The sequence below is a fragment of the Psychrobacter sp. FME6 genome, assembly GCF_014861365.1.
In the GTDB taxonomy this organism is placed as follows: domain Bacteria; phylum Pseudomonadota; class Gammaproteobacteria; order Pseudomonadales; family Moraxellaceae; genus Psychrobacter.
On the sequence record NZ_RRYW01000005.1, the window covers coordinates 1 to 57,671 of the forward strand.

The following is a 57,671-nucleotide window of genomic DNA, read 5'->3' on the forward strand; positions in this document are numbered from 1 at the left end:
GGGTTGTGACTTTAGACAAGTCTCTGATAATGAGATACAGGACATTGAGAATAAACTAAACAACAGACCAAGAAAACGCTTAGGGTTTAAAACGCCCAATCAGGTGTTCTATAATATAATTTAGCGTTGCACTTGGTGTGTTAATCTAAGAAGTAAAATAAATAACATTACTCTTATTGATGATTACTGGCAGTATTATCATGACGATATTGTACAAAATTACTAGATTTTAATGGCAATGGCTGTTCGGTATCGAGCTGGTAGCACGTCATATAACCACTGTCTACCGCTGCCGAATAATCGGTACAAGCGACTTGTGGACTCAAGGGTTCAGGCGCGCCAGTCAGCCAATAATGACCGACAAATACCGGTTTATCGGTTTTTAGCGCAAAATCAATATTTTCAGCCAGCAGCTCATTTGGAATCTGAGCCAATGCAGAAGTAGGGGCGCGAGCAACTTCATGAAGTGTGCGTTTATTTAGCTCATCCAGCCACCAACGCACTCTGACTCGTGTGCGCTTCGTACCTTCTTTATCGACCATTACAATACCATCAGGTAGCGATGTTTCGACCCCTTTTAACACACGCTCTAGCGCATCGAATGGTGCGGTGCCTTCTTTAGAAGTCGCGACTAAACCATGCGGCGTTAGGCAGTTATTATCAGTCAACAGGGGTTTAAGTATCGCCATACTATCGACATCCCAGCAAGCATGTACAAAGCAAGCGTAGTCTGTTTCGAGCCATAAAGGAATCTCATATAGGCGTTGTAGCCAATACTGATGTCGCTCTGAGCCAAATGGTACTTCGGCTAAAAACGCCTCATGCTGACGATTATGTATCTCATTATGGGAGCGTAAATACTGGCTAGTATTATCGGGATCAAGAGTAGAAAATGCCAACGCATTATATTCGTGATTGCCCATCACTGCATCGGCCACGTCAGCATCAAGCATGGAAAAGACAATCTCTAGCGTCTCCACCTGCTGCGATCCACGGTCAATCAAATCACCGATAAATAACGCTCGATGACCTGCTGGCGGCACAAAATGTTGACCATTATGTACGTAACCCAATTGTTTTAGCAGACCGACTAGCTTGTCTGCATAACCATGAATATCACCGATAATATCTATAATCATAATAAATCATCAAATTTTTAAAGTTAACATTGTACAGGATATCAAGCGCCATCAACCGATAGCCAACTATTCAGACAGCGATGAAAAATAGAAACGAGCCAGGTCTAAAAACCAGGCGACAGCAAGGCATTTAAGAAATGTGGCAATACTTGTGGCTGTAAAATAATCGTGGCTATTACCCCAAATGCGCCGCCCCATAGATGCGCCATATGATTGATATTTGAGCCACCACGTTTATCGGCATAGATGCTATAAGCAACATAAGCGACCGCGAATAGTATCGCAGGAATGGGGATTATCGCAAATAGATAGATTTTTTCCCATGGGGCCAGCAAAATAAAAGCAAACAACACCGCCGATACACCGCCTGACGCGCCAAGGCTTAAATAACTGGCGCTTTTTTTATTCTTAAGGTAGCTTGGAATCATCGCAATAATAATGGCCAATACGTAAAAAACCACGAAACCATAACCGAATAAGAATGGCTTATACAATCCTTCGATGGCACGACCAAAAAAGTATAAGGTAAACATATTAAACAGCAGATGCATGCCATCGGCATGGATAAAGCCATGCGTTACAAAGCGATCCCATTGCCCATTGTTTATCGCTGGTGGATAAAAAATAAGCCGATTAAAAAACGTCTTGTTTTGCCACGCTATTAGGCTGACAATAACCGTAATAATGATAATAAGTGTCGTATGATTGAACAAAGGAAAGTCCTTAGGCCGCGCCTGGTGTGTGCCAATATTATCAATGGCAATGTTATAAATGATGGCAATGTTCAGAGCCTAGTTCAATGCCTAAGTATTAGCATTAGGGCTTAGTCAAAACTAAATATGACCAATAATGAAACAATACTAACAGTAGTTATGAGGAGGCGAAAACTTATTGTGTGACAAAATAGTGCATTTCTATGCTTTTATAGTGAGTAATGTAGTCCTGCGTCAGGCAGAATGAGTAAAGCTTCATATACTGACGATCACGATGTCATGAATGCCAGCAGTTTTCTAGGGTAGGTAATGTATTACTACATAAAACAAAAACGAACCATTCATTCTTTTATAAAGTTAAAGTGCAGGTCGAAAAAGGCAGTCATCTATGAGTATTATTGAGCAGTTGGAACAAACCGTAACCCCCGCTCTATTAGGCGACCATGATAACCAAGGCAGCAGTGATAACCAAGGTAGCGTGGCCTATATTAGCTTACTTGAGCAGTTTTATGCCATTTTGGCAGCACGTCTGGCATTGCCACAGATTTACTCACAGTTAATTCGCGCTGAGCAAGTGATGGCAGCTGATATGGTCACAGAACGTCCATTGTTTGAACAACTATGGCACGACCCTAGGATGCAGCAGGTTATTGTTCAAGAGCTGTCCGCCACCCATCATATAGATGAGGTTAAGACCGCGCAGTTACTCATTAATGCCGCTCCATTGGCTTATCGTGAGCTCAAAATATTGGCCGATGGACAGTTTCTACCCGCATTTTTGCAAGCAGAACAATCTGCGCTGCGTAGCTATTTACCTATATGGTCGGCTCCCGTTATCACAGCGACTCAAAGCCTTGGTGAAGACACCAACTCAAATAATGTAGTGAATGCTGGTACTGCCACAAGGAATGATCGTGCGCTAGATAAAGCTCAAGATTCTGATGGAAGTACAAGCGCGATAGTGGCGGCGCCCACTACCTCATCGACGGTAGCTGATATAAACAACACTGATGAAAGTACAGGTATAGAGAGTACGGGTATAGAAAGTACTGATGCCATCCATGCCAATCCAGCTGCGCATCATTTGGCAGAAAACGACAACATGAAGCGAGTCGAAGTGCGCACTCGTAATCAACGTAACGACCTACTAATACGAGTGTTTTTGTTAATAGGAGCGGTGGCAGCGATTGGGTTGGCTGTTTGGGCTTTATTGATAAAGCCTAGTAATACTGTGCCAGTGGAACCTGTTGTGACAGCGCCTGTGGTCGTACCACCTGCGCCAGCAGAGCAGACTATGACCCCAGTCGAGCTCATCATTGGCATGGACGATAGCGGTAATCTCTATACCTGTAGTGCCACTGTGGGTGATGAAGCATTACAAAGCACCTTACAAAATGCATTAAATACTAGCTTTGGTGAGCAGGCGAGCATTTGCACATTGGCGGTACAAACAGACACTGCAACCAGTATTGCTAACATTTCTGTAGAGAAGTTACCCAACATCTTGACCATGCTTAGGTCAACGCCGTTTGCACGCTTACAGTTGCAAAACGACCGCCTTACGTTAGAGGCACCAGATAGTATGTTGTTGCAGCGATTGGTTACGGATATAGGTGCTTTGGCACCAGCAATGACAATCGATAGTACGGCACCACTACCATTGCCCGAAAACAATGATGTCAATGCGATGAATGAGGAAGATAATCAGTTTGAAAATGAGGGTGCGGGCACAAATAACCAGTATGGTAATGATGACAATGGGGCTGGAGAGTATCAGGCATCAGATGATGATACAGGTGATAACGTGATACCTGCTCCTGCTCCAAATAACAATGATGTTAATAATACTAACAATGCTGCTGATAGTATTCCTCGTAACGTACCGAGCAATATACAAAGAAATCCACCGAGCAATAACCGACCGACCAGACCACCAGGTCCTTTTTCGCCAGAGGAAGTCGATGAGATGGCCAGTACAGTCATCGTCGCTGAGCCTGCACAGGTAAGGCAATAAATGATTCGATCATAAAGAATATTTGGCGTATCGGTTTTAAAGTGAATCAACTATGTTGCTGTATTACAAGGCAAAGGACTTGATAAAGTCTCGGTCATAATCACGTATTGGCATGTTGATAATTTATATTTTATTGTATACATGGTTACGTGTGACAACTGAAACATTACCTAACGTAGCATTTGCACAACAACGTGTTGATTGTTAATACTCGCTTAATACTTTTATAATGATAAAAATTGAATATAGCTCGGACGATGGTTTTTTCAACCATGGTCGTGGCTTTCAGCTCATATACTTTAATACCACATACTTTCATACCACCTAAAGGTTTCATTGAGTCAATTTTTAAGCATTCTAATTATACAAATAAGCCAAGTAAGCATTGATAGGAGAATTATATTATGGATATTATCAGTCATTTGACGCGCACAGTCAGCCCAGCAGTACTAGAAGATGACCGTAGCCCAGCTAAGAAAAATCTACTTGAACAGTTTTATGCTATTTTTGCCGCCCGTCTGGCAGACAATGATACTTACGACCGCTTTGCCAATGAGAATATCGCCCGTGACGACCAAGGGTTCTATGATCGCGTGTGGACAGATGGCTCGCACCGTGACCAAATCGCGCGTGAGTTGGCTGGCAAGCATAATGTTGATGTAACAGCCGCTCGTGGTTTGATTGCTATGGCAGCACCGCTGGCTTTTCACGAAATTAAAAGTTTGGCTGGTACCACACCTGTCCCACAGTTTTTGAGTGATAATCTTGCAAATTATCAACATCATATTCCTGCATGGGCAAGTGCCGTTTTGCCCGCCGGGATTTTGGCTACCACGCCTGCTGCTGGAGCGCGTATTTCTGATACGGTAAGTACGGCACCATTGCAACATGAAGAAGAGCCGCAAGGCAGCTTTATGAAGGCGCTGTTACCCATCATTGGCTTGATTATTTTAGGGGCCTTGGCTTGGGCGTTACTGCGTGGTTGCCAAGAAACTCCTGAGCCTGTCGCCACACCAGCTGCTACGACGCAACAAGCGGCAGATGACGATGGACAAACAGCGGTTGCTGCTGATGTTGAGCCTGCGTCATTGCGTATTGCCACTGGTGAAAACAGTGAACTGTACGCTTGCCGCATGAATGTTGGTGATGAGACCTTACAGACCAATGTGATGGATGCGTTAACTGGCGTCTTTGGTGATGAAACCAGTAAATGCCGCGCCGATGTTGATGACCATTTTGCAATAGATATGCCAGCGGCTGCCCAGCTTGCCACTATACTGCCTATCGTCAAAAATGTACCAAACGCCAGCATGGTTATCAAAGGTGATAATATTATTGTTAACGCACCCGATGCTGCAACATTAGATAAGTTGGTCGATGACTTACAAGCCGCTGCCCCAGCGATGACGGTAAAAGCCGAAGGTCCGTTGGATGAGCAAAGCGAGATCGATAATAGCTTAACAGCATCGCAAGCAGCTATGGATGATCTTGGTGACAATCCAGATCCTCGTGATGTTGCGCGCGCTTTAAGTTTACAAGTCGTTAACTTTGAAGTAGACAAAGCAGTGATTCCAGATGCTAACAAGCCATTGTTAGACAATGCTGTGGCGCTTATGGAACAAGTGCCTAACATGAAATTGATGATTATTGGTCACACTGACAAAACGGCTGACGCGGATTATAATATGAAGCTATCGCAAGAGCGTGCCGAATCTATGAAGGAGTATTTGGTCGCCCAAGGCGCCGACCCAAGCAAACTTATGACTAAAGGCATGGGCGAGACAGATCCTATCGCTGATAACTCAACCGAACAGGGACGCTTTCGTAACCGCCGCATTGAGTTCATGGTAAATGATGAAACAGTCGATGCCAATGCTAGTGCTGATGCTGATGTTAATGACGGTATGGCTATTACTAACGATGCGCTTGATCCTGATTTAAACCCTTTAGACAGTAACAACGATGATTTATTGCCAGATGGTGATGACGCAACTCAAGGTACCGCCATTGACCCAACAAATTAATCCAAGGGTTATGAGGTTAAAAAGCTTCTAATAACGTAGCAATAAAAAACCGCATCTTATAAAAGGTGCGGTTTTTTTATTTTGCTAAGGCTATTATTTATAAGTGACTATTTATAGTCAGTGAGAAGTAATATCGCTACATCACGTACTGCAGGTACCGTTTTTTCTTGCTTGCTGTGCCTACGCAGACAGAGGCTGCAAAAAAACTATACCCACAGTATCGTAGCGTTTTTTAAAGTATTTTAACTATATATAAGCGGTAGGGTCTTTGAAGTCAGAAGTTTGCACCTCAGATTCAAGATTAAAAAAGGTTTGAGTCACGTTTTGTTTTGCTTGTTGCCAGTAGTCAAACTGCTGACAAGTAGCATCAAGCTCGCCTTGCCATAAGGGTATATTGCCACACATGGTTTTGATACGGTTTTGGTTGGGATAAGGCAGCTCTTGCGCCGTCTCTGCTGCTTCGTGCGCGGCAACGCGGTCATTACAGACCAGCGCAATATCACAACCTGCTTCGATGGCAGCTTTTACACGAGCGCTGACATCACCAGCGGCTTGAGCCCCTGCCATGCATAGATCATCAGAGAATAAGACACCATCAAACTCAAGCTGATTGCGTAGGATGTCTTTGAGCCAAATCTTAGAGAATCCTGCTGGTTTGTCATCCACTTGTGAGAAAATAACGTGCGCGGGCATTAAGGCATCGAGCCAGGGTAACGATTGCGCAAAAGGCTGCATATCACTGTGCATAATTTCATCAAAGCTACGTGTATCGACGGCCTCAGCCACATGTGAGTCAGGGGCGATAGCACCATGACCGGGGAAGTGCTTACCCGTGGTTGCCATGCCGGCTGCTTTCATGCCGCGCATAAACTGGGTCGCCAGAGCCGTAATGGCTTGCGGGTCATGATGAAAGCTACGATCGCCAATGACCTGACTGATACCATCTCTATCGAGTACGGGTGCAAAGCTTAAATCAATGCCTACGGCCAATACTTCTGTCGCCATTAAATAACCACAATCATAGGCACGAGCAAGCGCTTGGCTGGGGTCTTTATTAAATAACTCACCAAGACGACCCATGGCAGGTAGAGGGGTAAATCCATTACGTAATCTGGCAACGCGCCCACCTTCTTGGTCGACACCAATTAAAATATCAGGATTGTGATAGCGTATGTCATCACATAATGCTCGCACTTGCGCGGCATCTGTGACATTTCGGGCAAATAATATCACCCCACCAACCTGTGCTTGTTTGATTAAGCTAATATCCTCAGCCGTTAATACGGTACTATCGATATCGATCATTAAAACGCCGTACATTGCGTAATCCTTATAGGTTAACTATTGTTATATTATGAGTGTAATTGAATGGGTTTAACTGACGATAGATAATGAGTAATCACAATATTAGGCTATCATCCAGACAGTTGTATTATGACAGTTATTATTAATCGAGCATAATGTCACAATGTCACAATGTCACAATGTCATACAATCAAATCAATCTGTGAATACCTATAGCTGTCCATGTTGATGGATAAACAGACATAATAAATATGTTAGAAAGTTTGGTATGTGCTGGCGTAGCGTGTAATATTGCTTATACAGTTTGAGACAGTCCAGTATTTATGCTCATGTTAGTATTGTTTGATTTTTAAACATATATCGGCAGACGATAATAAAATTTAGAAGTGGTAGCTCAAAAGCTATTGTTAAAAAGTATTATCAGCAAGGCAATGCTAAATGACAAGTGACCGCCAGCAGAAAAGTGAAGGCAGAAAAATAACAAACGTCGTGGGCAGTGACTCACCAATCCTGCTTTAATTTTGATAAAACAAATAATATTATTAACGTAAAATAACTAGGTATACATGATGAAAAAACAACCAGCACAGTGGTTACTCAGTGCCGCGTCAGTGGGCGTCGCCGGTATCATTCTCGCCCAGAGCTATGGCACTGCGGTAGCAGAAACCAATACTGGGAGCTTTGTACAGACGCCTGAACAAAAAGTCACCACCCGCCAAGTAGCTGCCTTGCTGGATCGTAGCCATTATCTCAATCAGCCGCTCGATAGCGAGACAGGTAGCGAGATTTTATCTATGTATATTGATAGCCTTGATCCAAACCATACGTTGTTTTTGCAGTCGGATGTCGATGAATTTAAGAAAAAATATGCTGATGAATTTGGTGCGCGCCTCAAACGCGGAGACTTGTCTGCAGGGGTAGAAGTGTTTGAACGTTATCGTAAACGCTCGAACGAGTATTTTGTGATGGCAAGCAAAATGCTAAAAACAGACTTAGATTTGACCAGTAAAGACACCATCGTCCTCGACCGTGAAAAGCTCAAGCATTTTAAAACCAAAAAAGAGCAGCGTGATTATTGGTCGCGTCAGCTGAAATTTCAGTTGATGAGTATTACTTTGGGTCAAGAAGATGAGAAAGCCAAAGAAAAAGTATTTTTAAGCAATCCAGATATTACTCGTGGACAGGATTTGGTGCGTAACGATAAGCGTACGCCAAGTGAGATTTTACAAAACCGTTTGTCGCGGCAGCAAGAGCAGTCTAAACGTCTCAAAGATGATGAAATCATGGAGACCATCTTAAACACAGCGATGCTGACTTATGATCCGCACAGCAACTACTATGCCCCGGTTCAAGCCAATGAATTACAAATCCAATCCAGCCTACAATTAGAGGGGATCGGGGTTTCTATTCGCCCTGACCGTAAAAACCCAGATTATACTCGTATCGTGACGTTAGTGGACGGTGGCCCAGCGGCGAAATCTGGTCAGATTAAGCCCAATGACTTAATTGTGGGTATCGCAAAAGATGGGGAGACCATGACTGATGTGGTCGGCTGGTCGACACGTGAGATTGTCAGTTTGATTCGAGGTAAGCGTGGTACCTCAGTCACGCTCAAGCTGCGTCAGCCTAATACGCCGGACGCCAGCGCCCGTAACGTGACCGTGGTTCGTGACATCATTCAGCAAGAAGAATCAGGCGTTACTCAGCGTATCGTCGAAGTCCAGCGTCCTAATATTGACAAAACACCCAAGCGTATCGGCGTACTTGAAATCCCGAGTTTTTATTTAAATTATCGTGCCCGCCGTAATGGCGAAAACTATCGTAGTGTCAGTATCGATACCGAAAAAGCACTGAAAGAGCTGAATAAAGAAAATATTGATGGTTTGGTGGTTGATCTGCGTAATAACCCAGGCGGCTCGTTAGATGAAGTGGCCAAAATGCTGGGCTTCTTTATTAAGAGTGGACCGATGGTACAAATCCGTGACAACCGCGGCAATATTCAGGTCTATCGTGACGATGATGGTGGCGAACAGCTTTATGACGGCAAGGTAGTGGTGTTGACCAACCTAGCATCGGCATCTGCCAGTGAAATCTTCGCTGCTGCTATTCAAGACTATGGTCGTGGCTTGGTGGTCGGCAGTACCACAACAGGTAAAGGCTCTGCACAAATTCAACTCGATAGCTTGGCATTGGGTTCAGCGACTTTAACGCAGCGTAAGTTTTACCGTATTACTGGTGGTAGTACGCAGAATAAAGGCGTTGTGCCTGACGTTGAGTTGGTCAATATCTATGATGACGCAACCTTTGGCGAGCGCGCGCAGAAAAAAGCGTTGCCTTGGGATACCATTAAAACCGCTCCTTACAAACCTGAAGGCAAGTTTTCTGACGACACTTTAGCCACCCTAAATCAGCAGTCCAAAATTCGTCAACAGAAAAACCCGCAGTTTACTTACTTATCAACGCTCAACGATATTCGTGATATGGATGATGAAAAGAAGGCGGTTAATCTCGATATCAATAGCCGCCGCGCCAAGATGCAGCTGATTGAAAAACGCTCATTGGAAGCGGAAAACAAACGCCTCATCGCCTCTGGTGAGCGCCCGTATTCCAATTGGAATACCTATCAAGCAGCAATGGATGCAAAATTTGAAGAGCGCAGTCAAATGAAAGCCAATGAACGCCCAGAGTTGCCCGAAGACGAGGTATTCATTAATGAAGCGGCCTATATCATGCTCAGCGCTGAACCCAAAGAACTGCTTAGCCCAGAAGAGAAGCTATAGAATAAATAGGATGTATTGAGCTATAAAAACAGCTATATAAATCGATGTAAGCATATGCTTACATCGATTGACGTTTATACCTCTTACTAACCATCGGCCAATCTGCGATTATAACTGTACGGCACGATTGAACGAAACGGTTCATTGATACTAGGGATTGGTATCTGAAAGATCGCATCAGGGATAGGTGGTTTGCTGGTTAAGGATGATAAGGCTGGATGCCTGACAGTTATAGGATGCCCCGGGATTAAGCCTCATATAACGTTAACATGGATGGTTGGTGATAAAAGCCGCATAATGCTAGTCGTTATGCGGCTTTGTTACGTCTGGAAAATAGTAATTAATAAAAAACAGACGATTGAAGCAATAGTCTTGTATCGCTTTTAAAGTGACTCCACGATATCGATAGAAACTTAATCGATAGAAACTTAATCGATAGAAAATTAAACCCTTCTTATTTTTATAAACCACTCTTTATAAATGACAAACACAAAAAAAGGTCAGTAGACATAGCTACCGACCTTTTTAAACCAGATAATAAGCGAATTAACTGCTTATTATTTAGTCATTCTCACTAAATTCTCAAAAAGAGATTAGTGCTCAACGCCACCAGCGCCATGTACATGGCCATGGTTTAGCTCGTCTTCAGTAGCAGCACGCACTTCTTGGATTTCAACATCAAAGGTCAGACGCTTACCAGCCAATGGATGGTTTGCATCAACAGTGACTTCTTGATCGTTTACAGCAGTAACGGTAACTAGCATTACTTGACCACCAGCTTCTGACTGAAACTGCATACCAGGCTGGATGTCGTCAACGCCTTGGAAGTTATCACGTGGTACATGTTGTACTGCTTGCTCTTGATACTCACCGTAGCCATCAGCAGGCTCAACAACTGCGTTTACTTTTTCGCCAGCAGATTTGCCTTCTAATTGTTTTTCTAGGCCTGGGATGATATTGCTGTGACCATGTAAATAAGCAAGTGGTTGACCTTCTGGAGATTGGTCAAGGATGTTGCCTTCGTCATCTTTTAGCGTGTAATTGAATTGAACGGCAGTGTCTTTTGCGATAGTAGTCATAAAATATCCTAAATATATCGGTGTAAAAAATTAAATACGATTGCAATAAACCTAAAAAAGCCAATCAGCCAGCTAAATAGCCACGTCATTAGACAATTATCATCAGTTTATTAAAGTAACTGTAGCAGTTAGCATCTTTAATTGAGATGCCTTACATGACTTTCAAGGCGAAAATAATAAAAAATGTCATTTAATTCTAATAAATGTCATATTTGATAGAAACAATCGCTGTTTTCTATTATTTAAAGGTGGCCAGCAGGGTATTCACGGTTTGTCAGTTGCGTTTTTGGGCGAGGGCTTCTACCATAATGTTAAAAATAAGGATGAAAAAGATTATGACCTCATTTGCCAATACTGCTAATCGTCAGTCAACGGATACCAATACCATTAACAATCATGCCAATAATATAAACGCTGATATCAGTTATCGGTTCGATTTCGAGCGTTTTTTAGAACATTTGGTTGATGTGTCGCTCACTTTTACGGCAACAGCCGACTCGCCTCAGCTTTGGTTGCCTGCTTGGATTCCGGGTAGTTACTTGATGCGTGAGTTTGCCCGCAACATTACCGCGGTGCATTATCGTGTGCTAGGCAGCAAGGCTGATTTTGAAACGCATCGCGCGCCGAAAATAGATAAGAATACTTGGCAACTACCACAAGTTAAGGCAGGGCAAGCCATAGAAATCCATTATGAAGTGTACTGTTACGATTTATCAGTGCGGACCGCCTATGTCGATCAGCAGCGTCTATACGGCAACTTTACCTCGCTAGCATTGGCAGTTGAAGGGCAAACACATAAACCTGTACAGGCCAGCTTAATTATTCCAGCTGCATTTTTAGCAGACAAAGAAGACAGCCGCGTGCTATTGGCATGTGGTTTGGTATCTACTCATTTAAGTCTTGATGGGCAGCACAGTTATGGGCTACAGGCAGACAGCTATCACGAGTTGATTGATTACCCATTTGAAATCGCAGAGCAGGACGCCTTTGATTTTATTGTTCAAGATAATATGCATCAAACGCTTCATCACCGTTTTTACCTCTCGGGTAAGCACGATGCCAATATGGGCAGGTTGCAGCAAGATGTTACTCAGATTTGTCAGAGCTACCTAGATTGGTTGGGCGATGCGCCTTTTAATGACTATACTTTTATGACTTATGCCAGTGGTCAGGATTATGGTGGACTTGAGCATATCAATTCAACCAGCCTGATTACGCCGCGTCGCGACCTACCAAGTATCGATGAGCCAAACATACCAAGCACAGATTATCAGCGTTTTTTGGGTTTATGCAGCCATGAATACTTTCATGCATGGTGGGTTAAGACAGTACGCCCAGATGTGATGTTAGATGTCGATCTACGCCGCGAAGCTTTTACGCCATTGCTATGGGTATTTGAGGGCTTTACTTCTTATATCGATGATTTTATGTTGCAAGCGTCTGGCGTGATTGATAAGCCCAGCTATCTTAAGCTGCTGGCCGAACAAATCAATCGTTACTATCAAACGGCTGGGCGTGCGCACCAAAGTGTCGCAGAGTCGAGCTTTGATGCGTGGATTAAACTGTATCGTAACGACGAGAATACAGGCAATGCGGGTATTAGTTACTACAATAAAGGCGCATTGGTGGCATTGTGTTTGGATCTAACGTTGCTTGAAAAAACGAATGGTCGCTATCGCTTGTTTGATGTGGTCAAAGCTTTTTATACTCAAGCTAAGAAAAACGACAATAAACGCATCGGTATCAGTAGTGCCGATATGGGCACGGTGATTGGGCAGTTTATGCCTGCAGCTGACTGGGACAACTTTGAGCAGCGTTATGTCAATGGCGTTGAAGAATTACCGATCGAAGCGCTACTAACAGCAAACGGCATTAACCTGCATACCAATACTAAAGAGACTGCTGATAAACAGGTGCCTTGGGGTATTCGTTGTACTGAAACGCCAGCTGGACTCAAGGTCAACCGCGTGGCACGCGCTAGTGTCGCTGCTAGAGCTGGCATTTCAGCGCATGATGTCATTATTGCGATTGATGGTATCAAAGCTGATAGTAAACAGTTGGCAGCGCTTAATAAGGCTGCGCATAATGTCGAATGTTATCTCTTTCGCCGTGATGAGCTAATGTGTGTTAATGTCCAGCCTTTAGCCGCTAGTGAGGCTGTTGATGCTGTTGATGCTGAAAAAGCATTTCCCCATAAAGTAAGCCTGCATTTAGCAAAAGAGGGAAGCGAGTCTTTGTCAAAAGACAGCAGTGAGCACGCAGCGGTAAAAACTGACTGGCAAGCATGGCTTAATGCGATGGAGCGTTATCAAGGCTAGGTGCATTGGTTTGAAAGCTTGGTTTGGAAGTATTGATCTTAGTTGTTTTTATAACCGTTGATTAAAGATAAAAACCTCTGCTAAACAATATTTAGCAGAGGTTTTGTGTAATAGCTATCAGTGTTCTTAATGTTTTTCAAAAAAACTAAGTATTAAGTCAATATCTAAGAAGCCAGCTCAGGCGATTGATTGTCTGCTTCATCCTCATCACTTTCATCCTCGATACTCCCATCTTCAATACCTTTATCAGCAATCTTATTAGCCTTAAAATGTTCAATCCAATCTTCCATGCGCTCAATTTCAGCCTGCTGGGTATCGATAATATCTTGTGCCAATTGCCGCATTTCTTCATCAGTGCCGTATTTTAGCTGAATATTTGCCATCTTTACCGCGCTAATATGGTGCGGCAGCATGCCACGTGCAAATGCCATGTCAGGGATAGGGTCGGCGATGCCTAATACCATGTTGGCATTCAAGACATCCATACTCCTCTCGTACGCCTGCTGCATCGCTTCAGTATTGGGTTTTGGCTTGGGCGCATCAGGGTGGCTGGCAAGCCATTTGTTCAAAATATTGATTTCTAATTGCTGGGCGGTGATAATATCTTGGGCAAGGTGACGCATCGCCTCATCTGAGCCGTATTTTAGTTGGATTTTTGCGAGTTCTAACGCGCCGCGATGATGCCCAAGCATGCTTTTGGCAAAGGCGGTATCAGGATCGTTGTAGCCCATACCAATCATCATCTCGTCATGCATTCTAGTCATCGACTTTGTATAGTCTTTGAGCATATCAGTCATTTGGCTTTCATCAGCGAGATCTTCGCTTTCCAAGAGCTCATCATTCGCCTCAACGTCATTCTGACTATCAGCTGTATCAGTAACTGTTGGGCTGGCTGCTTCGCTAGATTTTGCGTCGTTGTCTTCTGTTTTCGGCTGACAGGCACTCAATATAAGTGCAGCAGAAATACTGCTGGCCAACAAGACAAAACGACGAGAAACAATCATGACATATCCCTATTATAAAAAATCGAATGATAAATGAATGAGACCTATGATATATAATCAGCTAAGTGCTGGAGCTTAGCAGATAAACCTTACTCATTCGAGACGCTACGTTTAATAAGTCGTAATATAATGACTTTATATTCAAAAGACTCGTTCAATATGCTCGAACCTATTATGCTCGAACTTATAAAATCCTAACCGATAACTCCTAACTGCTGGCAGCGTTCGCTGTTTAAATGAATGCGTACAAACTCACCAACGGCTAAATCGCCCAACTCAAAACCCGCAACTGACCAGCGTATCAAGCGCAGGCAAGGCAGTCCGACATGGGCAGTCATACGTCTGACTTGACGATTCTTACCTTCATAAATAGTCAGCATCAACCATGACGTAGGTACGTTTTTACGCTCACGGATAGGTGGCTCACGCTGCCATAACTCGATGGGCAAGTCGGTTTCTGCTACCATCATCGCAGTCGCAGGCAATGTTTTGCCGTCCTTTAGTTTGACGCCAGAAGTCAGCTCATTTAGCTGTGCTGTCGTTGCAGTGCCTTCAACTTGTACCAAGTAAGTTTTACCTTGTTTATGGGTGTTTTTTGCAAAGCTCTTTGCGGATGGTGGTTGGGTAATGGCTTTATTGACCCGTCCATCGCTGGTCAAAATGAGCAGACCCTCTGAGGTCGCATCGAGCCTGCCAGCAACCCGTAAAGATTTATCGGTAAAATACTGCGAGAGGGTAGTGTGGTTATTATTGCTGTCATCACGAAACTGACTTTGTACCCCATAAGGTTTATTAAATAAAATGAGACTAGAGGTCGGCATAATATGGTATTTCCTGAGTTTGCAGCATTCTATTGTGCTTATATGAGACTTACAAGACATTATTTTTTAAATCAACACGATAAGCTATAACTTTATTGATTTTATATAAAGTCTTTTTGTTACTTTGCTTATTATTATAACAGTCTTGTGGTTGCGCTATGGTTAAATGGATTTTTTATGATGGTTTTATAACTAGGGCGTGCTTGTCTGCGCTGACAGAAGCTGCGAAAAATGAATCCCAGCAGCACTATATCCTTTTAAAATTGGATCAATCATATCTTTATCATGATTAATGATGCTATGTATAATCGCTTAGAATAGATATCAATGTGATTGCTCTTTCATATAATGAACACAAAAAAATGCCCCTCACATCTGAGGGGCATTTTTATTTTGAACTAATAAAGGCTTAAAGATGCTTAAGTAAAAAGCAGTTTGAGCCGATGAACCGAAGCTAATAAAACTAAGCCAAGTTATATCAGCAGATTACAACGATGCTAATGCTTCATTGAATAAGCTACTTGGACGCATGGTTTGCTCAGCTACTGCTTCATCTGCCAAGTAATAACCTTTAAGATCCATAGGTTTGCCTTGCGCTTCGTTGAACTGTTTGACGATAGCGTCTTCACTGCTCTCAAGCTTTTGCGCCAGTGGAGCAAATTGTGCTTTTAGCTCGCTATCTTGCTCTTGTGCAGCAAGCTCTTGAGCCCAGTACATGGCCAGATAGAAATGGCTACCACGGTTATCAAGCTCACCGGTTTTACGTGATGGTGACTTGTCATTTAACAACAGTTTTTCTGTCGCTTTATCCAGCGTATCAGCCAATATTTTAGCTTTGGGATTGTTGTCATTCGTTGATAAATGCTCCAAAGACTCCGTCAAGGCTAAAAACTCACCCAATGAATCCCAACGCAAGTGGTTTTCTTCTACCAGCTGCTGAACGTGTTTCGGTGCAGAACCACCAGCGCCTGTTTCAAACAAACCGCCGCCTTTCATTAGAGGTACGACAGACAGCATTTTGGCACTGGTACCTAACTCTAGAATTGGGAACAAATCTGTTAGGTAATCACGTAAAATATTACCGGTGGCAGAGATGGTATCAAGACCGCGAGCAACGCGCTCTAAGGTATAACGCATGGCACGAACCTGTGACATGATTTCGATGTGCAGGCCGTCGGTATCGTAATCTTTTAGGTACGTTTGAACCTTTTTGATTAGCTCGTTTTCGTGTGGACGGTAAGGGTCCAACCAGAAGATGACCGGCGTATCTGATTCGCGTGCGCGGCGTACAGCAAGTTTTACCCAGTCTTGGATAGGCTCGTCTTTGACCTGACACATGCGCCAGATGTCACCTTCTTCGACAGGCTGCTCAAGCAATACTTCACCCGTGTCAACGTCTACAATACGAGCGACGCCCGTGTCGCTAGATTCAAAGGTTTTATCGTGTGAGCCGTACTCTTCTGCTTTTTGAGCCATCAAACCAACGTTAGGAACTGTACCCATTGTGGTTGGGTCAAAGTTGCCATGCCACTTGCAGAAGTTAATCATTTCTTGGTAAATACGGGCAAAGGTAGACTCAGGCATCACCGCTTTACAGTCATACATTTTGCCATCAGCGCCCCACATTTTACCACCTGAGCGAATCATCGCTGGCATTGACGCATCGACGATCACGTCACTTGGCGAATGGAAGTTGGTAATTCCTTTATTAGAATCCACCATGGCGAGGCGAGGACGATGCACTTGGCAGGCATGCAGGTCACGTTCAATCTCTTCTTGTAGAGAGGTTGGCAGCTCTTTAATTTTGTCGTATAACGAGGCCATACCGTTATTGACGTTGATGCCCAGCTCATCAAACAACGCGCCGTGTTTTTGGAAAGCATCTTTATAATAAGTTTTAACCGCATGACCGAAGACGATAGGGTGCGATACTTTCATCATCGTGGCTTTTACGTGCAATGAAAATAGGATACCTGCTTCGCGGCAATCTTCCATTTCACGCTCATAAAAATCAAGCAATGCTTTTTTGCTCATAAACATCAGATCGATGACTTCTTTATCGAGCAGCGCAATTTCTGGTTTTAAGACTTTAGTCTCACCACTATCAGTCAACAGCTCCATACGTACTGTACGCGCTTTGTCTAGTGTGAGAGATTGCTCGCCATCATAAAAATCGCCGCTGTGCATGTGCGATACGTGCGTGCTTGACCATTGCTTCCATTCACCCATAGAGTGCGGATGTTTGCGCGCGTAGTTTTTAACCGCTTTTGGTGCACGGCGGTCTGAGTTACCCTCACGCAATACTGGGTTGACCGAGCTGCCTAGGCTTTTGCCATAGCGTTTACGAATTTCTTTTTCTTCTTCGGTTTTAGGATCATCTGGAAAATCAGGTATGGCGAAGCCTTTGCTTTGTAGCTCTTTGATAGCAGCTTTTAGCTGGCCGACAGAGGCACTGATGTTAGGCAGTTTAATGATGTTGGTGTCTGGATCTTGGGTCAGACGACCTAGCTCAGCCAAATTATCAGGAACGCGCTGTTCCTCAGTTAAGTATTCAGGGAATTCAGCCAATACTCGCGCAGCAACAGAAATATCGCTGGTTTCGACAGAAACGCCTGCGGTTTGGGTAAATGCTTTGACAATAGGCAAGAATGACAAGGTCGCTAGCGCTGGTGCTTCGTCAGTTTTTGTATAAATAATTTTTGACATTAGTAGGACATTCCTTTTGGTTGTAATTAATAATAAGGGTCAAATATAATTCAATAGTCCTATGCCGCCCTTATGTAATAATGGGTCATGCGATTAGACTAAATAGTGTGTTGCTAATTTTTATAGGCAATCTCTTGGAGACTTCGAGAGTCTGCTTAGAGCTTTTGTTTCGTTAAGAAGGCAGTTTGACTGTCTTGTCTGAACGGCCTGCTTTTCTGAATGGTTTGAAAGTAGATCGTGGACGCTACATTGTAGTTAACTGATTATAAGTCTGATGCGATGTCAATATCGCATAATGAACTAAGTGTAGTGTTTTCGGTTGTTTCTAATGTATCTAAATTACATTAAGATGTTAAGACCCTTATTCTATCAGTCATCGATAAAAATATCATCTTTTCTATAAAAAATGCCCCAACAGCCTTAGACTGTCGGGGTATTTTTTATAGGTTTAAAATGCTTTAAAACACAATTATAAAGAAGCGATAGTCTCGTTTAATAATTGGCTTGGGCGCATTACCTCTGTCGCTAATGCTTCATCAAAGAAGTAGTAGCCATCGATATCTACCGGTTTACCTTGAACGTCATTTAGCTCTTTAACAATAGCCTCTTCATTGCTGGCAAGTTTTTTGGCCAGTGGCGCAAACGTCTCTTTTAGCTCACTATCTTGGTCCTGCGCGGCAAGTTCTTCAGCCCAGTACATAGCCAGATAGAAATGGCTACCACGGTTATCCAGCTCACCCGTTTTGCGTGATGGTGATTTGTTATTCAATAACAGTTTTTCTGTCGCTGTATCAAGCGTATCTGCCAAAATTTGCGCTTTGGCATTGTCTTCGTGTTCTGCCAAATGCTCTAAAGAGACCGCCAAGGCTAAAAACTCACCTAATGAGTCCCAGCGTAAGTGGTTTTCTTCAACCAACTGCTGTACATGCTTAGGTGCTGAACCACCCGCACCCGTCTCAAATAGGCCGCCACCATTCATTAGCGGTACGATTGATAGCATTTTTGCACTGGTGCCCAGCTCTAAGATTGGGAACAAGTCGGTTAGGTAATCTCGTAGTACGTTACCAGTGACAGAGATGGTGTCTTTACCTTCTTTTAAGCGCTCTAAGGTAAAGCGAGTGGCTTCACGAACTGGCATGATACGAATATCTAAGCCTTCAGTGTCATAATCTTTTAGGTATTTTTCTACTTTTTTGATCAATTCTGCATGATGAGGACGTTTGTGGTTTAACCAAAAGACAGTTGGGATGTTGCTAGCACGGGCGCGAGTCACGGCCAGTTTTACCCAATCTTGGATAGGCGCGTCTTTTACCTGATTCATACGCCAAATATCTTCTGCTTCTACTTGATGCTCGGTCAATACATTGCCTTCGCTATCAAGCACTTGTACCTTGCCCGCGGATGGTATGAGGAAGGTTTTATCATGTGAGCCGTATTCTTCAGCTTTTTGTGCCATCAAGCCAACGTTAGGTACTGAGCCCATCGTGGTTGGATCAAATGCGCCATGCTCTTTATGGAATTTGATGGTTTCATCATAGATGCAAGCGTAGCTACTATCAGGGATAACAGCCTTGGTATCGTGCAGCTCATTATCAGCACCCCACATTTTACCTGAGCTACGAATCATCGCTGGCATTGACGCATCCACAATCACATCGCTCGGTACATGTAGGTTGGTAATGCCTTTGTCTGAATTGACCATCGCCAGGTCTGGATTACTCTGGTAAATGCTCTCAATATCCGTTTCTATCTCCTGACGCTTCTCTTCAGGCAGCTCTTTTATTTTAGAGAGTAGGTTGCTAAAGCCATTATTTACGTCGACATCTAATTCTTTAAAAGTATCACCGTGCTTAGCAAATAATTCTTTAAAGAAGATTTTTACTGCTTCACCAAAGATAATAGGGTCAGAGACCTTCATCATAGTGGCTTTTAGATGGAGTGAAAACAACACATCTTCTGCTTTGGCGTCTTCAACTTGCTCTTCTAAGAATTCAGTTAGTGCATCATGGCTTAAGATAGCGGCATCAATCAATTCACCAGCTAGTAATGGTGCAGGTGCTTTTAGTTCAGTAACTGTACCGTCCTCGCTTGTAAACTCAATACGATAATCTGTAGCCTTGTCGATAGTGACTGATTCTTCGGTATCAGCAAAATCACCATGGTCCATAGTGGCCACGTGTGACTTAGAATCAGCACTCCATGCACCCATTGAATGTGGGTTACTTCTAGCAAAAGCTTTGACCGCTTTTGGCGCACGTCTGTCAGAGTTACCTTCACGCAAGACAGGGTTCATGGCACTGCCTTTAATCTTGTCATAACGAATGCGAGCGTCTTTTTCTTTATCTGTTTCTGGATGATCTGGGTAATCTGGTAGATCATAACCTTTATCTTGTAACTCTTTAATCGCGGCTTTCAACTGCGGGATAGAAGCACTGATATTTGGCAATTTAATAATATTTGCTTTAGGTTTTTTTACCAGTTCACTTAACGCTACGAATGCACTTGGGATACGCTGCTCTTCAGGTAAAAACTCTGAAAATAAGGCAATAATACGCCCTGCTAACGAGATGTCAGCAGTTTCAATCTCAATTCCTGCTGTTTTGGTAAATGCCTTAACGATGGGCAAGAAAGATAGAGTGGCTAGCGCTGGGGCTTCATCCGTTTTGGTATAAATGATTTTTGACATTGGTCAGCATTCCTTTGTTGGTAATAATAATTTTTAAAAATAGTGCAATGGTTCAGTAGATATATATATGGCTCTTGTTTGATAAGAGGCTATGGGCTTACGTACATTGTAGGTAATCGTGCGGAGAGTGTTAATTTTGCTTATCTTCTTTCATTAACTGGCGTTAATTTTTTTATGAAGATACTGTTATGCTCGCGATTACAGTGGCGGGAAATATACTGCGCACAAGGTGTTTGGCAGAGTCGTTATGAATATTACAGGTTGTCAATATCGAATAATGAACCAAACATACTATTGTCGAATATTTACCCTGCATATTAATTATATTATGATATAAGCAGGGTTATTCTATCAGTCATTAGCGAAGATATCATCTTTTCTATATCCAAACTATACTCACACTGTATTTTGTTTATAAGCAATGTGTTTTTAAGCGATGTTTTCAAGCATGGTGTTTTTGAAGATAAGTAAAGCATAAACATGCCGTGATAATAGGTAAGGTTATGCAATCATGAGTGAGGCTATCTATATTATAGACGGCTTTTTTTATGCTAGATTTATTCATCTCTATAAAAGGTTTTTATTTAATACGCAAATTTTGACAGAAACTTAGTCAGAATTTGCTACGCTAGCCCATAACCAAAAAATTAATAGTAGAGTGCGATAAAGAATATGACCATGAGTTTACAGTATGCGCTACTCAATGATATCAGCTGGCAAAGCCTAGGCGACTGGCAAACACCCGATAGCCCTTTTATGTCGTTTGCATTTTGGCAAGCGCTTATTGATACGGGGGCGATTGGTGAGCAGGCGGGCTGGTTGCCGTTATTTGTTTTGGTGCACCGCATCACAGATGAAGTGGCAGATAAAGCGATAACACAACCAGTTGCTGTATTACCAGTTTTTATAAAAGGCCATCACCGCGGTGAGTTTGTGTTTGATCATGCATGGGCAGAAGCTTACGCGCGCTATGGTGTCGACTACTATCCAAGGCTGGTCACCAGCGTGCCTTATACTCCGATTACGGGTCAGCGTTTATGGTTGGCAAAAGCTGAGGATTTAACGCCAGATATTATAAAAACAGCCATCGCAGGCGTGGATGATATTGCTCAGCAAGTGGGTGCCTCGAGCTGGCATGGGTTGTTTGTTACGCCTGAATTGGCGTCTGTCGCTCAGGAAGCTATGCCTACTGATATTGATATAGAACGGGCGCTTGCCGCCCAAAACAACAGTACTATCCCGACCGCTATTGATATGCCCATACTTGAGCGGCAGGGTTGTCAGTTTTTGTGGCAAAATAAAGACTTGCTCAATGACAGTCAGCCTTTTGCAGATTTTGATGCATTTTTGATGACCCTAAAAGCCAAAAAGCGTAAGACGATACGGGCCGAGCGGCGCAAGGTTGCCGAGCAAGGTATCACCTGTCAGCGCAAATGTGGTGAGGCGATTACCGAGGATGACTGGAAGGCCTTTTATCACTGTTATGTGATGACTTATGCAGTGCGCGGTCAGCAACCTTATTTGACCATAGATTTTTTTAGGGCATTGGCAGCGACTATGCCTGAGCATCTGATGCTAGCCCAAGCACTCGATACGACGGGTGAGATTATCGCGAGTAGCTTATTTTTATATGATAGGCCTGTTTCATATAATGACCCTGAGAGCAAAAATGCTACCCTTTATGGTCGTTATTGGGGAGCGCTGGGTGAGTACGATAGCTTGCACTTTGAGCTGTGTTATTATCAAGGACTTGAGTTTGCCATCGAGCAGGGTTTGATGTACTTTGACCCCGGTACGCAGGGTGAGCATAAGTTGGTACGTGGCTTCATACCCACGACGACGCATTCTATCCACCGTATTTATGATCCGCGTTTTGTACCAGCGATTAGTAACTTCTGTCGTGAGGATCGATTGCACATGGCACAGTATCGCCAGCAAGCGTTTGAAGCATTGCCGTTTAATGCCGATAATATGCCTAACTTTAATACGCCATAGATACCCCTTAATATTTGTCTTTTTTAATACTTTATGATTAGCCGTTAATTATGCCTAGTAATCTCTCTTTTTCTGCCCATTCATCACCGCCTGTTGAGCTATTGTCTTGGCTCAATACCGAAGGTTCTCTCACTGCCTTATTAGAGGTAAAAGCAGGACAGCCACTGCGCGTAGAGCGCAGCTTTGAAGGCTATCGACAGCTGTCCCTCATCCAAAAGCAGCAATTGGGCATCCAAGGCGCCATGCTGAATCGTCCGATGCTGGCTTGGGTACGCGAGGCGCAGCTATATGGTAATGATGAGCGCCCATGGGTAGCCGCGCAAAGTGTTTTTCCACTTCCCAGTCTTAAAGGTCGCGCACGGCGTTTGCAACAGCTCAAAGGCACGCCTATCGGTTACGTGCTATTTAAACGCAGTCGCACTTTACCCAATTATCGCTCTATTCAGCATACTACTGAGGGCTGGCAAAGGCAGACACGTTATGATTGGTATGGGCGTCAATTACTTATTAGTGAAACGTTTTTGCCCCCATTTTGTCAAAAACTGCTGGATATTTGAAAGCTGCATTGGTTTGTTACTCGGTTTCTACTGAATAAATTTCTGATGGTATCCTCATTTTTATAGGTGCTGTGTATTTATAAATTACTGATTTATAAATATTTATATAAAGAAGTTATTAACATGTAACCTACTTGATATGAGGTGAGGTTTTTTTGCGTTCGCAACATAAAGTTTCATGCTACACTTGAACTTTAGCGATGATATCGGTGCCTATGCGTATCGAATTTATTGCCGAACTGTACCAATTAATCACAGGGCAACTGCCTGCGTTTATTCCAACTCGTTCTTTGCTAATAGACTCAATTCGCAATGATATCAATACCACAAAACTGAGCACAACCGCACCTATTAGTAGTACTGCAAGGGTGCTTATAGCGACGTTCATACAGGAATGGTTTTGTTGTGAGTAATCTATAGCTTCTTTTCAATGACAGTCACTACTTAGGACATCACTATGTTTAAAGATATTTCTATCAAAGAGTTTGATCCAGTACTTGCTGAAGCAATGGCCGCAGAAAGCGTTCGTCAAGAAAACCACATCGAGCTTATTGCCTCTGAAAACTATTGCTCACAAGCAGTAATGGAAGCGCAGGGCACCGATTTAACCAATAAATATGCAGAAGGCTATCCTGGCAAGCGTTACTATGGTGGCTGTGAACATGTCGATGTTGTTGAGCAATTAGCCATTGACCGAGCAAAAGAATTGTTCGGTGCTGAGTATGTCAACGTCCAGCCACATTCAGGTAGCCAAGCAAACTCTGCGGTATTTTTAGCCTTACTTGATGCCAATGACACGGTTCTTGGTATGAGCTTAGACGCTGGTGGTCACTTGACCCATGGCGCGCACATCAACTTCTCAGGTCTTAACTACAATGCGGTGCAGTATGGCTTGGTCGAAGGCACGGGCCTCATCGATTATGATGAAGTTGAGCGTTTGGCAAAAGAGCATAAGCCTAAAATGATTATTGCTGGTTTTTCGGCGTATTCACAAGTAGTCGATTGGGCACGTTTCCGTGAAATCGCTGACGAAGTAGGCGCGTACCTTTTGGTAGATATGGCACACGTCGCTGGTCTTATCGCTGGTGGCACTTACCCAAATCCAGTACCTTTCGCCGATGTCGTGACCACCACCACACACAAAACCCTACGTGGCCCGCGCTCAGGTATGATCTTGGCTCGTGATGAAAAACTGGCGAAAAAGCTAAACTCTGCTGTTTTCCCTGGCAACCAAGGTGGGCCGTTGATGCATGTCATCGCAGCAAAAGCGATTTGCTTTAAAGAAGCCTTAGAAGATAACTTTAAGACCTATCAGCAGCAAGTGGTGAAAAACGCCCAAGCAATGGCCAAAGTTATCATCGACCGTGGCTATGAAATCATCTCTGGTGGTACTGAAAACCACTTAATGCTGATTAGCTTGGTTAAGCAAGAAATGACTGGTAAAGAAGCGGACAAATGGCTTGGCGATGCGTACATTACCGTCAATAAAAATGCCGTACCAAACGATCCAAAATCACCGTTTGTGACTTCTGGTATCCGTATCGGTACTGCAGCGTTGACCACTCGCGGTTTTGACGAAGCAGATGTCAAAGACGTTGCAGGTTGGATTTGTGATGTACTAGACAGCCGTGGCGACGAAAAAGTGATCGCTGACACACGTGAGAAAGTAAAAACGCTTTGTGCTAAAAAGCCAGTTTATGCTAAAAACCAGTAATTCTTAATTATTGGATTTTAAGCTTTAAATGAAAAACCGCTTAGCTGAATGGCTAGGCGGTTTTTTTGTGATCAGCTCACTTCTGTTTTGATATAAAATATACTACCGTCTTTTTTAACAAGTATGACGCCTTTATTAAAAGGCTTTATGGCATCTTGATTCTGCGGAATAATGGCGATGTCATTATCGAGATATCCTAACTGCGCGTCTTGTTTCACACTGGTGATATCTCCTTCAAAGTACCATAGGCTATCTTCTAAAAATTTCGTTTTTTTATCTACTATAGCTAAGGTATTGCCTTGCTCATCTTCTAATTTAAAGGTCATAGCACCTTCTATAGCCTCATCCAAAAAATTAATATAAGTTAAATCTAAAAACTTAAGGTTATTAAACTGTACTGGCACAATCTCTTTACCTAGTTTATCTACTAAGCCTACCTGAGCATTTTTGGTAACGAGGGCTATGTTATTGATAAAAGGCTCAACCTTATCGTATTTAAAGGGAACAACGGTTTTATTTTCGGTATCAATAAAGCCCCATAATTCGTCTTTTTGAGCAGGCGCCAAACCCGCTTCAAACGTGCCAATATTACCGTATTCTAAGGGTATGACCACTTGGCCGATTTTATTGATTAGCCCCATCATACCTTTTATATCAACTGCCAATAAACCTTTATCAAAATGCCAAGTATAGTCATACTGTAGAGGAATTACGATAGCTCCTGTCGTATCTATAAACCCTGATTTACCATTTTTAGTGACAGGAGCAAGACCGTCATTAAAGTCCAAAACATTCGCATATTGCAAAGGGATAACGGCGTTACCTAACTTGTCAACGAAACCATATTTATCGTCCTTTTTAACCCACACTAGACCATCAATAAATACACCAGCCTCATCGTATTGTGGTGGAGAGATGACGTTGCCTGACTTATCTAAAAAGCCGGATTTACCTGCTTGAACGATATGTATAATACCGTCGGCAGTGTGCGAGATACTGTCGAATTCCACAGCCACAATGACGTTGCCTGTACTATCGATAACGCCTCTTTTGTTTTCTTTCGTGACGATAACTAACCCCTGACTAAAGTCTTCGACAGAATCGTATTCTGTGAGGATGACTTCATAACCCACTTTATTAACAAAGCCAAATTTATAGTCTTTCTCAACGCGGGCTAATCCTTCATCGAAAGCTTCAATAGCATTGTATTGTATAGAAGTGATTTTATTTCCGCTTTGGTCAATTAAACTCCACTTATTCTCTTTTTTCACTCGAGCTAAGCCTTTATCAAACGAGTAAGCGCGATCAAACTGTTTTGGGATAATGACTTTACCTTTTTTATCTATAAATCCATAATTGCTATCAAAAGAAGAGTAGAGTCCATTTTTGGAAACGCTCGCTAAGCCTTCACTAAAGGACATAGCATCGCCGTATTGTAAAGGAACAATCTCGTCGCCTTGTTGGTTAATAAAACCATATTTATCCCCTTTTTCGACAACAGCTAAGCCTTCAGAAAACGCATCAACACGGTCATATTGCATGGGAATAATAATCTCCCCACCTTTATTAATAAATCCCCATTTATCATCCTTTGCAACACCAGCCAAGCCTTCAGAAAAAGACCCAGCATTACTATATTGTAATGGGATGACTTGCTCTCCAGTCTTATTGATGAATCCACTACTACCATTTTTCTCAACTACCGCTAAGCCTTCAGAAAAGGAATCAACATTTACATATTGTAATGGTGCGATAACTTTTCCGGTTTTATCAATAAATCCCCATTTATCTATCATGACCACATTTGCCAATGGCCGCGACATCGCGACAGCGGCCAACCCTTCTTGGAACGATTGAGCTTTATCGTATTGTAGTGGTACAACGATTTGCCCTGCGGCGTCAACATAACCATATTTGTCGTAAGTGTACGGGCTTTTAAAGGTGGCGCGCATCACTCTGGCTAATCCCTCATTTAAGCAATCAACGCTATCGTAGTTTGCTACGGGTGGCTTTTTGCATACCTCAGTCAATGAATCATTAGCCCATGTATTTTGCGCAAATAACGTTGTCGCTAGGGCAAGACTGATAGGTAGTTTTAATAGAATAGAGTTGAGGGTCATAAACATCCATAGTGGTCATCATTAGTTCAATAGTAGGTAGACAACTAAATTAAGTCCAGACAAATATCTTTATCCATGGTTATACTTGGTTTATGCTAATGAATAAAAAAAGCTGGACTACGATAGCGTAGCCCAGCCTTATTAAAATTGATTTGAATTTACTATTGAAAAAATTACATAAATGGCAATTTGGTAAATATCTGCAATACCGTAGCGTTGACGATATCAACGAAGAAAGCACCAACCATCGGTACAATCAAGAACGCTTTAGGCGATGGCAAGTAGCGATCGGTGACCGCTTGCATATTGGCAATCGCCGTTGGTGTCGCGCCCATACCAAAACCACAATGTCCTGCTGATAGTACCGCGGCATCATAATCTTTGCCCATCACTTTAAAGGTGATAAAGTAAACGTAAATAATCATAATCACAGTCTGCACCAGCAAGATGACCAATACAGGACCTGCCAAATCAGTCAGCTGCCATAATTTCAATGACAATAGCGCCATGGCTAAGAATAGACTCAATGAGGCGTTACCAAAGACATCAATCGAGCGATCAAACATATCAAAATTGAACACCGTGGTTAAGACGTTACGAATGATAACGCCACCTGCCAATGCCCAAACGAAGGTAGGCAATTCAAACCAAGTATCTTGAGCAACGAGGGTCATCACATCGGCGAAGGCCAACGCTGCGGCAAACAAAGCCAAGGTTTCGATAGTAGAGGAAGCAGTGATAAAGCGCATGCTGTCTGGTCTTTCGAAGATTTCTTTATTGCTATGCGCCGAATCTTCATCATGTTTGGTGCTATATAACGACTGCACGCCAGCGACTTTTTCGATATCACTTGGATCAGTATTGGCAGGAGTAGGTTTTAGTCCCAGTCGTTGAATCAAGCGACGAGCAACGGGACCACCAACGATACCGCCCGCAACCAAACCATAAGTCGCAACCGCGATACCAAGCGTCGTCGCACCGACCACGCCATACTCTTGTTCTAAGGTAATACCCCACGCACCTGCAGTACCATGACCACCAGTCAGAGCGATAGAACCTGTCACTAGACCGAGCAGCGGATCAAGCCCCAATACGCTTGCCATTGCCACGCCCACGATGTCTTGCAATACGATGAAGACTGAGACGACGATAGTAAAAATCAATAATGGCGTACCACCTGCTTTGAGTCTACTAAAATCAGCGCTCAGACCAATAGAGGCAAAGAACATCAGCATGGTCGCGGTCTGTAATCCTTGATGAAAGTTGAAGCTATAGCCCCAAATGATATTGAGCATATAAACCACAATAGCAGCGACGAGGCCACCAGCAACAGGTTCTGGAATATTAAAGTCCTCTAAGAACTTCACTCTCCTCACCAAAAAGCGCCCAAGTAGCAGCACTAAAGTGGCTAATATCAAGGTGTAATAGCCATTTAAGGTAATTTCCATATGTTAATCCTTTCTATAAAAATAAATTAACCTGAATTCGGGATAAATATGGCTTTATCTCGAATTCAGGTTTTTGTCATCATACCATTCACAAAAATTAGCGTAGCAAGGAAAACGAGTGCAAGTGCTACGCACTGTAGACTAAACGAGTTTGACTCAGCTAATCGTACTTTTTGGGTTTGGTGTTATTAGCGACTAAGCATCATCCTTGGATGGCACAATAACCCACAGTTGTGGTTTACCAAAATCCTTATAAGCGTCCTCAATAATGCGCTTAAAAGTATTAAAGTCCTCTGTGTTTATGTTTTTTACCGCTATTAAATCAAGCTTTAGGTGAGTCACGTCACTATCTGTTAGACAATCCCATGCTGCATCCCAGTTGTGAGAAAAATAATTGGGGAAATCACAGGCATCGGCTAAACTGGTTAATAGCGTGGTTTTATCCAGTACCTCACCTACGCGTATATTAACAGCCTGCGTTGGAATGCTAGCATTTAGAGCTGTAGCTTTTTGGTTACTATTTTCGTTAATGTGCTGATTGCTGCTCTGATCAATATAGTAGATGGCTTGGCTCATATTATTTTACCTCTAGTTTGCGAAAGCTATCGTAGTGGTCAATGGTCAAATAATAAACGGTGGGAGGGTTGCCGCCCGTGACGATACGCCGTGCCCCGCGATGCGAAACTCCAGGAGTAGGCACGGTATATTCATGATAGTAGCTTTGCGACTGTGCGGGCAGCTTGCCTTCACGGTTATAAAAGATAGTGCCGTCTTTATGAGGATAAGGAAAAGGCCCACCTTGCTGAATCAGGGCGATGGTATTATCAATTTGCGTATCGCCCGTTATGCTTGCATTATTAGCCTGCTGCGTTTGCGTAGCTGATGTTTGTGTCTGTCTTTGAGGTTGCGATGTTGTCGTTGGTGCAGCGCTATCAGTGAGAATTGTAGGTTTAAAATTGCCTAAGAAATAAACGGCGACCGCGATGATGGCGATCAAACTAAACAAAGTAGACAGCGAGCTTCTCTTATTTTGGCGACCACCGTGGCGGTTGATATGGCTTTGATTGTTTTCAGTTGATTGATGATCTTTATGTCGGCCAGTCCTATTTGAAGGACGCTTGGGTACATCTAATTCAGGCGTTTCTAAGATACTCAACTCATTAGAGGTCACTTCAGTTGCCCGCAGTTGGTTCTTGTCATTGCGCTTACTATTAAAATAGACTTTTTGCCCGACGGCTATTGGCTGCGGTAATCGTGCTTTACTGACGTGAAAAAACACGTCTTCATCTTGATTGTTCACATCGATAAAGCCATAGCCTTTATCCTGATTCCAATGTTTTATTTCGCCACTTTGCATGAGGCTTAGTTCCTATAAAGTGTTTTTATACCAAACCCAAAAAGTAAGATTAGCTGTGTCAAACTCGTTTAGTCTACAAGGCGTAGTACTTGCACTTGTTTTCCTTGCCACTCTATTTTTTTTGAATGGTATTATTATGATGCTATCGTCAGTTATAACTAAAAGAAGTAAAAAATATTGTAACGCGCTACTGGTATAAGTTTTTCTTGCTTGCTGTGCCTACGCAGACAGAGGCTACAAAAAACTTATACCAGCAACCCTGTATACCTTTGAAAGCGGAGCAACTATAAATAATTATTTTACAGTAGACGTAATCTATCTACCGCCAATAAAAAACGCCAGCAATTAAGCTGACGTTTTTTTGTGTATTATACGCTAAGTCACGCTATAGGTGACTGCTTAAAACTATGGATTAGGCACGAGTCTCGCCTTGACCGTAAACGATCCATTTTTGTGAGGTTAGTCCTTCAAGGCCGACAGGGCCGCGAGCATGAATTTTGTCGGTTGAGATACCAATTTCGGCACCAAGCCCATATTCGAAACCATCGGCAAAACGGCTAGAGGCGTTAATCATCACGCTTGCTGAGTCGACTTCGCGGATAAACCTTTGTGACTTGGTATAGTTATCGGTAATGATAACGTCGGTATGATGGCTACCATGAGTATTGATGTGCTCAATCGCTTCATCGATGCCTGATAATACTTTTACCGCTAAAATAGGCGCGAGGTATTCGGTATCCCAGTCTTCAGAAGTGGCAGCTGAAAGATGACCGCTAAGCTTGGCATTATCATTTAAGATGGCTTGTGATTTTTCATCGAGGCGCAGTTGCATTGCATCATCAGCGGCTATAATCGCTTCGGCAATCTTTGGTAATAGCTCATTGGCGACGGCTTCGTCGACCAGTAGCGTCTCCATGGTATTACAGGTACCGTAGCGATGGGTTTTTGCATTGACGCTAACTTTGACCGCTGTCTCCGGATCAGCATCGCTATCGATAAAGGTATGACAGTTACCATCTAAATGTTTGATGACCGGTACTTTGGCATCGTTACTGATACGAGCAATCAGGCCTTTGCCGCCACGTGGAACGATGACATCGACATACTCTGTCATGGTGATAAGCTCGCCAACTGCCGCACGGTCAGTGGTTTGCAATACTTGCACGCTATGCTCAGATAGACCGGCCTTTTTTAACCCTTGCAAGATGCATTTAGCAATCGCTTGATTAGATTCAAAGGCTTCAGAACCACCGCGTAAGATAATGGCATTGCCTGATTTTAGTGCCAGAGAAGCAGCTTCGAGGGTCACGTTTGGACGCGACTCATAAATCATGCCGACCACACCAAGCGGCACACGCATTTTACCCAAATGAATACCCGATGGCTGGTAAGTCATGTCCGTGACTTCGCCGATAGGATCAGGTAGCGCGGCGACATCTTCTAGTCCTTGCAACATACCATCGAATCGTACATCGTTTAGCTCTAAACGGTCTAATAATGCGGCGTCCAAATCGTTCTTTTGTCCATTATCCATATCGATTTTATTGGCGGCTAAAATCTCTGACTTGGCATTCAACAACACCTCATGAATCGCCATGAGTGCTGAGTTTTTATCCCCAGTATTGGCAGCAGCGAGGGTACGCGAAGCTGCTCGTGCTTGCTTGCCGACAGATTGCATATATGTGGTAACGTCTGTGGTAGTCGATTGACTCATAAATTATTTTCCTTATGGTTATAGATGTTTTAAACAAATAAAGCGCCCAAAAAGGCGAAAGTTTAGCAAAAAAGCATGTTTGGATGCCTATATGGCATTATGCTATTTAACATAGAGGAGATTGAGTCGATAGTAAAGATGATTTTGTGAACAAGCTTTGCTTTACAAAGCGTTTACGACTGTCTTTATGGTCTTATAAGCAGTTCTAAATAAAATCGATACGACTGTAATAAAGTAAATAACCACGTGCTAGTGCTACTGTTATAAATGTTTCTTGCTTGCTGTCCGCAAGCGTGACAGAGGCTGCGTAAAATTGATAACAGTAGCACTCGTATCGGTTTTAAAGTGAATCAACTATATACTACATACTACTGATTTCATTTTAAGCTTTTAGGGCATAAATACTATAAGAAGTTCTAAGGAGAAAACCTCCTGTTACATGGCTTTTTTTCGTTACGTACCTTTAACAGAACTGTGCTGTAACTACTAAGGTAGTGATGGGTAATCGTCAGTATAGTGAGCGATAAGTTAATTGATGGTCAAGCTATTAATAAGATAACTAGCAAGATCTAAATAAATACTGATGATGGAGAATAAAATGGCGATTAAAAGTAACATGTATAAAAACGGGTTAATGGTTGGTTTGGTCGCGGCGGCATTGACCCTAAGTGCGTGTGGCAAAAAAGATGAGCCGCCGATGGAAACTGATCCAGCGGTTGATGCCCAGGCGCCAGTAGAGCAAGAAGCGGTGGGTGCAAATGATGATGTCGCTGTTGCTAGTGCAAATGACATTAATAATGATACCGACACTGTGGTCATGACCGATGACGAAATCATGAATGATGATGTTGCAGTCGCCACTGCCGATGATGAAGCAGAAGTCATGGATGGTAGTGAATCTGAGGAACACGTCTCGACTTATTAGGCCATTCAATTTAAGGTGCTAGATAAAACAACGCCTAGTACGCTAAAGTGATAAAATAAAGCTCAGCACTGTCAATGCAGTCTGAGCTTTATTTTATCCGTTATTTGGTCGCTCACTAAATATAGCTGTAATGGCGGTTTTAAACATAGGGTTTGCCTTTTTACTGCGTAATAAGCGACAATGTGACATTTTTCTGTTTGTCTCATTAGCTGTCATGCTATCGCGTTAAGACGATGGTTGCTATTTATAGCGATAGCAGCTGATATCGTACTATTTACTTGTATCCACTTATTACTTGTATTCACGTTTTCACTCATATTTATTGGAAGTCTGCTAAACCATGCTTGATACTGCAAAGAATCCGACTCGGCCTATCGCCTTAGATTTACAAGACATTCATAAAAGCTTCGGCTCGCTTGCTGTGCTAAAAGGGGTGTCTCTTACCGCCTACGACGGTGACGTCATCTCTATTTTGGGCTCATCTGGCTCAGGTAAATCTACATTGCTGCGCTGTATCAATTTGCTCGAAAAGCCCAATCAGGGTCGCATCATCATCGGTAACGACGAGCTGATGCTAAAACCTGCCAAGTCAGGCGAGTTGCAAGCAGCAGATGTCAAACAGTTAGAAAGCTTGCGCGCGCGCGTGGGTTTTGTGTTTCAGAACTTCAACTTGTGGCCGCACAAAACGATTTTGCAAAATATTATCGAAGGGCCAACGCAAGTCTTAAAAATTAAAAAAGACCAAGCCATTAGCGATGCGGAAAAGCTACTCGATAAAGTAGGTTTACTCGATAAAAAAGACGCTTATCCAGCGAATTTATCAGGTGGTCAACGCCAGCGTGTCGCTATAGCGCGCGCTCTAGCGATGCAGCCGCAAGTACTGTTGTTTGATGAGCCAACCTCAGCGCTAGACCCTGAGCTGGTCAACGAAGTGCTGGCTGTGATGCGCGAGTTGGCAGCAGAAGGGCGTACGATGCTGATTGTTACCCATGAGATGCGTTTTGCTCGTGAGGTCTCCAGCAAGGTAGTCTTTTTACATCAAGGCGTGATCGAAGAAATTGGCACGCCTGAACAAGTCTTTGATAATCCTACCTCTGCGCGCGTCAAAGACTTTATGGCCTCGCATCGCCAAAACAGCTAATCTGGCATTTAGCCCCTGTTTATCTTCAAGCAGCACGTGGCTATTTACCTTATTACAATCGTATCGACTTTATTTAGAACTGCCTATATCCTCAATTTATTTAAACTATAGAAACTACTGTTTAGTAAGCATCGTTGATTATTTATTACCCATTAATAACAGTCGGTATGCAAAACGTTTGTTTTTGATATTTTACTCAGGTATTATCAGAAGGTTTATAAGTGGTCGATATGACGGCTGCTTGTCTATTCTGCTATCTATATTGTTTGTCTGGCAGGGACGTCAGAGAACGCTATATTAGAGCAACCATATATTAAAACTCCCCTATTAAAATCCCATCAGAATTTAAGGAATGTATGATGTCGAATTCTCGCCTATTGTGGTCATCGATGACCGTCACTGTAGCATTGATGCTGAGTGCTTGTAGTCAACCAGCTGATGAAGCTACTGATACCAACGCTGATGCACCTGCGGCAGAAACGGCTGGCAAGACCATTCGTATCGCCACCGAAGGCGCTTATCCTCCTTTTAACTATACCAATGCTGATGGTAGCTTGGCAGGGTTCGACATCGATGTTGCCAATGCCTTATGTGACCAGATGCAAGCCAAGTGTGACATCGTCGCACAAGATTGGGACGGTATCATTCCAGGTCTATTGGCGCAAAAATATGACGCCGTCATCGCTGGGATGTCTATCACTGACGAACGTCAAGAAAAGGTCGATTTTAGCGAGCCTTACTTTGCCAATACCATGGTATGGCTGACAGATAATGATGGTAGTTTTGATCCTAAGACTATTAAAGACTTGACGCTCGGTGGTCAGCGTTCAACGACGCCTGGTGCTTATCTGCAAGATAATTATGAAGGCAAAGACGGTAATACTGTCCAGTTGTATGACAATTATGACAATGCCTATTTAGACCTAAAATCTGGTCGTAGCGATGCGGTATTGGCCGAAAAAGTCTCTGCTAAATCATGGTTAGCAGACAATACCAAAGGCTTCGGTATCGTGGGTGATGAGATTGATAACGATGACAATATTGCCATTGCTGTGCGTAAAGGTGATCCAATCAGAGACGACTTTAATAAAGCGTTGAGCGAAATCCGTAGTAACGGTGAGCTTGCTCGTCTCGAACAGGAAAACTTTGGTCAATAATTTTGATTGATAGGTTTCAATCAATAATCTTTGAGCAACCAATTGCGGATCAATAAACGGCTGGTAAATATATTAAGGAATAATACCTATGATAATTTCAATGACATCATCAATGAGCAAAAAAGCCTTGTGGCTTGCCCCACTAAGTGCAGCCATGCTAATGCTGACAGCTTGTAACAATAGCTCAGCACCGGTAGATAATGCAGAAACTGATGCGGCAGCTGAAGCGCCTCTAAACATCAAAATCGCCACAGAATCAAGCTATAAGCCTTTTAGCTACACCGATGCCGATGGCAAACTGATCGGCTATGAAATTGAGCTGGTTGATGCGTTATGTGCGCAAATGAAAGCGGAGTGTGAGGTCGTCTCGCAAGATTGGGACGGTTTGATTCCAGGCTTGAATGCGCAGAAGTTTGATGCGGCTATCGCTGGTATGTCAATCACGCCTGAACGCAAAGAGGTTGTGGACTTCAGCGACCCTTACTTTCATACCGGTATTATCTTAATTGGTAAAAAAGGTGATGACATCAGTGTAGAAGGCCTAAAAGATCAGCCTATTGCGTCACAGCGCTCAACGGTTGCTTCACAGTATTTGCAAGATGAACATAAAGATGCGGATATCAAGCTTTATGACACTCAAGACAACGCTTATCTAGACCTCACGTCAGGTCGAGTACGCGGCATGATGTCTGACAAAGTAACAGGCATCGACTGGTTAAAAACCGAAGCCGGTAAAGACTACGAAGTCAAAGGCCAAGAAATCAGCACCAGCGACGACGCCATGGGTATTGCTTTCCGTAAAGGCGATCCATTGGTTGCTAAATTTAATACAGCCTTAGCTGAGTTAAAAGACAACGGCACTTATGATCAAATAACGGGCAGTTACTTTGGTACCAGCTCGACCACTGCGGCGCAAAAAGCAGTCGTGACCAATAGTGTCGAAGAGGGTGTTGTTGATAACAGTGTTGATAACATTGTTAATAGTAACGCAATCACCGCTGAAGAAGAGCAAGCAGAAGCGGCAGCTAATTAATACGACAGCTAATGGATAACGTTGTATTTTTTACCGTGTTTTCTCAAAGTAAAAATCAAGGACGATTATGAGCAACCATTGTGTCCCAGCCATCACCGTGACGGGCAAAACGATCATGAATTCTGTAACAACGAGTCATAAGTCAACGTCATTGCTGGTACTGGCGGCGCTCTTAGCTTTAGGTGGCTGTAGCAATAATCAAGAGAGTGCTACTGAGACCAATACGCAGGTTACTGAGAACACTGCGGCAACAACTGATGAAGTATTGCGCATCGGTACTGAGGGCGCTTATGCCCCTTTTAACTATACCAATGCCGATGGGACGTTGGGTGGCTTTGATGTTGAAATAGCCAATGCCATCTGTGCTGATATGCAAGTGAGCTGTGAAATCATGGCGCAAGACTGGGACGGTATTATCCCTGGTCTAAAGGCGGGTAAGTATGATGCCATTGTCGCGGCGATGTCGGTAACACCTGAACGCGCCAAACAAGTTGCCTTCACAGATCCGTACTTTAGCAATGCATTGGTTTTTTTAGCCAAAAAAGACAGCAGTTTTGATCCGAGCAGTAGCAGCGATATTAATGCACACTCTATTGCCGCGCAGCGCTCGACCATCTCCTCGCAGTGGTTAGAAGATGTTTATCCAAAAGCCAATATGAAGCTATATGATACGCTGAGTAATGCCTTTTTGGATTTGGGTTCTGGTCGCGTCGATGCCATGATTTCTGACAAGCTGCCAGCGATAGAATGGCTTGGCTCACCGTCAGGTAGTGATTATGTGCTAAAAGGTGATGATATTGATATCAATGATAATTTTGCCATTGCTGTACGTCCTGACGATGAAGCGTTACAAGCGAAGATTAATCAATCATTGGCTAACCTAAAGTCTAATGGCACTTATGACAAAATCAATCAAAAATATTTTGCCGTGCCAGCCAGTGCGACAGCCACAGAAACTCCAATCGTAGATAGCGCTGCACAATAGCCATAATCACTCAGTATTATTGTCGCATTAATGACTGTATTACTGTTGTATGAATAAGCAGAAAGACATTACCAGTGGTGATGTCTTTTTTTATTTTATGGGTAATTGACTGTCAACTTTGGTCAAACCTCTGTTATTTATTTAATATTAATCGCTATAAGTGCCTATTTAAGCAGCGCTTTTACGTGTCAGTATTAACATAGCGGCGAGCGAATATGATAAAATCAGCGCTCATTTCTACTGTGTCAATTACCGCAGCAATAATCGTATGCATCTGACGTCAATCTATGACGCAAGCGGCCATTATCTATTTGGTCTACAATACGTTTATCAGCAGCGCTCAGCTATTGATGCTGATTCTTTTAACTCATATTTTGCAACTTGCTAATATAAAGAGACTGAGTGGATAATTGTGTTTGATTTACAAGGATTTGGCGCGCTTTTATTGAGCGGCGCTACCGTCACCATAAAGCTTGCTATGACCAGCTTAATCATCGGTTTGGCTCTAGGCCTGCTCGGTGCGACAGCGAAACTGTCTAATATCTGGCTGTTGCGTAAACTTGCGACTGTCTATACCGCTACGATGCGCGGTATTCCTGAGTTGCTGTTGGTACTGTTTATCTATTATGGCGGTTCTATACTGCTAATGAGCGTCCTCAAAAAGTTTGGCTATAACGACTATGTCGAAATTAGTGCTTTTTGGGGCGGGGTGATGGCGCTGTCTATTGCTTTTGGGGCTTATGCGACTGAAATTTTCCGCATGTCGATTCAAGAGATTCCGATAGGGCAAAATGAAGCGGCGCAAGCGATTGGGATGCGTCCTTTTCAGACTTTTTATCGTATTACCTTACCGCAAGTATGGCAGATTGCATTGCCAGGACTGGGCAATTTATTTTTGGTATTGCTCAAAGACACGGCATTGGTCTCGGTCGTGGGTCTCAAGGATATCATGTATCAATCTTCGCGTGCGGCGCAGTCAACACAGCAGCCATTTACCTTTTATATGGCAGCGGCGATTATCTATTTGGGTCTGACCATGTTGATTACTGGCTTTATGATGTGGCTTGAATGGCGCGCCAATCCAGCGGCGCGCTATGCTAAAAAGCTCAGCCGTCAAACCACTCACCGTCAATCGACCATAGGGTAGAGGAGAGATACTATGGATTGGAATTGGCAGGTCATTTTTGACCATATCCCTGACTTACTTGGTGGCGCGGTATTGACCGTACAGCTGGTGGTGTTCTCAGGGGTTATCGGGCTGTTATTTGGTTTGATTTTGGCGTTATTGCGGCTGTCCAAAAGTTGGACAGTGCAGGTGTTACCGTTTTTATATATTTTCTTTTTCCGCGGTACACCGTTACTGGTGCAGATATTTTTGATTTACTACGGTCTTGGTCAATTTGAAGCCGTACGTGAGTCGTTCTTATGGGAGCCGGTACTTAGCCAAGCTTACTGGTGTGCCATCATTGCCTTTACTTTAAATACCAGCGCGTACTTAGCCGAGATTATTCGTGGTGCTATTCAGAATATCCCTGTAGGTGAGCTTGAAGCCGCCGACGCGATTGGTATGTCAAAATGGCAAAAGCTGACGCGTATTACTTTACCGCGTGCCTTTGGTATTGTCATTCCAGCTTACAGTAATGAAGTTATCTTTATGCTAAAGGGTAGTGCGCTAGCCTCCACCATCGCCTTGATGGACATCACTGGCGTCGCGCGGACGATTAGTGCGCGGACTTATACCTTGATGGAGTTATTCTTTGCCGCCGGTATTGTCTATCTTTTATTATCGTGGGTGATTCTATTTAGCTTTAGATTGTTTGAAAAGCGTATGAACCGTCACGCAAGTTATGTGCCACCAGATGTGATTACCAATACCATTCCTTAATGGTTTAGGGTTAATGGTAATGGTAATGGTAATGGTAGATATAGTGGATTCATTTTAGAAAAGATACAGTGTTATTGCCTGTATTTTTTGCTTGCTGTTTGCAGGTGAGACAGATCCTATAGTGCTGTAATTACTCCTGATAATAATAGCCATCCTTTGTTTTGAGAGTTTAGTATGAGCCAATCGCCCCATATGTCTATCGCTAGTGCCATTGTTGATAGCGTCAATAACAGTGATAATAATCATAGCGCGAAAAACACCAATGAGCAGTTACGGGCGACTATCGGTAAAGTTGTCTGCGTCGGTCGCAACTATGCCGCGCATGCTCGTGAATTGGGCAATGAAGTGCCTACTTCGCCGATGCTGTTTATGAAGCCAGCGTCTTCAGTTGTTTCTATGCGTGATGGTATTGTGCGTCCAAATCCAGAGCAGTTTGGTGAGACGCATTACGAGGCCGAGCTATGTATTCAGCTGTCAGCAGATTTATCTGCAGCAACGATTGAACAGGCTAAGCAAGCAATTGGTGGCGTGACCTTAGGGTTGGATTTGACCTTGCGTGAGCTACAATCTAAGCTAAAAGAAAAAGGTCATCCGTGGGAGCGCGCTAAGTGCTTCGATGGTGCTTGCGTGCTAGGTGATTGGCTTGATCCACAAGCGTTCGCTGACTTCAAAAACGTACATTATCAGCTGACTATCAATGATGAGCTCAAGCAAGATGGCGATAGCGCTTTGATGCTATTTCCAGTCTATGAATTACTGGTCAATATCAGCCATGCTTTTAGCCTGCAAGCTGGTGATGTCATTATGACCGGTACGCCAAGTGGCGTTGGGGTATTGCAGGCAGGTGATGCGCTAATGCTAAAACTTGGCGCGCATCAATGGCAAACTCACGTCGCATAAATGATAAACGAGTTACTTGTTATAAAATCTTTAATAAACATCAATGTAAAAATTATTATTTATAAACAATATAGTGCTAACAATTATAGGTTTTTTTAGCCTCTGTCGCACCTGCGCACAGCAAGTAAGAAAAATCTATAGTCAGGAGCAGGTTAAACTAACCTCAAATTTGATTTGGGGTTTTTTTGACGAATGTATTATGATAATAAAAATGTATCGTGACAATAAAACTACCCGATAGTTAAATGATTTTCTTCTGTTTGTCATCTTTACAGGATAGTATGGCAAACTCCCCTCCATTGCTTGATGTATAAAAATTATGCGCAGTCCAAAATCCCTAAATACCATTCATGATTTATTTGCGACAACTCGGCGTCCACCTGAAACCGATAGCGAATCTGACTTTCAAGGTGATGTGTATGAAGAGTTGGATAAGCTTGAATATATTTATATGGATGAGCAGTCAGCAGAAGTTGTAGATAATAATGATAGCCAGCCGTATCAACCTATCTCTTTGGTTGATTTTTTTGAAGGCTTGGCCCAGCTTGCAACGATGGGCGTGGTTGAGGTCACCGATATCGTAGAGGCCATCCATCGTGAAGTTCTGTTACGTCCGTTAGGGCGTTTTAATGAAGGCAATCTCAATCGATGGCAGCGCGGTATCACGGGGCGAATTTATGGCACGGTACGCAATGCGATGCAATTGGTTGGCAACAACATCGCTGTTGGACTGCGACTCTATAACAATGTTGTGAAACCAAAAAAAGTACAACCGCTACCGAAAAACTTACGCCGCCTCGTTAATATTTTAAATGGCGTGATGGGCGATCATCTCATCAATCATGACAATCCACTGGCAGTTTCGATGACGTTGTATGATAAAAATAATTGTATTCAAAGTGGCGAGTTATCAGGGCGGGTGATTGTTTTATGCCACGGGCTTTGCATGAGTCATTTAAGCTGGCAGGTATCTGGAGAGGATAATCTAGGTGATACGCTGGTCAACAAGATGTCAGATTCGACCGTTTTGTATTTAAATTACAATACAGGTCGCCGTATCTCTAGTAATGGACGCAGCTTTGCTAGAGTGTTGCAAAACATGCTCGATAGTCATCCTGATATCACCCAGATCGATTTAATCGGTCACAGTATGGGGGGGTTGGTGAGTCGTAGCGCGCTGTTTTATGGTAAAGAACAAGGCTTTAGCTGGGTGGAGCGCGTCGGCAATCTTGTCACTTTAGGCTCGCCGCATCATGGCGCGAGTTTGGAGCGGATTGGTAATTTTGTGCAATATAAAATCGCTAAACTGCCTTTTGCAGGGTCATTGGCCAAGTTGGGCGATTTGCGTAGTGCGGGTATTATTGATTTGCGTTATGGCAGTATTCGCGATGCCGACTGGAAGTCTTTAGAAGGGCGCAGTGTATTGCCAGCAGAGTTCCGTCATCCAACGCGCCTACCTTTGCATGTGAATACCTATTTAGTGGCGGCGGCTATGATTGAGACGCATTATGAAAATAAAACCACAAGCTTACTGGGTGATGGACTGGTTTCAGTAGAATCGGCACTTGGTGAATATACCGAAGAGCATACTTTGGCAGTACCAGAGGGTCATAAGGCGATTTTTTATGGTGTCAATCATATGAATCTCATTTATAACGATAGAGTACATCAGCAAGTCGTTGCTTGGCTGTTAGAGAATAAACTGGGCGATGCACATGAAGAAAAATATGGCATTGACTCTCGTATCTACTCTTATCCGGTAGAGGATGAAGCTTAAATAATAAAAGCAATAAAAACCCCTCAAGCATCATACTTGAGGGGTTTTTATTGCTCATTCGGTTAAATACTACTCAGCAAATATCGCTGCCACATCGTCTTTATTAAACTTGTAAACTTCACCGCAAAATCCGCAATCCATCTCAAAAGTTCCGCCTTGCTCTTCGACGATATCTAACGCTTCCGCTTCACCGATTTGCTCGATGGCTGTCTCGCATTTCTCGCGAGAGCAGGTACAACCAAAAGATAATGGCACAGGAGCAGGAGCAACGACATTTTCTTCATTATATAAGCGATAAAGAATTTCGTTAGTATCCAGCGTGGTCAGCTCTTTTGCCTTGACCGTGCGGGTTAAAATGCTCAAACGCGTCCACAAATCATCATCGATACCAGCGTCTTCATTTTGCTCGACTTCATAGGTTTCTGCCGCCGTACGCGGTAGCATTTGTACCAAGATACCACCAGCTTGCAAGCCATCAGAGGCCAAGTTAATGAGCGTCGGGATTTGTGCCGATTGCTTTTGATAATGGGCTAAGCAGTCCGCCAAATTGTCATGGCTACGCTCAACGATACCTTGATACGGTTCGCCGCCTTCGGGCTGGATATTAATAAACAGCACGCCTTGCCCCGTCGCACCCAGCTCAGCAAAAGCTTCTTTGGCATGGGTCATGTTTTCCCAAGCCTGTACTTGCGCTTCAGTGTCACCTTTCCAGCTGGCAAGCGCGCGGATGATACCGTTTTGGTCACACTCAGCCATCGCCCAATTGAGTAAGCTATCGCTATCAGATGATTGCAATTGAATCGACAAGCGGCCGTTGATTTTAACGGTGCTGATTAGCAAGCTCGCTGCCGTTAGCATCTCGCCCAATAAACGTTTCAGCGCTTCGGGGTAGGGCTTTTGGGCAATAGTGCTCGCATAGCTGCGTGATAGGCGCACCACATCACCGCGCACTGGTGAATCTTCAATAAAAAAGCGTTGACGGACGTCGTTTTCGCTATGGTTGTCAGTGGTTTGGTCGTCATTACTTGGGGTCTGCGTATCTTGTGTCATAGGTCGTTTATAGTATTAAGAAGTTGTTAGCTTTATGGGGATTCATCGTGATTTATCAATTGTGCTTATAGATTTTTCAGTATTTTGAAGGGAGGTATAAATAATAAATGTCAGTATGAATTTTTTAAACAGCGATGAATATACTTGCTCATAGCGTTTGTTTTATTTGATAGCCCAAAGTGTATAAGCCTGAAATTATTAAATATAACACTCATCAAAAAAAGTTTACCTTCGCACGCCAATTTGTTGTACAGTAACATTAAGTTGCATTGTGATAAGTAATAGCAACAACCGCATGGATGCGTGGCAATCAGGTCAACGAATAAGACTTACGTCGTCCAAGCACTCATTCAATCTTGTGTTAATGTGATAAAAGGATGTATCCCATGAGCTACTCACTTTCCAAACCGTTGACTCTGGCTGCCTTTATGGCGCTAGGCCTAGCAGGTTGTAATAACAGCAATCAAGCCACCACTGAAGCGACGCCAGCAGATGGTGAAAACACCACAGAAGCGGCAGCAAATGCTAATGGCACCTTAAAAAAGATTAAAGACTCGGGCACTATCGTAGTCGGCCACCGTGATTCCTCTATTCCATTTTCTTATATCGCTGACGATCCTAATCAGCCGATTGGTTATGCGCACGATTTAGAGATGAAAGTGGTGGATGCGGTAAAAGAAAAACTGAATATGCCCGATCTAAAAATTCGCTATAACCTCATCACCTCGCAAACGCGAATTCCATTGGTACAAAACGGTACGGTAGACTTTGAGTGTGGCTCAACCACCAACAACGAAGAGCGTCAAAAGCAAGTTGGTTTCTCTAACGGCTTCTTTGAAATTGGTACGCGTCTATTGACCAACAAAAACTCTGGCATTCAAGACTTTGAAGACCTAAAAGGTAAAACACTGGTCACTACCGCAGGGACGACCTCAGAGCGTTATATCCGTCAGTACAATGACGAAAACAAAATGGATACCAATATCATTTCAGCAAAAGATCATGGCGAAGGCTTCCTGATGCTAGAAAATGGTCGTGCTGATGCCTTTATGATGGATGATGTGTTGCTGGCTGGCGAAAAAGCCAAAGCAAAAAATCCTGATGAATGGGTCATCGTTGGTGAACCACAATCGTTTGAGATTTATGGTTGTATGATGCGTAAGGATGACCCTGAATTCAAAGCGGTCGTTGATGAAGCGTTAGCCAATGTCTTTAAGTCAGGCGAAATCAATGCCATCTATGACAAATGGTTCTTAAACCCAATTCCACCAAAAAACGTCAATCTAAACTTTGAGATGTCTGACAACTTAAAAGCCCTGATTGCCAATCCACATGATGGTACTCAGCCGAAAGTTGCGACGGCAGAATAATGGTTGTTTTTTAGCATAGCTTGCTTACGCGTGCCGACTGAGATCAATGTCTGTCTGCGCACGTAGGCTTTTTAACCGTTGTTCGGAGAGACGACCATGAATTATAGCTGGAACTGGGGTGTGCTCTTTGAGCAAACGGGTATCGGTAACGAGCTTTATCTCCATTGGATGATTACGGGTCTTGGCTGGTTACTATTGATTGGTAGTATAGCCTGGGCTATAGCCATGGTCGTGGGTACTGTGTTTGGCATCATGCGCACCTTACCCAATAAAGCCGCCCGTGCAATTGGTACGGCTTATGTGACTTTTTTTCGTAATATTCCTTTGCTTGTTCAACTATTTTTTTGGTTTTATATTGCCCCTGGTTGGCTCACGCCGACGATTCAAGAGTGGTGGTATAAAGACTTGTCTCCAAATACCTCCGCCATGCTATCAGCGAGTATTGGTCTTGGCTTATTTACCGCGGCGCGTATTGTCGAGCAAGTACGTACTGGTATCGAATCGTTGCCTGAAGGGCAAATCAATGCCGCCTATGCGCTGGGATTCAGTATTCCACAAGCTTATAAAGAAGTGCTGTTACCACAAGCGTTTCGCGTTATTCTTCCCCCGCTTAGCTCAGAGCTGACCAACTGTTTTAAAAACGCGTCGGTGGCGTCTTTGGTCGGGGTCATGGAGCTGATTAGCCAGACCAAAACCATCAGTGAATATACCCAAAACAGCCTCGAAATTTATACCTATGCGACCATTATTTATTTGGTATTTAATCTGTCGTTGATAGCTATTATGGGATTAATCGAGCGTAAATTGCGCGTGCCTGGGCTTATTGCAGGGAGTCAGAAATGAATATGATGACTGAGCTTGCAACGGCTTATCCAGGTTTGATGGGTGGCATGATTACCACTCTAAAAGTATTGTTTTTGGCCATTCTTGGTGGTATTAGTTTGGGTACGGTATTGGCGTTGATGCGCTTATCTGGTATCAAGGCGTTAGAAATTCCTGCCAAGCTATACGTCAATTACTTCCGCTCAGTCCCGCTATTACTGGTATTGCTGTGGTTTTATTTTGCTGTACCGATGATTTATTTTTGGATAGCCGGTAAGTATCTGCAACTTGATACTGCTTTTACCTCGTGTGTGGTCGCTTTTATGATGTTTGAGGCGGCTTATTTTTCAGAGGTGGTGCGCGCTGGTATTCAGTCGATTGGTAGTGGGCAGGTCAATGCAGCGAAAGCGCTGGGCATGACCTATGGGCAGACCATGCGTTTGGTTATTTTGCCGCAAGCATTTCGTAAGATGCTGCCATTAATTTTGCAGCAATGTATTATTTTATTTCAAGATACGACCCTGGTCTTTGCCATCGGTTTGACGGACTTTTTCCGTGCCGCCTATGTTCGTGGTGAGTTAATGGGTTTATTAACGCCTTATATCTTAGGGGCGGGTGCTGTTTATTTTGTCATTAGTTTAAGCGCGTCGATTGGCGTGCAGCAATTGCAAAAGCGTTTCAGATTTTAATATAGTAAGTTCAATATAAAAGCGGTACAGCGGGACTGGTATACATTTTTTGCAGCCTCTGTCAGCGTAGACACAGCAAGCAAGAAAAATTTATACCAGTTCTGCGTCATATCATAATGTATCTGTTTTATTTAGAACCAACTATAGTTTTAGATTTTAATAATAAAAGTATCTTTAAAAATATTTCGCTTTAGAAGCTTTATTTAATAAATATTGTCGAAAATAATGTGGTTAGGAGCCAGTGATGAGCAATGCTGATACGTACCTAAATGCCTTTGGCGGACTGGTCACCGATAATGGTCATGCTAGTGATGAGATGGTCATTAAAATGACTGATGTCAGCAAGTGGTATGGCGATTTTCAAGTACTGACTGACTGTACCGCGCATGTGCACAAAGGCGATGTGGTAGTCGTTTGTGGTCCATCGGGTAGCGGTAAGTCGACCTTGATCAAGACAGTCAATGGACTGGAACCTTTTAAAAAAGGTGAAATCTTGGTCAACGGTATCTCTGTTGGCGCAGCAAAGACCAATTTACCCAAACTCCGCAGCAGTGTCGGTATGGTGTTTCAGCATTTTGAGCTGTTTCCGCATCTAACGATTATTGATAACCTGACGGTCGCCCAAGTCAAAGTATTGGGCCGTAAAGAGTCTGAGGCTAAGCAAAAGGCCATGGCTTATCTAGACCGTGTCGGACTCACAGTACAGGCAGCGAAGTATCCCGCTGAGCTGTCTGGCGGTCAGCAGCAGCGGGTAGCGATTGCTCGCGCGCTTGCGATGGACCCAGTCGCCATGCTGTTTGATGAACCAACCTCGGCGCTTGATCCAGAGATGATTCAGGAGGTGCTTGATGTCATGGTCGAGCTGACCCGCGATGGCATGACCATGATGTGTGTGACTCATGAGATGGGCTTTGCCAGTCAGGTCGCCAACCGTATTATCTTTATGGATGAGGGGCATATCGTTGAGAACTGTAGTAAGGATGAGTTCTTTGAAGGTGCAAAAAGTGACCGCGCGCAAATGTTCTTATCAAAAATTTTGAATCATTAAAGATAGCATTTAAGATTAATTTATCAAAAGCGTCTATTTTTAGGCGCTTTTTTTGGTCATTGATTTATCGATTTAACAATCCTGTTAATGTCAGTGACTGTGTGTATACTGATATAATGGCGGTCAATTATCCCAAAATGAAAACAATCCCCCGTCTATATTGGAGCCAATATGAGCGCAGAAACTATATTACCATCAACCACATCCCCATCATCCATGTCGAAAGAGTCGAAAGAGTCTAAACAAGGCATTGTTATCATTGGGGCAGGTTTGGCAGGCTGGCATGTTATTGATGCCATTCGTGCTAAAGATAAAGACATTCCGATTACTTTAATCACAACAGATGATGGCGACCGTTATCACAAGCCCATGCTAACCATGGCGATTAGCCAAAAGAAAAGCGCGGCAGATTTGGTGCGAGCGACTGGTATTGATGCTGCAAAAGCCGCGCAAGTAACCCTACTGGCCAATACGCAGGTGACGGATATTGATGCTGCCACGCAACAATTACAGCTTGTCTCGGCGCTGCGCTCAGATCCTGTTTATACCAATTACGCAACGATCAGCTATGACAAGCTGGTACTGGCGATGGGTGCGCATCCTATTTTTCCCCAAAGCCTACCAGAAGATTTGGTTTGGCATGTCAACCATATCGAGCGCTTTGGGCAATTACAAGAAAAGCTAGCAGCAGGTAGCCAGCATGTGGCTATTGTTGGTGCAGGCATGGTGGGTACTGAGATTGCCGAGGATTTATTAAAAGCGGGTCATCAAGTAACATTGATTGATTTAAATGATGCGCCGCTATCACAAATGCTGCCAGCAAAAGCCACTGCGCGTATTGCCCAAGCAGTGAAATCGCAAGGGATTAACTTTTTGGGCGGCTATCAGGTAACAGATGTTATTCGTATCAGTGATGGTAACCATGGTGAAAAGTTGCAAGTCAGCTATGAGCCGCTTCACTCTGATTCAGAAGATAGCGCTGCTAAGTCAACTATACAAACAGAGCCATTGATTGTCGACCATATGATTGCCAGTACGGGTTTGACGGTCGATGGTAAATTGCCAACAGCGGCAGGAGTCGAGTTTGATCGCCGTACTGGTATCGTAGTTGATGCGCCGACGCTGCGTACCAACACCGATAATATTTATGCCATCGGTGATTGTATGTCGATTAATGGTGTTGCTTGCCGTTATGTGGCCCCGTTACGCGCGCAGGCAGCGACCATTGCTGATGATATCTTAGGTTTAGAACATAGCGGCTATGAGCATAAACCGCCGATGATTCGTCTAAAAAACAAAGCAATATCGGTCATGGCAACAGGTGTGCCGCAAGCTTCTGGTAACTGGCAAGTGAGCAGTGAAAATGATGATGAGCTTATCATGGACTTGCTCGATGATAACAATGAAGTCAGTGCGACGGTAACGATTAAAGCACCGCCAACGGTTAAAGTCTAATCGTTGCAAGATTAAACCGTGTCTATATCCAGAATTTGTATAGCCAGGTCTAAATAAAAAAGAATCATTCACATTAACGTGCTACTGCTAGAATTTCTTTCTAGCTTGCTGTTCGCAAGCGTGACAGAGGCTGCGAAAAATTTATAGCAATAGCACTGTACGCTTTAAGGTTAATCAAGTATAGTTTAATTATAATAATAGATCTAAAGCTTGATTCTCAATTTTTATTACCGCCATTCTCATCAAAAAGCCAGCCGTGCAGTAAATGCCTGACTGGCTTTTTTGTGTCAAATGTTTGCCATGTTTTTATGGTATCTTTTATAGAGTAGTTATTTCTATAACTTAATTAAATGATACATATTGTATTGCTGTGATTGACAGGCTTTCATTGATAGCGTTATAGTAGTTCACACGATGTAAGACCTATTCAAGGAAGAAGGACTTGTCTACAGGCGATTAATAAGCACAATTTATACGTGCCATAAAAAGTAAAACGAAAGGACTCGTTATGACCCAAACTATTGACTTCGATAGCATTCTTAATAATATTCCTAGTATCAATATGGGCGCTCGCTCGTCAAACGCGCCACTCACCCAAAGCTATGACACAGGCCCTGACGTCCCACTGATTGAAGCAACAATTGGTGATTTTTTTGATGCCATTGTTTTTAAATATCCTGAGCGTGAAGCGCTGGTCGTCCGTCACCAAAACATCCGTTGGACCTATCGTGAGCTGCAACAGCAAGTTAATCAACTCGCCAGCAGCATGATTGAAATGGGGCTTGAGATTGGCGATCGTATCGGTATCTGGTCGCATAACAATGCCGAATGGCTACTCATGCAACTGGCGACCGCAAAGATTGGCATCATTCTTGTCAATATCAATCCTGCCTACCGTACTTTTGAATTGCAATATGCGCTGAATAAATTGGGCTGCTCAGCGTTGGTGCTGATGCGTCATTTTAAAACCAGTGATTATGCACAATTAATCCGTGAATTATGTCCTGAGATTTATCATAAAGACTATACCCAGCTTGATTTGGTCGAGATTCCAACGATTGAGCGTATCATTTGGATTGACGAGCCAGATTCTGATGAAGAATTTCACTTTATGCAGAAGTTTTCTGCATGGATGGCTGAAGGTGATGCCAACGATCCACGAGTGGCGGAGCGTCAGGCGCAGCTTAAAAATACCGATGCTATCAATGTTCAATTCACTAGCGGTACGACGGGCACGCCAAAAGGCGCAACGTTAAGCCATCGTAATATCCTTAATAATGGCTACTTTATCGGTGAGGCGATGAATCTCACTGAAAAAGATAGGCTGTGTATTCCCGTACCGTTATATCATTGCTTTGGTATGGTGCTCGGTAACTTAGCAATACTGACACATGGCGGTTGTATCGTTTATCCGAACGATGGTTTTGAGCCATTGTCAGTATTAAAAGCAGTCGAAGAAGAAAAGTGTACAGGTCTCCATGGCGTGCCAACAATGTTTATCGCCGAACTCGACCATCCTGAATTTAAAAACTTTGATTTATCGACCTTGCGTACTGGCATTATGGCCGGCTCTAGCTGCCCGATTGAGGTGATGCGCCGCGTCATCGATGAGATGCATATGAAAGAGGTCACCATTGCTTATGGAATGACCGAAACCAGTCCAGTTTCTTGTCAGACCAATGAACATACGCCTTTAGATAAACAGGTCTCGACCGTAGGACTGGTGCAGCCGGCGCTCGAAGTTAAAGTCGTCGATATCGAGTCTGGCGAGATTGTAGCGTTAGGTGAAACTGGCGAGCTACTCACACGTGGTTATTCAGTGATGAAAGGCTATTGGGGCAGTCGCTTTAAAACCCGCGAAGCGATTCAAGATGGCTGGATGCATACGGGTGATTTGGCAACGATGGATGAGGACGGCTATGTCAAAGTCGTCGGTCGTAGTAAAGATATGGTCATCCGCGGCGGTGAAAATATCTATCCAGTAGAAGTCGAGAACTATCTATACCGTCATCCTAAAATCCGTGACGTGCAAATTGTAGGTATACCAGATAAGCGGTATGGCGAAGTGCTGGCTGCTTGGATTATTCCTAGAGAAGAGGGCTGCTTGACCGAAGAAGAAGTGCGTCAGTTCTGTAGTGAGCATATTGCCCATTATAAAGTGCCGACCTATTATCGTTTCGTCACCGAATACCCGATGACCATCACTGGTAAAATTCAGAAATATAAAATCATTGAGCAGATGAAAGAAGAGTTGGGCTTATAGTTAATTTAACTATTATGTCTAGTTTATTAAAAGTTATAGTTGATACCAAATGAAATAAATACGTTATGTTATGACGCGAGATTCGTATGGATTTTTCTGGCTTGCTGTGCCTACGCCGACAGAGGCTGCAAAAAATTCACCCAAATCTCGCTGTATCGATTGTAAATCGAAATGACTATACGAACACGAGTAAATAATAAAATAACCAGTAGTTAGAATAATTCGCATAACAAGCTACTCGCATTTACGCATCAAAGAAAAGGGATATCATGAGCGCTATTATAACCAGTAAATTGAGTCCAAACGCCGCTGAATTTCAGCAAAACAGTGCCGCTATGCAAGAAGTGGTTGATGACTTATATGGTCACTTGCGTAAAGTTGCCCAAGGTGGCTCCGAGCGTGCGAGAGCCAAGCATTTAGCGCGAGGCAAACTCTTACCTCGCGAGCGTGTCGAGCGTTTGCTGGATGTTGGTACATCATTTTTAGAAGTGGCGCCAATGGCAGCGCATGACATGTATGGTGAAGATATTCCAGCGGCTGGCGTGATTGCTGGTATCGGCCGCATTAACGGCACCGAGTGTATGATTGTCTGTAATGACGCCACCGTTAAGGGCGGTACTTACTTTCCCATGACGGTCAAGAAACATTTACGTGCGCAGGAAATTGCCCAAGAAAATCATTTGCCGTGTGTTTACTTGGTTGATTCTGGTGGTGCAAACTTGCCCAATCAAGATGAGGTATTCCCAGATAAAGAGCATTTCGGGCGTATCTTCTTTAATCAAGCCAATCTTAGTGCCGCTGGTATTCCACAAATCGCCGTGGTAATGGGTAGCTGTACGGCAGGCGGCGCTTATGTACCAGCGATGAGTGATGAGTCTATTATTGTCAAAGACCAAGGAACCATCTTTTTGGGTGGTCCGCCATTGGTAAAAGCCGCAACCGGCGAAGAAGTTACAGCAGAAGATTTGGGAGGCGGTGATGTCCATACCCGTCTGTCAGGCGTGGTTGATCATTTGGCGCAAAACGATACGCATGCATTATCAATCGCCCGTAATATCGTCAGTCATTTAAATCGTCCTGCTAAGCACATTCCGAATCAAATCGAGCCGCTTCCACCACGTTATGATGCCAAAGAATTATACGGAATTATTCCAACCGATAAACGTAAGCCGTTCGATATTAAAGAAATCATTGCTCGTATCGTCGATGACAGCGCCTTTGATGAGTTTAAAGCGCGTTTTGGCACCACGCTGGTTTGTGGATTCGCCCATATCGAAGGCATGCCAGTGGGGATTATTGCCAATAACGGTATTTTATTTAGTGAATCAGCGCAAAAAGGTACGCATTTTATTGAGCTGTGCTGTAAACGCAAAATTCCATTGGTATTCCTACAAAATATCACCGGCTTTATGGTCGGTCGTAAATATGAAAACGAAGGTATCGCTCGTCATGGCGCCAAGATGGTAATGGCGGTGGCGAATGCTAAAGTGCCAAAATTTACTGTCATCGTTGGTGGCTCATTTGGTGCGGGTAACTACGGCATGTGTGGCCGTGCTTATAGTCCGCGCTTCTTATGGATGTGGCCAAGTGCGCGAATTTCTGTGATGGGCGGCGAGCAAGCAGCGTCGGTCTTGGCAACGGTCAAGCGTGATAACTTTGACCGTAAAGGCGAAGCGTGGAGCGACGAAGACGAAGCGGCATTTAAAGCGCCAATACGTGAGATGTACGAAGAGCAAGGTCACCCTTATTATGCCACGGCTCGTTTATGGGATGACGGGGTGATTGATCCTGCTGATACCCGTAATGTGTTGGCATTAGCGCTTAGTGCGGCTCATAACGCCCCGATTGAAGGGACAAGCTTTGGTGTCTTTAGAATGTAAGAGTTTTAATGTCTGCCCATAATAAGTTTTTTTCATTATAAGAGGCTGCTGCGACAACTTTTTAAGAAGTACGATTTGTACTCGGTTTTCTTGTATTAATATTATTATGGATTGATCCAGAGTTTTTTAAGTATTTACATAAAATATAGAGAAAGTTATGCAACAAAATCTGAATAACTATAAAAGTCTATTGGTTAATATTGAGCAGCATGTGGCGACGGTAATCTTAAATCGCCCTGAGATACGTAATGCCTTTAACGATGAGATGATTGCTGAGTTGACCGATACTTTCAAGGCGCTTGGCGCTAATGACGACGTACGCGTTATAGTCTTAGCCGCTACTGGGAAAGCGTTTTGCGCAGGTGCGGATCTTAATTGGATGCGGGCCATGGCAGACTATAGCTATGAAGAAAACCTAGCAGATGCGGATAAGTTAGCACAAATGCTGAAGACTATTTATGAATGTCCGAAACCGACGGTTGCTGCTATCCAAGGGGATGTGTATGCAGGCGGTATGGGTTTGGTTGCCGTTTGCGATGTAGCCATTGCTGTCAAAACAGCCAATTTCTGTTTAAGTGAAGTCCGTTTAGGATTAGCGCCTGCCACTATCAGCCCTTATGTGATACGCGCATTGGGCGCACGAGCATCGCAGCGTTACTTCCTCAGCGCTGAAGTTTTTGATGCCAAAAAAGCGCGTCAGCTCGGCTTTGTGCATGAGCGCGTCAGCGAAGAGTCGCTTGATGGTGCGGTTGCAGCATTCTGCGCTAAAGTGGTCAAAAACAGCCCTGACGCGGTCAAAACCTGCAAGCGTTTATTACATGACGTCGCAGGTGCAGATATTACCGATGAATTAATCGCTGATACGGTTAAAGGTATCGCCGATATCCGCTCGTCAGAGCAAGGAAAAGAAGGTGTGCAAGCATTTTTGCAAAAGCGTAAGCCTGATTGGCTGATAGCTGATTAATAATAAAAATCACAAGAGACAGGGATCGTTATGTTTTCTAAAATTCTAATCGCCAACCGTGGTGAAATTGCCTGCCGTGTTGCTGCGACTGCCAAGCGTCTAGGTGTGAGTACCGTCGCTGTTTACTCTGATGCTGATCGTGAGGCTAAGCATGTCGCGGTCTGTGATGAAGCGATTTACTTGGGTGGCTCTGCGCCAAAAGACAGCTATCTTAAAGGCGATGCTATCATAGCGATTGCCCTCGATGTTGGCGCACAAGCGATTCACCCAGGTTATGGGTTTTTGAGTGAAAATGCAGATTTTGCGCAGGCTTGTCAAGATGCAGGATTGGTTTTTATCGGTCCATCAGCAGACGCTATTCGCGCCATGGGCGGTAAGTCGGAGTCTAAACGCTTGATGGAAGCGGCTGGCGTACCGCTGATACCCGGTTATCACGGCGACAATCAAGATGCGGATTTTTTGAAGCAGCAAGCTGATAGTATTGGCTATCCGGTATTGATTAAAGCCAGTGCCGGTGGCGGCGGTAAGGGCATGCGTATCGTCGAGCAGTCTAGCGAGTTTATTGAGTTACTAGAATCCTGTCGCCGTGAAGCCATTACCAGCTTTGGTAATGATCAGGTGTTGGTCGAAAAATATGCCCTAAAACCACGTCACATCGAAATCCAAGTATTCGGTGATACGCATGGCAATTATGTGCATCTGTTTGAGCGCGATTGCTCAGTACAGCGTCGCCACCAAAAGGTACTAGAAGAAGCCCCCGCACCCGGTGTCGATGCAGCTATGCGTGAGGCGATGGGAACAGCGGCGATTGAAGCGGCGCGTGCCGTTGATTATGTAGGCGCTGGCACAGTTGAGTTTATTGTTGAACAACGCGAAGACTCGATGAACTTTTATTTTATGGAAATGAATACTCGTCTACAAGTTGAGCATCCCGTTAGTGAAGCCATTTCGGGTGTGGATTTGGTTGAATGGCAGCTATTAGTCGCAGCAGGTCAGCCGTTACCTAAAAAACAAGCAGACTTGGCTATTAATGGTCATGCGATTGAAGCACGTATTTGTGCTGAAAATCCTGACAATGGGTTTCTACCAGCGACGGGTACTTTATTTACCTATCAAAAGCCCGAGCATAGCACTTTTGTTATTAATAAAAACAGCGCAGATGTGCGTATCGACGATGGCGTCCGCGAAGGTGATGTCATCAGCCCGTTCTATGACTCTATGATTGCCAAGCTTATCGTCCATGCACCCACTCGTGAGCAAGCATTGGCCAAACTTGATCGTGCACTGGCACAAACGCGCATCGTCGGTCTGCCAAATAACGTGGCATTTTTACGTTATATTATAAATACCGAATCATTTAGCCAAGCCAATCTTGATACGGCGCTGATAGAACGTGAGCGTGATGAGTTGTTTGATCAGCATCCGCTTGCGCTATCGACGCTTGCAGTGACGGCTATTACCCAGCAGCTTGCCAGTGAAGCGGCAGCGCAAACAGCGAAAAGTACAGGTGCAGACCCATTTAGTAAACCGATAGGCTTTCGTGCCTTTAGCGATTATACGCGCTCGTTTAGCTTGGTTTATGATGAGAAGTCTTATAACGCTCGTATTAGTAATTGGCACAATGCTAATTGCTCAGACAGCAAAAAAGGCAGCGATAGCCTCAGTAGCTTTGCGCTGGTCATTGAAAAAGAAATCGCCAATACTGAAGAGAATAGCAATATTAATATAGCCGCCCAGACAGAAATGGTCTATGAAGGTCAAGTTAGCTATAACAGTATTGACGCGTATAATCATACGTTATGGTTGGAGGGCGCACGGGTCAATGTTCAAAGTTGGACAAATAAAGAAACCGTTTATGTCTTTACCGATAATGGACGAGATGAAATTACACTGGTCGATATCATGGCGCACGTCGGCGAAGATAGCGCTGCGGTTGGTAGTTTGAAATCACCGATGCCGGGTCAGGTAGTGGCATTTAAAGTAGCCGTTGGCGACACGGTCAAAGAAGGCGAGCCATTAGCTGTCATTGAAGCGATGAAAATTGAGCATACTATTACAGCACCAACCGATGGCGTGGTGGCAGAGTTATTATTTGCGGCGGGCGACTCGGTTGCTGATGGTGATGAGCTGTTGCGTATCGATACGGAAAGCTGATAGCGGACAGACGAGTAATAACAAGGTGAATAAGTAAAAAGGATGATTAGCATGAGTATATCGTATCCAAAGCACGTCACCATCGTCGATGTCAGTCCACGCGATGGCTTACAAAACGAGTCAATGACGGTGCCGACGGCAGTAAAGCAAGCACTTATCGATGATTTAATTGCAGCAGGTATAAAGAAACTTGAAGCCACCAGTTTTGTCTCGCCAAAATGGGTACCGCAGATGGGTGATAATAGTGCGCTGCTCGAAGCACTTGCACCGACACGTCACTCGGACGTTTGTTACTCGGTACTCGTACCGAATATGCGCGGTTTTGAGAATGCTATTTTGCATCGCCCTGATGAAATCGTCATCTTTGGCTCAGCCAGTGAGACCTTTAGCCAAAAGAACATCAATTGCAGTATTGATGAAAGCATTGAGCGTTTCGCGCCCGTTGCCGCTGCAGCAAAAGCGCAAGGCATCAAGGTGCGCGGCGTTATCTCTTGCACCGTCGGCTGCCCTTATGAAGGTGAGATTGACCCAAGCCAAGTGGCGTATGTGACTAAAAAATTAGTTGAGATTGGCGCTGAGCAAATCGGTATTGCGGATACGATTGGTGTTGGCACGCCGCTGAAAGTACAGCGTGCGCTACAAGCTGCATTGGAGTACGCTGATATTGCCATGCTATCTGGGCATTTTCATGACACTTACGGTCAAGCACTAAGTAATACTTTAGCCGCCTTACAAATGGGCGTCAGCGAATTTGATACCTCAGTCGCTGGACTTGGCGGCTGCCCATATGCCAAAGGTGCAACGGGTAATGTCGCCACCGAAGACGTGGTCTACATGCTGCATGGTATGGGTATCAATACTGGTATCGATTTAGAGAAATTAGTAGTGGCAGGCGAGCGCATCAGTGAGTTTTTAGGGCGAGTTAACGGCTCAAACGTGGCACGAGCATTGATTAATAAACGTCAGTCTTAACCAATATAGTCAATCCACTATAAAAGTGTTACCGCGTTAACCTCGCTTGAGGTATTAAATATACATCTACACTCGGTTGCCTTGTACCACTTTCAAATTGAATTGACTATGGCATCAAAACCAGTATAGAAAATATAGTGGCTTTAAAAAACAGATTAAAATTCAAATTTAAAACATTAAAATACAAGGAATGGTTATGAGTTTACCTGGATTGAATTTTCAGCTTGGCGAAGATATCGACGCCTTACGCGATGTGGTACAACAGTTTGCTGCAAAAGAAATCACCCCGCGTGCTGCCGAGATAGACAGTAGTGATGAGTTCCCCATGGATTTATGGCAAAAAATGGGCGATCTTGGTCTACATGGCATTACTGTTCCTGAAGAATATGGCGGTTCTGATATGGGCTATGTCGCGCATATGGTGGCGATGGAAGAGATTAGCCGTGCGTCTGCATCAGTGGCGCTGAGCTATGGTGCGCATTCAAATCTATGTATCAATCAGCTCAAACGTAATGGTAGCGAAGCACAAAAACAAAAGTATCTGCCAAAACTTATCAGCGGCGAGTTCATCGGTGCTTTAGCAATGAGCGAAACGGGCGCTGGCTCAGATGTCGTTAGTATGAAACTGAAAGCAGAAGAAAAAGACGGTAGCTATATTTTAAATGGTAGCAAAATGTGGATTACCAATGGTCCTGATGCCGACGTGATGGTGGTTTATGCCAAGACCAATCCAGAGCTCGGTGCTAAAGGCATGACCGCTTTTATCGTTGAAAAAGGCATGGAAGGTTTTGGCACCGCGCAAAAGCTCGACAAGCTCGGCATGCGCGGTAGTCATACCGGTGAGATGACCTTTAACAATGTCAAAATTCCCCGTGAAAATATCTTGGGCAATTTAAACGAAGGCGTTAAAGTCTTGATGAGCGGTCTCGATTACGAGCGTGCGGTATTGGCTGCAGGTCCTATCGGCATCATGCAAGCAGTAATGGATAACGTCGTGCCCTACATTCATGATCGTAAGCAGTTTGGACAAGCGATTGGCGAATTCCAGCTCATTCAAGGTAAAGTCGCAGACATGTATACTATCTTGCAAGCGGGTCGCAGCTTCTTATATACCGTTGGCAAAAACCTCGATATGCTAGACAAACGTGGTGCCGGTCATAGCCGAGAAGTACGTAAAGATTGTGCCAGTGTGATTTTATGGTGTGCCGAAAAAGCCACTTGGATGGCAGGCGAGGGCATCCAAATATTTGGTGGTAATGGCTATACCAACGAGTATCCGCTTGGTCGTTACTGGCGCGATGCCAAGCTATATGAGATTGGCGCGGGTACCAGTGAGATTCGCCGTATGTTGGTCGGTCGTGAGTTATTTAACGAGACTAAGTAGATATCTTTGGGTTAATAGTAAACTTTTATCCAAAATATCTGCTCTAAAATCTAAAAATGTGCTACGTTATGTATCCAATAGCGTGGCACATTTTAATGATTTGGATAAAAGACTTTTATATGATCAGTAAATTACACATTAAGCCAGTTTTTAATACAGCCTTTCACTTGTTAACCAATATAAAAGCTATCAGTACTTATAGTTTGTTAACTAGCCTACTTGCACTGTTTGCATTGACAGTAAGTATGACGCCAGCGCAGGCAGAGTTAGTTGATTTATCTGATTCAGAAAAAGTGATTCAGTTTTCTAGTCGAGACGCAAAT

At 43.6% G+C, this 57,671-nt stretch carries 42 protein-coding genes and 1 pseudogene (1 of these 43 running past the window's edge); 29 read left to right on the forward strand and 14 right to left on the reverse strand.

Annotated elements, in window-relative coordinates; genetic code table 11:
- Window positions 1-124 (forward strand): annotated as a pseudogene (locus tag EI162_RS14875) (IS30 family transposase); the annotation flags it as partial.
- 49 nt (window positions 125-173) lie between these two features.
- On the opposite strand, the gene EI162_RS01395 reads toward EI162_RS14875, so the two are convergent.
- Entirely contained in the window at window positions 174-1,139 is a 966-nt protein-coding gene (locus EI162_RS01395; protein ID WP_192522644.1) for a metallophosphoesterase, read from the reverse strand.
- A 104-nt stretch (window positions 1,140-1,243) separates the two neighbouring features.
- Window positions 1,244-1,852: a rhomboid family intramembrane serine protease gene (locus tag EI162_RS01400; protein WP_192522645.1), complete on the reverse strand. Its 609-nt coding sequence runs from the start codon at window positions 1,850-1,852 to the stop codon at window positions 1,244-1,246.
- A 388-nt stretch (window positions 1,853-2,240) separates the two neighbouring features.
- Between EI162_RS01400 and EI162_RS01405 the strand changes: the two genes are divergently transcribed.
- A complete protein-coding gene (locus EI162_RS01405) occupies window positions 2,241-3,866 on the forward strand; it encodes a hypothetical protein (protein WP_192522646.1) in 1,626 nt (541 codons plus the stop codon).
- A gap of 404 nt (window positions 3,867-4,270) precedes the next feature.
- Window positions 4,271-5,890: an OmpA family protein gene (locus EI162_RS01410; protein ID WP_192522647.1), complete on the forward strand. Its 1,620-nt coding sequence runs from the start codon at window positions 4,271-4,273 to the stop codon at window positions 5,888-5,890.
- 246 nt (window positions 5,891-6,136) lie between these two features.
- Here EI162_RS01410 and nagZ read toward each other — a convergent pair whose 3' ends face one another.
- Entirely contained in the window at window positions 6,137-7,210 is a 1,074-nt protein-coding gene (gene nagZ, locus EI162_RS01415) for a beta-N-acetylhexosaminidase (RefSeq protein ID WP_192522648.1), read from the reverse strand.
- 554 nt (window positions 7,211-7,764) lie between these two features.
- On the opposite strand from nagZ, the gene EI162_RS01420 reads away from it, so the two are divergent.
- On the forward strand, window positions 7,765-9,975 hold the full coding sequence (locus tag EI162_RS01420; protein WP_192522649.1) for a carboxy terminal-processing peptidase: 2,211 nt from the start codon (window positions 7,765-7,767) through the stop codon (window positions 9,973-9,975).
- A gap of 593 nt (window positions 9,976-10,568) precedes the next feature.
- On the opposite strand, the gene EI162_RS01425 is transcribed toward EI162_RS01420, so the two are convergent.
- Window positions 10,569-11,054 carry an FKBP-type peptidyl-prolyl cis-trans isomerase gene (locus tag EI162_RS01425; RefSeq protein ID WP_192522650.1) on the reverse strand — a complete coding sequence of 162 codons (486 nt, stop codon included), beginning with the start codon at window positions 11,052-11,054 and terminating at the stop codon, window positions 10,569-10,571.
- Between the two features lie 335 nt (window positions 11,055-11,389).
- Here EI162_RS01425 and EI162_RS01430 point away from each other — a divergent pair, with 335 nt between their 5' ends.
- Window positions 11,390-13,372, forward strand: coding sequence for a M61 family metallopeptidase (locus EI162_RS01430; protein ID WP_192522651.1), 1,983 nt, complete (start codon window positions 11,390-11,392; stop codon window positions 13,370-13,372).
- Window positions 13,373-13,536: 164 nt separating this feature from the next.
- Here the strand turns inward: EI162_RS01430 and EI162_RS01435 are convergent, their stop codons facing one another.
- From EI162_RS01435 to EI162_RS01450, 4 genes are all read right to left on the reverse strand, one after another.
- Window positions 13,537-14,376: a DUF305 domain-containing protein gene (locus EI162_RS01435; RefSeq protein WP_192522652.1), complete on the reverse strand. Its 840-nt coding sequence runs from the start codon at window positions 14,374-14,376 to the stop codon at window positions 13,537-13,539.
- A 194-nt stretch (window positions 14,377-14,570) separates the two neighbouring features.
- Window positions 14,571-15,197, reverse strand: a complete 627-nt coding sequence (locus tag EI162_RS01440) for a pseudouridine synthase (RefSeq protein WP_192522653.1) — start codon at window positions 15,195-15,197, stop codon at window positions 14,571-14,573.
- 486 nt (window positions 15,198-15,683) lie between these two features.
- Window positions 15,684-17,903, reverse strand: coding sequence for an NADP-dependent isocitrate dehydrogenase (locus tag EI162_RS01445; protein WP_192522654.1), 2,220 nt, complete (start codon window positions 17,901-17,903; stop codon window positions 15,684-15,686).
- A gap of 469 nt (window positions 17,904-18,372) precedes the next feature.
- Window positions 18,373-20,589, reverse strand: coding sequence for an NADP-dependent isocitrate dehydrogenase (locus EI162_RS01450; protein WP_192522655.1), 2,217 nt, complete (start codon window positions 20,587-20,589; stop codon window positions 18,373-18,375).
- 678 nt (window positions 20,590-21,267) lie between these two features.
- Between EI162_RS01450 and EI162_RS01455 the strand changes: the two genes are divergently transcribed.
- From EI162_RS01455 to glyA, 3 genes are all read left to right on the forward strand, one after another.
- Window positions 21,268-22,584, forward strand: coding sequence for a GNAT family N-acetyltransferase (locus EI162_RS01455; RefSeq protein ID WP_192522656.1), 1,317 nt, complete (start codon window positions 21,268-21,270; stop codon window positions 22,582-22,584).
- Window positions 22,585-22,634: 50 nt separating this feature from the next.
- Window positions 22,635-23,141: a chorismate--pyruvate lyase family protein gene (locus EI162_RS01460; RefSeq protein WP_192522657.1), complete on the forward strand. Its 507-nt coding sequence runs from the start codon at window positions 22,635-22,637 to the stop codon at window positions 23,139-23,141.
- A 457-nt stretch (window positions 23,142-23,598) separates the two neighbouring features.
- A complete protein-coding gene (glyA, locus tag EI162_RS01465) occupies window positions 23,599-24,855 on the forward strand; it encodes a serine hydroxymethyltransferase (RefSeq protein ID WP_192522658.1) in 1,257 nt (418 codons plus the stop codon).
- 71 nt (window positions 24,856-24,926) lie between these two features.
- Here glyA and EI162_RS01470 read toward each other — a convergent pair whose 3' ends face one another.
- From EI162_RS01470 to EI162_RS01490, 5 genes are all read right to left on the reverse strand, one after another.
- Window positions 24,927-26,807 (reverse strand): WG repeat-containing protein, encoded by a 1,881-nt coding sequence (locus EI162_RS01470; RefSeq protein ID WP_225735269.1) that lies wholly within the window; start codon window positions 26,805-26,807, stop codon window positions 24,927-24,929.
- Between the two features lie 341 nt (window positions 26,808-27,148).
- The gene (gene gltS, locus EI162_RS01475; RefSeq protein WP_192522660.1) at window positions 27,149-28,423 is read right to left on the reverse strand and encodes a sodium/glutamate symporter; all 1,275 of its coding nucleotides are present in this window, start codon (window positions 28,421-28,423) and stop codon (window positions 27,149-27,151) included.
- A gap of 195 nt (window positions 28,424-28,618) precedes the next feature.
- The gene (locus tag EI162_RS01480; RefSeq protein WP_192522661.1) at window positions 28,619-28,999 is read right to left on the reverse strand and encodes a barstar family protein; all 381 of its coding nucleotides are present in this window, start codon (window positions 28,997-28,999) and stop codon (window positions 28,619-28,621) included.
- Window position 29,000: 1 nt separating this feature from the next.
- The gene (locus EI162_RS01485; RefSeq protein WP_192522662.1) at window positions 29,001-29,780 is read right to left on the reverse strand and encodes a ribonuclease domain-containing protein; all 780 of its coding nucleotides are present in this window, start codon (window positions 29,778-29,780) and stop codon (window positions 29,001-29,003) included.
- A gap of 412 nt (window positions 29,781-30,192) precedes the next feature.
- Entirely contained in the window at window positions 30,193-31,494 is a 1,302-nt protein-coding gene (locus EI162_RS01490; protein ID WP_192522663.1) for a glutamate-5-semialdehyde dehydrogenase, read from the reverse strand.
- A 598-nt stretch (window positions 31,495-32,092) separates the two neighbouring features.
- On the opposite strand from EI162_RS01490, the gene EI162_RS01495 reads away from it, so the two are divergent.
- From EI162_RS01495 to EI162_RS01535, 9 genes are all read left to right on the forward strand, one after another.
- A complete protein-coding gene (locus EI162_RS01495; protein ID WP_192522664.1) occupies window positions 32,093-32,419 on the forward strand; it encodes a hypothetical protein in 327 nt (108 codons plus the stop codon).
- A gap of 340 nt (window positions 32,420-32,759) precedes the next feature.
- Window positions 32,760-33,560: an ABC transporter ATP-binding protein gene (locus EI162_RS01500; protein WP_192522665.1), complete on the forward strand. Its 801-nt coding sequence runs from the start codon at window positions 32,760-32,762 to the stop codon at window positions 33,558-33,560.
- A gap of 356 nt (window positions 33,561-33,916) precedes the next feature.
- Window positions 33,917-34,717 carry a transporter substrate-binding domain-containing protein gene (locus tag EI162_RS01505; protein WP_192522666.1) on the forward strand — a complete coding sequence of 267 codons (801 nt, stop codon included), beginning with the start codon at window positions 33,917-33,919 and terminating at the stop codon, window positions 34,715-34,717.
- An 88-nt stretch (window positions 34,718-34,805) separates the two neighbouring features.
- Window positions 34,806-35,750 carry a transporter substrate-binding domain-containing protein gene (locus EI162_RS01510; RefSeq protein WP_192522667.1) on the forward strand — a complete coding sequence of 315 codons (945 nt, stop codon included), beginning with the start codon at window positions 34,806-34,808 and terminating at the stop codon, window positions 35,748-35,750.
- Window positions 35,751-35,817: 67 nt separating this feature from the next.
- On the forward strand, window positions 35,818-36,735 hold the full coding sequence (locus tag EI162_RS01515) for an ABC transporter substrate-binding protein (RefSeq protein WP_413038361.1): 918 nt from the start codon (window positions 35,818-35,820) through the stop codon (window positions 36,733-36,735).
- A 412-nt stretch (window positions 36,736-37,147) separates the two neighbouring features.
- A complete protein-coding gene (locus EI162_RS01520; RefSeq protein WP_192522668.1) occupies window positions 37,148-37,882 on the forward strand; it encodes an ABC transporter permease in 735 nt (244 codons plus the stop codon).
- A gap of 12 nt (window positions 37,883-37,894) precedes the next feature.
- Complete coding sequence (locus EI162_RS01525) at window positions 37,895-38,620, forward strand: ABC transporter permease (RefSeq protein WP_192522669.1); 726 nt, start codon at window positions 37,895-37,897, stop codon at window positions 38,618-38,620.
- A gap of 174 nt (window positions 38,621-38,794) precedes the next feature.
- Window positions 38,795-39,520, forward strand: a complete 726-nt coding sequence (locus EI162_RS01530) for a fumarylacetoacetate hydrolase family protein (RefSeq protein WP_192522670.1) — start codon at window positions 38,795-38,797, stop codon at window positions 39,518-39,520.
- A 319-nt stretch (window positions 39,521-39,839) separates the two neighbouring features.
- Window positions 39,840-41,297: a hypothetical protein gene (locus tag EI162_RS01535; protein WP_192522671.1), complete on the forward strand. Its 1,458-nt coding sequence runs from the start codon at window positions 39,840-39,842 to the stop codon at window positions 41,295-41,297.
- Between the two features lie 69 nt (window positions 41,298-41,366).
- Here the strand turns inward: EI162_RS01535 and EI162_RS01540 are convergent, their stop codons facing one another.
- Window positions 41,367-42,347: an Hsp33 family molecular chaperone HslO gene (locus EI162_RS01540; RefSeq protein ID WP_192522672.1), complete on the reverse strand. Its 981-nt coding sequence runs from the start codon at window positions 42,345-42,347 to the stop codon at window positions 41,367-41,369.
- Between the two features lie 386 nt (window positions 42,348-42,733).
- On the opposite strand from EI162_RS01540, the gene EI162_RS01545 reads away from it, so the two are divergent.
- From EI162_RS01545 to EI162_RS01600, 12 genes are all read left to right on the forward strand, one after another.
- On the forward strand, window positions 42,734-43,717 hold the full coding sequence (locus EI162_RS01545; RefSeq protein ID WP_192522673.1) for a glutamate/aspartate ABC transporter substrate-binding protein: 984 nt from the start codon (window positions 42,734-42,736) through the stop codon (window positions 43,715-43,717).
- Window positions 43,718-43,813: 96 nt separating this feature from the next.
- Entirely contained in the window at window positions 43,814-44,560 is a 747-nt protein-coding gene (locus EI162_RS01550) for an amino acid ABC transporter permease (RefSeq protein ID WP_192522674.1), read from the forward strand.
- Complete coding sequence (locus EI162_RS01555; RefSeq protein WP_192522675.1) at window positions 44,557-45,228, forward strand: ABC transporter permease subunit; 672 nt, start codon at window positions 44,557-44,559, stop codon at window positions 45,226-45,228. The genes EI162_RS01550 and EI162_RS01555 overlap by 4 nt, the downstream gene beginning before the upstream one ends.
- 316 nt (window positions 45,229-45,544) lie before the next feature.
- On the forward strand, window positions 45,545-46,276 hold the full coding sequence (locus EI162_RS01560) for an amino acid ABC transporter ATP-binding protein (RefSeq protein ID WP_192522689.1): 732 nt from the start codon (window positions 45,545-45,547) through the stop codon (window positions 46,274-46,276).
- A gap of 171 nt (window positions 46,277-46,447) precedes the next feature.
- Entirely contained in the window at window positions 46,448-47,731 is a 1,284-nt protein-coding gene (locus EI162_RS01565; RefSeq protein WP_192522676.1) for an FAD-dependent oxidoreductase, read from the forward strand.
- Window positions 47,732-48,239: 508 nt separating this feature from the next.
- Window positions 48,240-49,994 carry an AMP-binding protein gene (locus tag EI162_RS01570; RefSeq protein WP_192522677.1) on the forward strand — a complete coding sequence of 585 codons (1,755 nt, stop codon included), beginning with the start codon at window positions 48,240-48,242 and terminating at the stop codon, window positions 49,992-49,994.
- 269 nt (window positions 49,995-50,263) lie between these two features.
- The gene (locus EI162_RS01575; protein WP_192522678.1) at window positions 50,264-51,874 is read left to right on the forward strand and encodes a carboxyl transferase domain-containing protein; all 1,611 of its coding nucleotides are present in this window, start codon (window positions 50,264-50,266) and stop codon (window positions 51,872-51,874) included.
- A 157-nt stretch (window positions 51,875-52,031) separates the two neighbouring features.
- The gene (locus EI162_RS01580; RefSeq protein ID WP_192522679.1) at window positions 52,032-52,838 is read left to right on the forward strand and encodes an enoyl-CoA hydratase/isomerase family protein; all 807 of its coding nucleotides are present in this window, start codon (window positions 52,032-52,034) and stop codon (window positions 52,836-52,838) included.
- Window positions 52,839-52,868: 30 nt separating this feature from the next.
- A complete protein-coding gene (locus EI162_RS01585; protein WP_192522680.1) occupies window positions 52,869-54,992 on the forward strand; it encodes an acetyl/propionyl/methylcrotonyl-CoA carboxylase subunit alpha in 2,124 nt (707 codons plus the stop codon).
- A gap of 51 nt (window positions 54,993-55,043) precedes the next feature.
- Window positions 55,044-55,964 carry a hydroxymethylglutaryl-CoA lyase gene (locus EI162_RS01590; protein ID WP_192522681.1) on the forward strand — a complete coding sequence of 307 codons (921 nt, stop codon included), beginning with the start codon at window positions 55,044-55,046 and terminating at the stop codon, window positions 55,962-55,964.
- A gap of 196 nt (window positions 55,965-56,160) precedes the next feature.
- Window positions 56,161-57,348 carry an isovaleryl-CoA dehydrogenase gene (locus tag EI162_RS01595; protein ID WP_192522682.1) on the forward strand — a complete coding sequence of 396 codons (1,188 nt, stop codon included), beginning with the start codon at window positions 56,161-56,163 and terminating at the stop codon, window positions 57,346-57,348.
- Between the two features lie 119 nt (window positions 57,349-57,467).
- On the forward strand, window positions 57,468-57,671 hold the start of the coding sequence (locus EI162_RS01600; RefSeq protein ID WP_192522683.1) for an energy transducer TonB. It continues 300 nt past the right edge of the window; 204 of the gene's 504 nt are visible here — the first part of the coding sequence; it begins with the start codon at window positions 57,468-57,470; its stop codon lies beyond the right edge, outside the window.

Coding starts and splice junctions, on each gene's coding strand:
- EI162_RS01575 (WP_192522678.1), top strand. CDS start 50,264: ATGAGCGCTATTATAACCAGTAAATTGAGTCCAAACGCCGCTGAATTT.
- glyA (WP_192522658.1), top strand. CDS start 23,599: ATGTTTAAAGATATTTCTATCAAAGAGTTTGATCCAGTACTTGCTGAA.
- EI162_RS01510 (WP_192522667.1), top strand. CDS start 34,806: ATGATAATTTCAATGACATCATCAATGAGCAAAAAAGCCTTGTGGCTT.
- EI162_RS01460 (WP_192522657.1), top strand. CDS start 22,635: ATGCCTAGTAATCTCTCTTTTTCTGCCCATTCATCACCGCCTGTTGAG.
- EI162_RS01455 (WP_192522656.1), top strand. CDS start 21,268: ATGAGTTTACAGTATGCGCTACTCAATGATATCAGCTGGCAAAGCCTA.
- EI162_RS01590 (WP_192522681.1), top strand. CDS start 55,044: ATGAGTATATCGTATCCAAAGCACGTCACCATCGTCGATGTCAGTCCA.
- EI162_RS01540 (WP_192522672.1), bottom strand. CDS start 42,347: ATGACACAAGATACGCAGACCCCAAGTAATGACGACCAAACCACTGAC.
- gltS (WP_192522660.1), bottom strand. CDS start 28,423: ATGGAAATTACCTTAAATGGCTATTACACCTTGATATTAGCCACTTTA.
- EI162_RS01525 (WP_192522669.1), top strand. CDS start 37,895: ATGGATTGGAATTGGCAGGTCATTTTTGACCATATCCCTGACTTACTT.
- EI162_RS01550 (WP_192522674.1), top strand. CDS start 43,814: ATGAATTATAGCTGGAACTGGGGTGTGCTCTTTGAGCAAACGGGTATC.
- EI162_RS01500 (WP_192522665.1), top strand. CDS start 32,760: ATGCTTGATACTGCAAAGAATCCGACTCGGCCTATCGCCTTAGATTTA.
- EI162_RS01480 (WP_192522661.1), bottom strand. CDS start 28,999: ATGAGCCAAGCCATCTACTATATTGATCAGAGCAGCAATCAGCACATT.
- EI162_RS01530 (WP_192522670.1), top strand. CDS start 38,795: ATGAGCCAATCGCCCCATATGTCTATCGCTAGTGCCATTGTTGATAGC.
- nagZ (WP_192522648.1), bottom strand. CDS start 7,210: ATGTACGGCGTTTTAATGATCGATATCGATAGTACCGTATTAACGGCT.
- EI162_RS01425 (WP_192522650.1), bottom strand. CDS start 11,054: ATGACTACTATCGCAAAAGACACTGCCGTTCAATTCAATTACACGCTA.
- EI162_RS01495 (WP_192522664.1), top strand. CDS start 32,093: ATGGCGATTAAAAGTAACATGTATAAAAACGGGTTAATGGTTGGTTTG.
- EI162_RS01470 (WP_225735269.1), bottom strand. CDS start 26,807: ATGCGCGCCACCTTTAAAAGCCCGTACACTTACGACAAATATGGTTAT.
- EI162_RS01490 (WP_192522663.1), bottom strand. CDS start 31,494: ATGAGTCAATCGACTACCACAGACGTTACCACATATATGCAATCTGTC.
- EI162_RS01565 (WP_192522676.1), top strand. CDS start 46,448: ATGAGCGCAGAAACTATATTACCATCAACCACATCCCCATCATCCATG.
- EI162_RS01595 (WP_192522682.1), top strand. CDS start 56,161: ATGAGTTTACCTGGATTGAATTTTCAGCTTGGCGAAGATATCGACGCC.
- EI162_RS01580 (WP_192522679.1), top strand. CDS start 52,032: ATGCAACAAAATCTGAATAACTATAAAAGTCTATTGGTTAATATTGAG.
- EI162_RS01570 (WP_192522677.1), top strand. CDS start 48,240: ATGACCCAAACTATTGACTTCGATAGCATTCTTAATAATATTCCTAGT.
- EI162_RS01395 (WP_192522644.1), bottom strand. CDS start 1,139: ATGATTATAGATATTATCGGTGATATTCATGGTTATGCAGACAAGCTA.
- EI162_RS01430 (WP_192522651.1), top strand. CDS start 11,390: ATGACCTCATTTGCCAATACTGCTAATCGTCAGTCAACGGATACCAAT.
- EI162_RS01585 (WP_192522680.1), top strand. CDS start 52,869: ATGTTTTCTAAAATTCTAATCGCCAACCGTGGTGAAATTGCCTGCCGT.
- EI162_RS01445 (WP_192522654.1), bottom strand. CDS start 17,903: ATGTCAAAAATTATTTATACAAAAACTGACGAAGCACCAGCGCTAGCG.
- EI162_RS01515 (WP_413038361.1), top strand. CDS start 35,818: ATGAGCAACCATTGTGTCCCAGCCATCACCGTGACGGGCAAAACGATC.
- EI162_RS01450 (WP_192522655.1), bottom strand. CDS start 20,589: ATGTCAAAAATCATTTATACCAAAACGGATGAAGCCCCAGCGCTAGCC.
- EI162_RS01420 (WP_192522649.1), top strand. CDS start 7,765: ATGAAAAAACAACCAGCACAGTGGTTACTCAGTGCCGCGTCAGTGGGC.
- EI162_RS01405 (WP_192522646.1), top strand. CDS start 2,241: ATGAGTATTATTGAGCAGTTGGAACAAACCGTAACCCCCGCTCTATTA.
- EI162_RS01485 (WP_192522662.1), bottom strand. CDS start 29,780: ATGCAAAGTGGCGAAATAAAACATTGGAATCAGGATAAAGGCTATGGC.
- EI162_RS01545 (WP_192522673.1), top strand. CDS start 42,734: ATGAGCTACTCACTTTCCAAACCGTTGACTCTGGCTGCCTTTATGGCG.
- EI162_RS01410 (WP_192522647.1), top strand. CDS start 4,271: ATGGATATTATCAGTCATTTGACGCGCACAGTCAGCCCAGCAGTACTA.
- EI162_RS01535 (WP_192522671.1), top strand. CDS start 39,840: ATGCGCAGTCCAAAATCCCTAAATACCATTCATGATTTATTTGCGACA.
- EI162_RS01560 (WP_192522689.1), top strand. CDS start 45,545: ATGGTCATTAAAATGACTGATGTCAGCAAGTGGTATGGCGATTTTCAA.
- EI162_RS01435 (WP_192522652.1), bottom strand. CDS start 14,376: ATGATTGTTTCTCGTCGTTTTGTCTTGTTGGCCAGCAGTATTTCTGCT.
- EI162_RS01440 (WP_192522653.1), bottom strand. CDS start 15,197: ATGCCGACCTCTAGTCTCATTTTATTTAATAAACCTTATGGGGTACAA.
- EI162_RS01555 (WP_192522675.1), top strand. CDS start 44,557: ATGAATATGATGACTGAGCTTGCAACGGCTTATCCAGGTTTGATGGGT.
- EI162_RS01505 (WP_192522666.1), top strand. CDS start 33,917: ATGATGTCGAATTCTCGCCTATTGTGGTCATCGATGACCGTCACTGTA.